Annotated in this window: 56 protein-coding genes and 1 pseudogene (1 of these 57 only partly in view); 27 read left to right on the top strand and 30 right to left on the bottom strand. The window is 63.9% G+C overall.

Going from position 1 to position 55,575, the window contains the following annotated elements:
- The 13 genes from AAHM38_RS15980 to AAHM38_RS16040 form a co-directional block, all read right to left on the bottom strand.
- The coding region (locus tag AAHM38_RS15980; RefSeq protein WP_342234298.1) for a PAS domain S-box protein at positions 1-678 on the bottom strand (678 nt) is incomplete at its 3' end.
- Positions 679-1,472: 794 nt separating this feature from the next.
- Positions 1,473-2,399 (bottom strand): cation diffusion facilitator family transporter, encoded by a 927-nt coding sequence (locus AAHM38_RS15985; protein ID WP_012435000.1) that lies wholly within the window; start codon positions 2,397-2,399, stop codon positions 1,473-1,475.
- 194 nt (positions 2,400-2,593) lie between these two features.
- The gene (locus tag AAHM38_RS15990) at positions 2,594-3,970 is read right to left on the bottom strand and encodes an ATP-binding protein (RefSeq protein WP_116576810.1); all 1,377 of its coding nucleotides are present in this window, start codon (positions 3,968-3,970) and stop codon (positions 2,594-2,596) included.
- Positions 3,967-4,641, bottom strand: a complete 675-nt coding sequence (locus AAHM38_RS15995; RefSeq protein ID WP_116576809.1) for a response regulator — start codon at positions 4,639-4,641, stop codon at positions 3,967-3,969. The genes AAHM38_RS15990 and AAHM38_RS15995 overlap by 4 nt, the downstream gene beginning before the upstream one ends.
- Positions 4,642-4,672: 31 nt before the next feature.
- Positions 4,673-5,404, bottom strand: coding sequence for a cytochrome b/b6 domain-containing protein (locus AAHM38_RS16000; RefSeq protein WP_116576808.1), 732 nt, complete (start codon positions 5,402-5,404; stop codon positions 4,673-4,675).
- Positions 5,376-5,867, bottom strand: coding sequence for a diheme cytochrome c (locus AAHM38_RS16005; protein WP_116576807.1), 492 nt, complete (start codon positions 5,865-5,867; stop codon positions 5,376-5,378). Before AAHM38_RS16005 ends, AAHM38_RS16000 begins: the two co-directional genes overlap by 29 nt.
- Before the next feature lie 48 nt (positions 5,868-5,915).
- Positions 5,916-6,332, bottom strand: a complete 417-nt coding sequence (locus tag AAHM38_RS16010) for a DUF1924 domain-containing protein (protein ID WP_116576806.1) — start codon at positions 6,330-6,332, stop codon at positions 5,916-5,918.
- Positions 6,333-6,527: 195 nt separating this feature from the next.
- Positions 6,528-7,484 (bottom strand): hypothetical protein, encoded by a 957-nt coding sequence (locus tag AAHM38_RS16015; RefSeq protein WP_116576805.1) that lies wholly within the window; start codon positions 7,482-7,484, stop codon positions 6,528-6,530.
- Between the two features lie 125 nt (positions 7,485-7,609).
- Entirely contained in the window at positions 7,610-8,914 is a 1,305-nt protein-coding gene (gene dmeF, locus AAHM38_RS16020) for a CDF family Co(II)/Ni(II) efflux transporter DmeF (protein WP_116576804.1), read from the bottom strand.
- Positions 8,915-8,921: 7 nt separating this feature from the next.
- A complete protein-coding gene (locus AAHM38_RS16025) occupies positions 8,922-9,200 on the bottom strand; it encodes a metal/formaldehyde-sensitive transcriptional repressor (protein WP_009238968.1) in 279 nt (92 codons plus the stop codon).
- Between the two features lie 545 nt (positions 9,201-9,745).
- Positions 9,746-9,958, bottom strand: a complete 213-nt coding sequence (locus AAHM38_RS16030; RefSeq protein ID WP_004629768.1) for a hypothetical protein — start codon at positions 9,956-9,958, stop codon at positions 9,746-9,748.
- Positions 9,959-10,059: 101 nt separating this feature from the next.
- Positions 10,060-10,314, bottom strand: coding sequence for a hypothetical protein (locus AAHM38_RS16035; RefSeq protein ID WP_009238976.1), 255 nt, complete (start codon positions 10,312-10,314; stop codon positions 10,060-10,062).
- A gap of 81 nt (positions 10,315-10,395) precedes the next feature.
- Positions 10,396-10,626, bottom strand: coding sequence for a hypothetical protein (locus AAHM38_RS16040; RefSeq protein ID WP_009277277.1), 231 nt, complete (start codon positions 10,624-10,626; stop codon positions 10,396-10,398).
- A gap of 711 nt (positions 10,627-11,337) precedes the next feature.
- Here AAHM38_RS16040 and AAHM38_RS16045 point away from each other — a divergent pair.
- The 5 genes from AAHM38_RS16045 to AAHM38_RS25705 all read left to right on the top strand — a co-directional run bounded on the left by AAHM38_RS16045 (position 11,338) and on the right by AAHM38_RS25705 (position 13,451).
- Positions 11,338-11,664, top strand: coding sequence for a hypothetical protein (locus tag AAHM38_RS16045; RefSeq protein WP_004629775.1), 327 nt, complete (start codon positions 11,338-11,340; stop codon positions 11,662-11,664).
- A 91-nt stretch (positions 11,665-11,755) separates the two neighbouring features.
- Complete coding sequence (locus AAHM38_RS16050) at positions 11,756-12,040, top strand: hypothetical protein (protein ID WP_004629776.1); 285 nt, start codon at positions 11,756-11,758, stop codon at positions 12,038-12,040.
- Positions 12,041-12,127: 87 nt separating this feature from the next.
- Entirely contained in the window at positions 12,128-12,508 is a 381-nt protein-coding gene (locus AAHM38_RS16055) for a hypothetical protein (RefSeq protein WP_009238977.1), read from the top strand.
- 59 nt (positions 12,509-12,567) lie between these two features.
- A complete protein-coding gene (locus AAHM38_RS16060) occupies positions 12,568-12,852 on the top strand; it encodes a hypothetical protein (protein ID WP_009238978.1) in 285 nt (94 codons plus the stop codon).
- Positions 12,853-13,202: 350 nt separating this feature from the next.
- Positions 13,203-13,451 (top strand): hypothetical protein, encoded by a 249-nt coding sequence (locus AAHM38_RS25705; protein ID WP_367648839.1) that lies wholly within the window; start codon positions 13,203-13,205, stop codon positions 13,449-13,451.
- On the opposite strand, the gene AAHM38_RS16065 is transcribed toward AAHM38_RS25705, so the two are convergent.
- A complete protein-coding gene (locus AAHM38_RS16065; RefSeq protein ID WP_116576803.1) occupies positions 13,387-14,286 on the bottom strand; it encodes a LysR family transcriptional regulator in 900 nt (299 codons plus the stop codon). The two genes, AAHM38_RS25705 and AAHM38_RS16065, sit on opposite strands and share 65 nt — an antisense overlap.
- Before the next feature lie 103 nt (positions 14,287-14,389).
- On the opposite strand from AAHM38_RS16065, the gene AAHM38_RS16070 reads away from it, so the two are divergent.
- The 3 genes and pseudogenes from AAHM38_RS16070 to AAHM38_RS16080 all read left to right on the top strand — a co-directional run bounded on the left by AAHM38_RS16070 (position 14,390) and on the right by AAHM38_RS16080 (position 18,122).
- Positions 14,390-15,253 carry an SDR family oxidoreductase gene (locus AAHM38_RS16070; RefSeq protein ID WP_116576802.1) on the top strand — a complete coding sequence of 288 codons (864 nt, stop codon included), beginning with the start codon at positions 14,390-14,392 and terminating at the stop codon, positions 15,251-15,253.
- Positions 15,254-15,503: 250 nt separating this feature from the next.
- Positions 15,504-17,006 (top strand): annotated as a pseudogene (locus AAHM38_RS16075) (sensor domain-containing diguanylate cyclase).
- Between the two features lie 198 nt (positions 17,007-17,204).
- Positions 17,205-18,122: a LysR family transcriptional regulator gene (locus AAHM38_RS16080; RefSeq protein WP_065856913.1), complete on the top strand. Its 918-nt coding sequence runs from the start codon at positions 17,205-17,207 to the stop codon at positions 18,120-18,122.
- Positions 18,123-18,158: 36 nt separating this feature from the next.
- Here the strand turns inward: AAHM38_RS16080 and AAHM38_RS16085 are convergent, their stop codons facing one another.
- The 3 genes from AAHM38_RS16085 to AAHM38_RS16095 all read right to left on the bottom strand — a co-directional run bounded on the left by AAHM38_RS16085 (position 18,159) and on the right by AAHM38_RS16095 (position 22,155).
- Entirely contained in the window at positions 18,159-18,941 is a 783-nt protein-coding gene (locus tag AAHM38_RS16085) for a substrate-binding domain-containing protein (protein WP_116576801.1), read from the bottom strand.
- A gap of 62 nt (positions 18,942-19,003) precedes the next feature.
- Positions 19,004-20,299 carry an MFS transporter gene (gene tcuC, locus AAHM38_RS16090; RefSeq protein ID WP_116576800.1) on the bottom strand — a complete coding sequence of 432 codons (1,296 nt, stop codon included), beginning with the start codon at positions 20,297-20,299 and terminating at the stop codon, positions 19,004-19,006.
- Between the two features lie 269 nt (positions 20,300-20,568).
- Positions 20,569-22,155, bottom strand: a complete 1,587-nt coding sequence (locus AAHM38_RS16095; RefSeq protein WP_009238985.1) for an isocitrate lyase — start codon at positions 22,153-22,155, stop codon at positions 20,569-20,571.
- 441 nt (positions 22,156-22,596) lie between these two features.
- On the opposite strand from AAHM38_RS16095, the gene AAHM38_RS16100 reads away from it, so the two are divergent.
- Positions 22,597-23,841 carry a saccharopine dehydrogenase family protein gene (locus tag AAHM38_RS16100; RefSeq protein ID WP_116576799.1) on the top strand — a complete coding sequence of 415 codons (1,245 nt, stop codon included), beginning with the start codon at positions 22,597-22,599 and terminating at the stop codon, positions 23,839-23,841.
- A 40-nt stretch (positions 23,842-23,881) separates the two neighbouring features.
- On the opposite strand, the gene AAHM38_RS16105 is transcribed toward AAHM38_RS16100, so the two are convergent.
- Positions 23,882-24,931: an AI-2E family transporter gene (locus AAHM38_RS16105; RefSeq protein WP_116576798.1), complete on the bottom strand. Its 1,050-nt coding sequence runs from the start codon at positions 24,929-24,931 to the stop codon at positions 23,882-23,884.
- 253 nt (positions 24,932-25,184) lie between these two features.
- Between AAHM38_RS16105 and AAHM38_RS16110 the strand changes: the two genes are divergently transcribed.
- The 3 genes from AAHM38_RS16110 (at position 25,185) to AAHM38_RS16120 (ending at position 28,486) form a co-directional block, all read left to right on the top strand.
- On the top strand, positions 25,185-25,466 hold the full coding sequence (locus tag AAHM38_RS16110) for an antibiotic biosynthesis monooxygenase family protein (protein ID WP_004629803.1): 282 nt from the start codon (positions 25,185-25,187) through the stop codon (positions 25,464-25,466).
- 340 nt (positions 25,467-25,806) lie between these two features.
- Positions 25,807-27,564, top strand: coding sequence for a GGDEF domain-containing protein (locus AAHM38_RS16115; protein WP_116576797.1), 1,758 nt, complete (start codon positions 25,807-25,809; stop codon positions 27,562-27,564).
- A gap of 253 nt (positions 27,565-27,817) precedes the next feature.
- Positions 27,818-28,486 carry a glutathione S-transferase family protein gene (locus tag AAHM38_RS16120; protein WP_009238990.1) on the top strand — a complete coding sequence of 223 codons (669 nt, stop codon included), beginning with the start codon at positions 27,818-27,820 and terminating at the stop codon, positions 28,484-28,486.
- Between the two features lie 27 nt (positions 28,487-28,513).
- On the opposite strand, the gene AAHM38_RS16125 is transcribed toward AAHM38_RS16120, so the two are convergent.
- On the bottom strand, positions 28,514-30,316 hold the full coding sequence (locus tag AAHM38_RS16125) for a methyl-accepting chemotaxis protein (RefSeq protein ID WP_116576796.1): 1,803 nt from the start codon (positions 30,314-30,316) through the stop codon (positions 28,514-28,516).
- 231 nt (positions 30,317-30,547) lie between these two features.
- Between AAHM38_RS16125 and AAHM38_RS16130 the strand changes: the two genes are divergently transcribed.
- Together AAHM38_RS16130 and fghA are read left to right on the top strand one after the other, a co-directional pair.
- On the top strand, positions 30,548-31,654 hold the full coding sequence (locus tag AAHM38_RS16130) for an S-(hydroxymethyl)glutathione dehydrogenase/class III alcohol dehydrogenase (RefSeq protein ID WP_009238992.1): 1,107 nt from the start codon (positions 30,548-30,550) through the stop codon (positions 31,652-31,654).
- Between the two features lie 22 nt (positions 31,655-31,676).
- Positions 31,677-32,540 (top strand): S-formylglutathione hydrolase, encoded by an 864-nt coding sequence (fghA, locus tag AAHM38_RS16135; RefSeq protein ID WP_116576795.1) that lies wholly within the window; start codon positions 31,677-31,679, stop codon positions 32,538-32,540.
- 18 nt (positions 32,541-32,558) lie between these two features.
- Here fghA and AAHM38_RS16140 read toward each other — a convergent pair whose 3' ends face one another.
- Positions 32,559-33,068, bottom strand: coding sequence for a hypothetical protein (locus AAHM38_RS16140; RefSeq protein ID WP_116576816.1), 510 nt, complete (start codon positions 33,066-33,068; stop codon positions 32,559-32,561).
- 236 nt (positions 33,069-33,304) lie between these two features.
- On the opposite strand from AAHM38_RS16140, the gene AAHM38_RS16145 reads away from it, so the two are divergent.
- Genes AAHM38_RS16145 through AAHM38_RS16160 form a run of 4 tightly spaced genes read left to right on the top strand, consistent with a single transcriptional unit; the run spans position 33,305 to position 37,123 of the window.
- Positions 33,305-34,084 (top strand): paraquat-inducible protein A, encoded by a 780-nt coding sequence (locus AAHM38_RS16145; RefSeq protein WP_116576794.1) that lies wholly within the window; start codon positions 33,305-33,307, stop codon positions 34,082-34,084.
- Complete coding sequence (locus tag AAHM38_RS16150; protein WP_116576793.1) at positions 34,081-34,818, top strand: paraquat-inducible protein A; 738 nt, start codon at positions 34,081-34,083, stop codon at positions 34,816-34,818. Before AAHM38_RS16145 ends, AAHM38_RS16150 begins: the two co-directional genes overlap by 4 nt.
- Positions 34,815-36,458, top strand: coding sequence for a PqiB family protein (locus tag AAHM38_RS16155; protein ID WP_012761291.1), 1,644 nt, complete (start codon positions 34,815-34,817; stop codon positions 36,456-36,458). Before AAHM38_RS16150 ends, AAHM38_RS16155 begins: the two co-directional genes overlap by 4 nt.
- Positions 36,455-37,123, top strand: coding sequence for a PqiC family protein (locus tag AAHM38_RS16160; protein ID WP_012761290.1), 669 nt, complete (start codon positions 36,455-36,457; stop codon positions 37,121-37,123). Before AAHM38_RS16155 ends, AAHM38_RS16160 begins: the two co-directional genes overlap by 4 nt.
- Before the next feature lie 9 nt (positions 37,124-37,132).
- Here AAHM38_RS16160 and AAHM38_RS16165 read toward each other — a convergent pair whose 3' ends face one another.
- Positions 37,133-38,596, bottom strand: a complete 1,464-nt coding sequence (locus AAHM38_RS16165; protein WP_116576792.1) for an aminotransferase-like domain-containing protein — start codon at positions 38,594-38,596, stop codon at positions 37,133-37,135.
- Between the two features lie 204 nt (positions 38,597-38,800).
- On the opposite strand from AAHM38_RS16165, the gene AAHM38_RS16170 reads away from it, so the two are divergent.
- On the top strand, positions 38,801-39,142 hold the full coding sequence (locus AAHM38_RS16170) for a hypothetical protein (RefSeq protein ID WP_009239000.1): 342 nt from the start codon (positions 38,801-38,803) through the stop codon (positions 39,140-39,142).
- A 218-nt stretch (positions 39,143-39,360) separates the two neighbouring features.
- Here the strand turns inward: AAHM38_RS16170 and AAHM38_RS16175 are convergent, their stop codons facing one another.
- Positions 39,361-39,666: a hypothetical protein gene (locus AAHM38_RS16175; protein ID WP_009239002.1), complete on the bottom strand. Its 306-nt coding sequence runs from the start codon at positions 39,664-39,666 to the stop codon at positions 39,361-39,363.
- Positions 39,667-39,838: 172 nt separating this feature from the next.
- Between AAHM38_RS16175 and AAHM38_RS16180 the strand changes: the two genes are divergently transcribed.
- On the top strand, positions 39,839-40,426 hold the full coding sequence (locus AAHM38_RS16180) for a hypothetical protein (RefSeq protein ID WP_116576791.1): 588 nt from the start codon (positions 39,839-39,841) through the stop codon (positions 40,424-40,426).
- 137 nt (positions 40,427-40,563) lie between these two features.
- Complete coding sequence (locus tag AAHM38_RS16185; protein ID WP_116576790.1) at positions 40,564-41,199, top strand: hypothetical protein; 636 nt, start codon at positions 40,564-40,566, stop codon at positions 41,197-41,199.
- Between the two features lie 54 nt (positions 41,200-41,253).
- Here the strand turns inward: AAHM38_RS16185 and AAHM38_RS16190 are convergent, their stop codons facing one another.
- The 3 genes from AAHM38_RS16190 to AAHM38_RS16200 all read right to left on the bottom strand — a co-directional run bounded on the left by AAHM38_RS16190 (position 41,254) and on the right by AAHM38_RS16200 (position 45,031).
- Positions 41,254-43,437 carry a TonB-dependent receptor gene (locus tag AAHM38_RS16190; protein ID WP_116576815.1) on the bottom strand — a complete coding sequence of 728 codons (2,184 nt, stop codon included), beginning with the start codon at positions 43,435-43,437 and terminating at the stop codon, positions 41,254-41,256.
- Positions 43,438-43,524: 87 nt separating this feature from the next.
- Positions 43,525-43,902, bottom strand: coding sequence for a hypothetical protein (locus AAHM38_RS16195; protein WP_049779081.1), 378 nt, complete (start codon positions 43,900-43,902; stop codon positions 43,525-43,527).
- Positions 43,903-44,044: 142 nt separating this feature from the next.
- A complete protein-coding gene (locus tag AAHM38_RS16200; RefSeq protein WP_116576789.1) occupies positions 44,045-45,031 on the bottom strand; it encodes a DUF6685 family protein in 987 nt (328 codons plus the stop codon).
- Between the two features lie 232 nt (positions 45,032-45,263).
- Between AAHM38_RS16200 and AAHM38_RS16205 the strand changes: the two genes are divergently transcribed.
- Complete coding sequence (locus AAHM38_RS16205) at positions 45,264-45,437, top strand: hypothetical protein (RefSeq protein ID WP_012761282.1); 174 nt, start codon at positions 45,264-45,266, stop codon at positions 45,435-45,437.
- Positions 45,438-45,464: 27 nt separating this feature from the next.
- On the opposite strand, the gene AAHM38_RS16210 is transcribed toward AAHM38_RS16205, so the two are convergent.
- On the bottom strand, positions 45,465-46,679 hold the full coding sequence (locus AAHM38_RS16210; RefSeq protein ID WP_116576788.1) for an HD-GYP domain-containing protein: 1,215 nt from the start codon (positions 46,677-46,679) through the stop codon (positions 45,465-45,467).
- A gap of 343 nt (positions 46,680-47,022) precedes the next feature.
- On the opposite strand from AAHM38_RS16210, the gene AAHM38_RS16215 reads away from it, so the two are divergent.
- The gene (locus tag AAHM38_RS16215) at positions 47,023-47,364 is read left to right on the top strand and encodes a hypothetical protein (RefSeq protein WP_009277266.1); all 342 of its coding nucleotides are present in this window, start codon (positions 47,023-47,025) and stop codon (positions 47,362-47,364) included.
- A 75-nt stretch (positions 47,365-47,439) separates the two neighbouring features.
- On the opposite strand, the gene AAHM38_RS16220 is transcribed toward AAHM38_RS16215, so the two are convergent.
- The 3 genes from AAHM38_RS16220 to AAHM38_RS16230 all read right to left on the bottom strand — a co-directional run bounded on the left by AAHM38_RS16220 (position 47,440) and on the right by AAHM38_RS16230 (position 50,473).
- Positions 47,440-47,955, bottom strand: coding sequence for a MarR family winged helix-turn-helix transcriptional regulator (locus AAHM38_RS16220; RefSeq protein ID WP_009239011.1), 516 nt, complete (start codon positions 47,953-47,955; stop codon positions 47,440-47,442).
- Between the two features lie 73 nt (positions 47,956-48,028).
- Positions 48,029-49,162 (bottom strand): ABC transporter substrate-binding protein, encoded by a 1,134-nt coding sequence (locus AAHM38_RS16225; protein ID WP_116576787.1) that lies wholly within the window; start codon positions 49,160-49,162, stop codon positions 48,029-48,031.
- A gap of 45 nt (positions 49,163-49,207) precedes the next feature.
- A complete protein-coding gene (locus tag AAHM38_RS16230; protein WP_116576786.1) occupies positions 49,208-50,473 on the bottom strand; it encodes a flavin-dependent oxidoreductase in 1,266 nt (421 codons plus the stop codon).
- A 176-nt stretch (positions 50,474-50,649) separates the two neighbouring features.
- On the opposite strand from AAHM38_RS16230, the gene AAHM38_RS16235 reads away from it, so the two are divergent.
- The 4 genes from AAHM38_RS16235 (at position 50,650) to AAHM38_RS16250 (ending at position 54,975) form a co-directional block, all read left to right on the top strand.
- Positions 50,650-51,372 (top strand): GntR family transcriptional regulator, encoded by a 723-nt coding sequence (locus tag AAHM38_RS16235; RefSeq protein WP_012761279.1) that lies wholly within the window; start codon positions 50,650-50,652, stop codon positions 51,370-51,372.
- 46 nt (positions 51,373-51,418) lie between these two features.
- Positions 51,419-52,096, top strand: coding sequence for a DUF2848 domain-containing protein (locus AAHM38_RS16240; protein WP_009239015.1), 678 nt, complete (start codon positions 51,419-51,421; stop codon positions 52,094-52,096).
- A 27-nt stretch (positions 52,097-52,123) separates the two neighbouring features.
- Positions 52,124-53,482: an amidase gene (locus AAHM38_RS16245; protein ID WP_116576785.1), complete on the top strand. Its 1,359-nt coding sequence runs from the start codon at positions 52,124-52,126 to the stop codon at positions 53,480-53,482.
- A gap of 170 nt (positions 53,483-53,652) precedes the next feature.
- Positions 53,653-54,975 (top strand): MFS transporter, encoded by a 1,323-nt coding sequence (locus AAHM38_RS16250; protein WP_012761277.1) that lies wholly within the window; start codon positions 53,653-53,655, stop codon positions 54,973-54,975.
- Between the two features lie 348 nt (positions 54,976-55,323).
- Here AAHM38_RS16250 and AAHM38_RS16255 read toward each other — a convergent pair whose 3' ends face one another.
- Positions 55,324-55,575: the end of a methyl-accepting chemotaxis protein gene (locus tag AAHM38_RS16255; protein WP_116576784.1), read on the bottom strand. It continues 1,161 nt past the right edge of the window; only the last 252 of its 1,413 coding nucleotides appear in the window; its start codon lies beyond the right edge, outside the window; its stop codon occupies positions 55,324-55,326.

The raw sequence follows: 55,575 nt of genomic DNA on the forward strand, positions 1-55,575 counted from the left end.
GTTTGTCTTCGGTTTAGCCGCGCTATTGAGCATTGCCAACTCGAGCGCCGCTTCGACGCATCCTTGGTGGTTGGGATGTTCCTTAATCCGCAGCCGCCTCACCAAACCTTTAAGCCCTTCGAGATATAGGTCATATTCTTCGAGCCCCGTCAGTTGCCAAAACGCAGGGTTCACGTAGCGCAGGATCCCCGCGCGATCAAACGCTAGGAATCCGTCCGGTGAGAGCCTAAGAATTGTGTCGAGATACGCAGTCCTCTGACGGAGCTGCAGGTCAATTTCTACCCGCCGCGTGACGTCAACCTGAATGCCCACGTAGTGCATGACACGTCCGCGGTCATCGCGAATCGGGGATAGCCTTAATTCATTCCAGAACGGCGTCCCGTCTTTCTTGTAATTGAGGAGCAAGCTCTCGCAAGATTCTCCGCGCATGAGAGCTTGCCGGATGCGTTCGACCTCGGTCGCCGAAGTGCTAATCCCTTGAAGCATCTTACTGCTCCGGCCAAGTATCTCCTCTTGCGAGTAGCCTGTGATTCGAGCGAATGCCTGGTTGACGAAGACGTTGCGCTCCTTACCACCAGTAATCTCGGCGATCACGATGCCATTCTGCGCTTCCTGGATCGCATCACTCAACAGGTGCGCACGATACACCGACGCCACCTCTGTTGTGATGTCAATCATGAACCCATCGATCCGCTTTTCGCCTACGCTCTGTCCAGCGTTCACCATGCGACAGCGCAACCATTGGCTAGTGCTGTCTGCCGGTGAATTGAGCTCGAGCTCCACGGTAACTTCGTTGGTTTCCCCAGTACGGACCGCTTTTATTGCGCGAAGCCAGTCACGCTTTGAACGACGCGTGAACCAAGAGTTCAAAGTTGGCCGAGCAACTCCGCCCGAAACGCTTATGAGGCGGGGCCATCGGTTCAGAGTTGAGTGAATCTCGACAGTTGTCGATGTCGAGATTCACTGAATCGGGAACTTTGGTCACTCAATTTGGCGCTCCGCGGGAGCACAGTGTGCTCAAGCAGATGGAAACCGTTCCATTTCAATTACTTAAGACAGGGCTGCACCGACAACAGCTCAAGCCCGAACTGCGCGGGAATGTCGCTCCATCCCCGAAGACATCTCTTCCGAACCCCCGCAGGGGTCTTGCGCTCGCTAACGCCGTGAGCAGAGTCTCTCGCCAGGTTGCGTCACGTTCGGAAAGCGTCTGCCAATCCCCCCAGTTGTCGGAATCCTCTGCCTAAGCACGGACTGCGTCGTCGTCAGACGCTTCGAAAGCGGCTTACCGCAGACGGCGCATCATCCTGTCAAGGTCGTCGGAGAGCTGCCTCCTGAGTTCCCATCGTTCGCGGAAGGTCGAATTCATGGCGGCGAGCCCCGTTGTTCATGTCTCGTGCGTGGCGGTGCAATTCCCAATCGGAACCTTTACCGTTACTCGCGCCACTTTAGGAAGACGTGGCGCAAGGCTGCGACTAGAGGGGCACATCGACCGGATCCACGTGCGTCATCAAATTGAGCACGTCGCGTCGCTCCATCACGCGGCGGCGAGCCTCCAGTGCGATGTCGTGGCCCTCGCGCACACTGACGCGCGCATCAACTTCGAGGTGTGCATCCACCAGAATCATGTCGCCCATACGGCGTGTCTTGACGTCGTGTACGCCGAGTACGCCCGTCGTCGCGAGCATGACCTGGTGGATCGCCTCCACGGTCTCCTCATCAACGGCACGATCCATCAGATCGTGCAGGGCTTCCCAGCCGAACTGCCAGCCCATGCGTGTCACCATCAGGCCCACGACAAGCGCCGCCACTGGATCGAGCAGACGGTACCCGAGCACATTGCCTACGATGCCAAGCGCCACCACCAACGACGATGCGGCATCCGAACGGGCATGCCAGGCGTTGGCGACCAGCATGCTCGAACGCACCCTTTCTGCCACCGCCAGCATGTAGCGGAACAACAATTCTTTGGCGGCCAGAGCGCCCAGCGCGACCCATAGGCCAATGAGCCGAACCGGCTGGATAGCCTCCGCGTGCTCCAGCTTGAGTACCGCGTTCCAGAGCATACCCACGCCCACCGCCAGCAGGAGCAGACCGAGCACGAGCGAAGCGGCATTCTCGAAGCGCTGGTGGCCATAGTGGTGTGTCTGATCCGGCCCTTTCTGGCTATGGTGGCTAGCAAATAGCACCACGAAGTCCGAGATCAGGTCGGACAAGGAGTGGATGGCGTCGGCGATCAGCGCCTGCGAGCCGGCCAGCATGCCAGCCGCTACCTGCGCTATCGTCAATCCAAGATTGACGGCGACGCTCACAAGGGTGCTGCGCCGCGCAGCGGCCTGCTTGGCCACGCTGTCTTCGGAATCGGCGGCGATCTCAAGATCGATTTCTTTTATCTGTTGCATGGATTGTCCGAGCAGTGAACGTGGGGATGGGGTTCCAGGTTGAGCAGCGGTGCGCGGTCAATGGCGCAGCCCCGCTGCCAAGCGATTGCGCATGAGAGAGACCGGAGCCGTTTTCCACATCGGCACACTCCCCGAGTCGCACCGCTGGCTCGTATTCTTCATGACTTCAATGAAGGGATGAAGTCGCGCATGACCTATTGGTGGGTTCCGGACCCACTGGATGTGAGGTTCGACCAGATAACGTCGACGCGCAATCCCCCGAGACCCGGCGAGCGGTCAACCGTTACGCTTGCACCGTGAACCGCCGCGATCCGGCGCACGATCGACCATCCAAGGCCGCTACCACTCTGGTCCGTTCCCTCGACACGGAAAAAGCGCTCGCCAAGTCGGTGCTGTTCGGCGGCGGGGAGCCCGGGGCCGCTGTCTTCCACACAAAGCGCGGCACTTCCGTTACGGTGCGCGACCGTCACGACGATTTGTGCCTCGGCGGGGCTGTAGCGTATGGCGTTGTCGATCAGGTTGCGAACAAGTGAGGCCAGTAACGCCCTGTTGCCCGCGACCATGCAGCGCTCCGGATTCTCTAGTGCGATGCGCTGTTTCTTGCCGAAGGCTATTGGCGCAATGTCTGCCATCACTTGTCTAGCCAGCGCACCAAGGTCGATCGGTTCAATCGAAATGCCGGCGTTCGCTTCCAGACGCGAAAGCAACAGCAATTGGTCGACCAGATGGGCAGCGCGATCGCATCCTTCCAACGTTCCCACCAAGGCGTGGCGACGCATGGCGTCCTCTTCGGCGGCCATTGCCACCTGGGCCTGGGCCTTGATTGCGGCAATCGGCGTGCGCAATTCGTGGGCGGCGTCGGCAGTGAAGCGGCGCTCGGCGTCGAGCATGGTCTGAATGCGGGCAAAGAGCGCGTTGAGCGCGTCGAGCATGGGCGTCATCTCAACCGGCGCATGGGGCATCCGGACCGGATCGAGTGCTCGCGGGTCACGCTCGGCAAGCGCGTTACCCAATCTGCGCAGCGGCAGCATCCCGCGCTTGACCGCCCACCAGACGGCCAAGGCGAGTAACGGCAACGCCAACGCCATCGGCCACAGCATGTTGCGCAAGAGGGCGGACAGGATTGCGGTGCGCGAGTCGATGCGCTCGCCAACGTAGACCTGGATGTCCTTGTAGACTCCCTGCGCTACAAAGACACGCCAAGCATTGCCTCCGATTTGCACCGTAGAGAATCCGGACACGGTGCGCTCGCCTGGCGCAACCATCGGCTGGTTCGGCGCGTTGGCCGAGTGGATGCCCAGCTTCCCTTCGTGAAAGACCTGAAAGGCGACTTTGGGCGCATAACGATGCTGGACAGGCAGGTCGTGACTCGGCTCATCGTCCTCGTCGACGGCCTGTGCGTGCTGCATGACCAGTAGCGCACCAGCTTGCGCTAGATGACTGTCCAGCAGTTGATCGATCTCGTCCTGGGCGTCGTACCACGTGATCAATGCGGTGATGAGCCATAGGCCGGCGACGGCGCCAAGCACCAACAACAGCAGCCGACCTTGGAGCGAGCGCGGTCGCTTCATGGCGCTTCGGCATTGTCACGCGGCAGCATATAGCCGACGCCGCGCACGGTCACGATGAGGTCGCTGCCAAGTTTGACGCGCAGATGATGGATATGCACCTCCACGGAGTTGCTTCCGACTTCCTGCCCCCAGGGGTATAGGCACTGCTCGAGCTGCTCACGTGACAGCACGCGCCCCGCGTTCAGCATCAAGGCATTCAGCAGGTCAAATTCCCGCGTCGACAGTGCGACGGCTCGACCGTTGCAGAAGACCGTGCGTGACGCCGGCTCCAGAACAATGCCGCGCGCCCTCAACTGCTCCGTGGGATGACCATGCGCGCGGCGCACCAGCGCGCGCAGTCTCGCGCTGAGTTCGTGCAGATCAATGGGCTTGACGATGTAATCATCGGCGCCGAGATCGAGACCACGCACGCGATCTGGTATCGCGTCGCGCGCGGTCAACACCAGGATGGGGACCGCAATGCCTGCGCCACGCACCTTTCGCAGCACGTCCACGCCGTCCATGCGGGGCAGCCCAAGGTCGAGTATTGAGGCGACGTAGGCGTCCGTGCGCAACTCCCGCCACGCTGCCTCGCCGTCGCGCACCCAATCGACCTGGAAGCCCTGCTGCTGCAGGCCCGCACGAATGCCGTCTCCGAGCAGGGGGTCGTCTTCGACAAGCAGGATGCGCACGGATGAGATCTCCGCTCGGTACCGGTTTGGATCAATAGTCGTCGCGGTCGGCGTCGTGATGCTTCGCGGAGGCCGCGGGACGGTCAGTGACCCCGGCCGGCGGCGCGGACTGCCACTGCATCCACCAGAAGCCCAGCACAGCCACCAACATCAGGCCCGCGACACTCGACCACGCACGGCGGATGCCCTCGTCCGGCAGGCCGGTCTTGCGTCCGCTGATCATCGCGCCAACCAGATTCTCACCGTGCAGCCAACTGCTGGCAAAGACGGCGAGAACATGAATGCCCACCAGTGCAAGCATTGCGTTGGCGAAGCCCTCGTGCAGTTCGCCGAGCCCATCACCGCCGACATCGTTGTAGGTGGCCCAGCCCGTTCCTGCCAGGCCGCACGCCATCAGCAGCAAGGCGATGATAGCAAGCGCACCAGCGGGGTTGTGGCCAGTATGGTGATCCGGCTGCCCGCGCATGATGCTGGTCAAATAGCGGAGTGCGGCAGCGGGGGACCGTACGAAGCTGGAAAACCTAGCGTATCGCGTGCCCACTATGCCCCACACCAGTCGAAAGCCGACCAGCGCCGCCATCGTGTATCCGAGTGTGATGTGGACAAGGCGCCACTGCTCACTTTCCGCGGTCAAGTAGGCACCCAGGAAGCTCAGCGCCAGCAGCCAGTGAAAGAGGCGGGTCGGCGCATCCCAAACCAGGATGCGGCGGGTGATGGAATCGGTTTTCATGGCTTCAGCGCGGGATGCGGACATTGTGTTCATTGAAGTCGCCTTGATCCGCCTTGGTATGGCAGGCAGCGCAGTTCGAGGCGCTCTTGATGCCAGGCCGGCGCCACACTGCAGCCGGCACTTCGTCGTGGGTGCGGGCGAACCACGCCGATCGGGTGATCCGGTCCTCGGGCGGCGGGGGTATTGACCTTGAGCGATCCGCCGCGTTGGCCGTGAGCCACTGATCGAGTTGCTTGACGGTGGCGGGGTCCAATGAAGCATCCGTCCCGTAGTGGTGCTGCAGGTTGCCCAAAATGCGCTGCCAGGAACTGGCGGGTAGCGCTCCGGGCGGATAGGCGATATGGCAAGACGCGCATTCCTGCCGATACTTGGGCAGCAGCGGTGCAGCGCGCATGCCAGGCCCCTCTTCGGCGGCGGCAAGAAACGACAGCCCGAGGCCCGCGATTGCCAGGCAAGCGCGTGCAGCTCGGCCTGTAACAACGAAACGGCCAGACATTTGGAGACTCCGAATCAGGTCAGGAATTGAATGGATTGCTGGGTGGCCCTACTTCACGAGGGTCATCAGCCAACTCAGCACGTCTGCTTTTTCGGCCACCGTGCACTCGCGCCCGACCACGTCGTTGCAGTTGCGCCGAAACCATTTCTCCGTCTTGGCGGCATCGGTAAAGCGCTCAGGATTGAATGCCGGAGCCAGCGGCGCGATCGACTTGCCAGTTGCGGCATGCCGGCCGGTCTGCGTGGGCGGGTTGCCATGGCAAGACGCACAGCTCCATTCACGGCCATGCTTGGATGTAAAGAATTCCTGGCCGCGGGACGGGTCGGAGGGGGCTCCGGCCTGCGCCCGATATTGATCAAGCAGTTGCGCGGGCGCTTGCGCATTTGCCAGGGGAGCGGCAGCGGCTAGCGCTAACGCCAAGACCGAATGCAGGCAGGCAACAGGAGGAAACTTTGAGATTGGCATCGCGGCCTCTCGCACTGAGGAATGCCTCAATGCTCCCGAATTCTTCTTAACGGATTCTTAAGCGATACCGCGGGGATCTATTTCAGTGGCCCGGTCAAGGATTGCACGCCTGCGTGGGCGACATGGGCATGACCACAGGTCGACCCTTTCAATCGGTGTGACTGCCACCGTAGCCGCGCACAGCAAGACAACCCGCTAGCGAGCCAGGATCGGCTTGCCGAACAGCAACGGCAGGAAATCATCAAGGAAGAACAACACCTGAATAGTTGCGCCGACACCTCGCGTCGATCCGTGGGTTGCAGGAAGGACCAGTTCCGCGGCGACCTGCCACGTATCCTTGACATAGGCGATTCCTGGGTTGACGGTGCCGCGCGTGCGTTGCCCGCGTGGCGAGTCGAACGCGAACTCAACCAAGGGAATCCACTGGTGCAGGGGTTCTTCCTTGGGCAGCACGCCTGGCACAAATCGATCCGTCAAATAGAGCGTGCTGTACTCCAATGCGAATCCCCAGTGCACCGCGGTGACGTTGGCTGTGCTCACACCGTTGAACTGCCGCGTCGTCGGGTCATAGCTCAAGTTGCCCGACGTTTTGCCGGTCGGCACAGCCACGCTGACGCCCGCTGTGATGGCGAATGGCCGCAACCAAGACCAAGCGTCAGGCAAGGCGCCGAACCCCTGGCCTATATAAAGGCTGGGCGCGATGGTCGCTGAAGTGTTGGCGCCGAGCCGTTTGGCCCCGGTATGGGGCAGTCCATAGATGAGCGAGCCGGCAACAAGCGTCTCGTTCAGATCGTCCTCGTAGAGCCTGGACTTGAGCACCACGTCGGAACCGGTTGCGCCGGGCTGAGGCATGCTGCCCCAGTCGCGCCGAATGAAGCCCGTGTCAAAACCGATCGAGACCTCGGGCGTCAGGAGCCTCGCGAACGAGATCGTTGCAGCGCGATCGGTGACGTTTCCGGCGTCATCAGGGTGTTTTACTGCGCCTGCAGTGATCGAGAATTCGTCTGCAACGGCCGGATCATCGAAATTGAGTGTGCCCGGAAAGAAGCGGTTGCCAGCGATCCCGTGCGCACGCGATGGGCCGGGAACGCCACATGCAGCAAGGGCGAGCGCTGCTGCGCAAATGCGCACAAATGCGGATGGGCCGTACATGGTCGAAAGAATCTGCGGTCAGACCGCGAATGTGTTTTGTTGTGGTCGGGCAGATGCGGCACGCATGGCAGGGTGCCGCGCCCCATGCTGGTGATGCGGAGCAAATGTCCGAGTCGACCAATAGGCTATTTGCCCGGCGACGCGTGAACTTCCACGGTGATATGCGACAGTGCCTGGAGTCGCCGCAACCGTTGGTGATAAAACTGCGGCCCGCGATGCGCCTGGCCTGTGCTCACCGAGACCACCGCGCCCAGGTGGCCAGGGCCGATGCGCCATACGTGCAGGTCGAGCAGCGTGTCGCCATCGGACTCCAGCGCCGTCTTGATGCGCCTGCCGATATGCTTGTCCGGCGTCACGTCGACCAGAATGCCGCCGGTGTCGCGCATCAATCCGTACGCCCAGTTGGCGATGACCACCGCACCGACGACGCCTGCAAGGGGGTCCATCCAGAGCCAGCCAAATGTTCTGGCCAGCAGCAGACCGATAATGGCCAGCACAGAGACGGCGGCATCCGCCAGAACGTGCACATAGGCCGCGCGCATGTTGTGGTCGCGATGGTGTGCCCCGTGACCGTCGGCGTGATCGTGGTCATGCTCGTCGAAGGCCACGCTGTATTCCTGGCCGCCGATGCCGAGTACGGCAGTGAAGGCATGTGGTTCCGGAATCTCGGTGGTGGATTCCAGATAGTTTGCCTTGCGGACCAGCAGGAATTCCTGGCGGCTCCCGTCCGGCCGAATGGTGGTTACCGTCGCCACATCGCCGGGCAGCGGAGCGGTTTCTCCAGCTAACCGGAACACTGGCGGTACGCCGTCTTCGAAGATCGACAGTCCGAACACGCCCCCGGGCGCGTCGATGTGCTGCACTTCCCTGCCATGCGGATGCGTGTCGCCAAGTCCGGCTGCGCCGTGGTCGTGTCCGTGGGCGTGACCATGGTGATGACTGTGGCCATGGCTGTGACCACCGTGGTCGCCACCGCTCAGCAGCCAGGCGCTTGCGATATTCACCAGCAGACCGACGACCGCAATCGGGATCGCCTCGCTAAAGTGGATCGGCACCGGTGAGAGGAAACGCGCCACCGCTTCGTAGCCGATCAACAGTGCAACCATCGCCAGGATGATGGCGCTGGTGAAGCCGGCTAGATCACCAAGCTTGCCTGTGCCGAACACGAAACGCGGGTCGTTCGCATGACGTCGCGCATAGGTGTAAGCCAGCGCAGCGATCAGCATGGCGCCTGCGTGCGTCGACATATGCAGCCCATCAGCCACCAGTGCCAGCGAGCCAAACATGCTTCCGCCGATGATCTCGGCGGCCATCATGAGGGTGCATAGCACGATCACGGCCCAGGTTTTGCGCTCGTTCTTTTCATGTCCCTCGCCCAGGAACACGTGGTCATGGCTGGCGTGGAACGGCGTGTCGTAGAAATTGCTCATAGCCGGCTCACTTGAAATAGCTATGCACGACCTCGATCAGCTGCTCTTTGGCGCTGCCGTCGGCGTGCTCATGTTCGTCGTCCGCCTCGGTCAGGTGGGTGCGGATGTGGTCTTCCAGCACCACGGCCAGCAGGCCATTCATGGCGCCTCGGCAGCTTGTGATCTGCTGCAGTACGGGGGCGCATCCCTGCTCCTCCTCCAGGGCGCGCTCGATGGCATCGAGCTGGCCGCGAATCCGGCGAACGCGGTTAAGCAGCTTCTGCTTCTCGCGGATGGTGTGGCTCATCCATTACCTCAACCAAAATATACTATAGGGTAGTATGCTACATCAGATTTAAATTGTCATAGCGGCGCAATTCCTTCCTCAACGGAGAACTCACGCGCCACAGCTATCAGCCCGCAGTCCGTCATTTCGAGGTCGAATGGGGTGGGTTCCTGCTAGCAAGCGCGGACAGCGCACAGTTGGCCCACCACGCTCAGACGCTCTCCATCAACACGCTACGCCAGCGCTTGGCAGCACTCGCGCAGTGGCATCTCACACAGGGCTTTCTCGATCTCACGCGGGCACCGCATGGCCGCAGGGTCTAAGGGCATTCCCGCGCTGCATCCCGCAAGCGAGAAGCGCGGCCAAGCTCCTCGCCTGCAGCGCACCCAGCTTGAGCAGTTGGTCGCTGGTGGACGAACAACTAGCGTGTTTGCCAGTGCTGAGGCGAAAAGCGCGCCCACACCACCCATGCCCGTTACAAAGCCATCGTTGCGGAGCGCGAGCCTTGGCGCGCAGGAGAAGAGCGAGGCGATGCCATAGCGCAAAGGCGCCGGCAATGAAGACGCCTAATGATCAAGCGACCATCCCGGGTTAGGCACGTTTTTCCCTTCGCGATAGGTCCAGCTGGCGCCGCACGTGCGGCATGCGAACGTGCTCACGGTGACGGCAGCGGTCTTGGATGCCTTGATGCGCTGGGTGTCGGTGATCCTTAAGAAAGCATGGCCTGACGCACCAAGTCGGTGGACTTCAATGGCAAGGCAAGCGCGGCAGAGTGTCATGCCAACTCCTTTCTCAAATAACGTGGACTGAATATGGCGCGGGCGCTAGGACTAACGCCCAGGCATTGGGCTGCGACGCGTTCCGCTGCATCGCCTTTGGACTAGACGCCAAAGACAGGAGCGCCGTACTTCAGCAGCAACTGCTCGATCTGGCCAATGTCATCGGTGCGCGGCGTTCTGTCTTCCGTCACGCGCGACGGGCCACCATAGACTGCAGCCACATGCCTACGCACCGTCAACACATCATTGGCAGGCGGTTCGATCATGACGGGGTCGCCCGGTACGTGCCGATAGCTGCCATCTTTCCAGCCCTCGGGCGTCAGATGCAGTTCTTCCCATTCTTCGCTAGCAAACATGGTGACTTCCTTCCCTTTGACTTCGGGGTTGCGCCTGCCGTTGCCGCAAGCGAAAAAGCCGCCCAAGGCGGCTTGCGTGGTTCAGTTCTTGTGACGGTGCGCCAGACGTGCGATGGCTGCTCTTCCGGCAAGCCGCGCCGCATTCCTCGCGAGGGCTTCGGTGCCATGTACGTTGTGGCGCATCGAGACGTTGGCGAGGAGGCGTTCCGTGCCATCTCTGTACTCATTGATGAGATAGGTGGCAAACCAGACGCCGGGTTCTTGTTCAATTGGGTACACGGATACCGTGTACGGGGAGTCGACTTTGTTCAATACAGTGCTAGGTTCGGGCGAGAGCTGATACAGGCGTGGACTGCCTGGGCAAACCAGTTCCTGCCGATGAGCTACGCCACGATGGGTAAGGCCAACGCCTTGGCGCATGCATACAAATGCATGGCGCAAGCGATTGGAAACGAGGTGACCGTACTTGCGTAGGCCGGCACGCCTAGTACATGCGCGCTGCGTACGGAGCGGATAAACCGCCGGTCAGATAGGTGATGGGCCGCATGGCCCAAGGTGATTCGGGTGTACGCCCGACGGGTGGTCAGCGTCTTGTCGGTTTTCTTGCTGGGCACCCAGCCCGATCTATTCGAACATTCGAACGACAGGCAAAGATCGCGCATAGTAACAGCTTCTCGCAATGGCTGCTCGTCTTGAACGACATGCCCCGGAGCGCGGAGATTGACCTTTTACCTATCGCCTCAGCTTGCCCCGCCACTGAGCGCGCGCAGCATGCCACGCGGTACTTCGAAAGATCGTCACGCCACCGTGTACTTATGGGAGTACAGTGAGGCACCGACCGCAGCGCTCCAGTTCTTGCTTCCGTGGGTACGAAAGCAAAGTTATCCGCACTTGGGATCACGGCGCTCGGGAACGCCTCCTGCGCTGGACCAAGCCCGGCACGCTGTCATCCTCGCCAGTTCCGCTCACGGACGCTTGCCTGTTGATGCTCGCGACTCGCGATGTAAGTCATGGAGATCCGTGATGCTCGACCTTGTCGCATTTACCAAACCGGTGCTGGATGAAATTACCGGGCAGGACGTGCGAACCTGGCATTCCGGGCCGAGTGTGCTGGCGGCAAACTGGCAGGTGCCTGAGTTCGACAGCCGTATCTGGCGTGTGAGAACGCTGACGATCGCATTCACGCACGATGTCATGAATCAGTTGATGCACGCAGATCAGCAAGACCTTTGTCAGCTGCAGTGCATGCTTGACCGCTTTCTGCGGGCGCAGTTGGGCATGCATGCCCAAGCGGACCGTGGAGATCGAATGCTCGTGATCACCGTCGATCATCTTGGGGTGGCGTCATAGCCGACCAGGCCAATCAGCGGGTTGCCGATCACAGTCACTGTCGATGCCCTGCCGGGGTGTCGACCACGCCCACCATCGGTTGGAGCCATTCATGAATGCAAGCCCGTCAGCCACGTACAAGGGTTTCGACCTGTATCCATTGGTGTACAGGACTGAGGCGGTTCAGTCATGGCCGCGCAAGCGCCTCGACCGTACGTTCAACGCATCCGTGGTGATCTGCCGCGCAGGTCATCAACCTGGAGCCGAACACTCGCGCGTTTTTCAAATGACACCGACCGCTTGGGAGAATGTCGGGACCGCAAGGCGGGGCGCGCTGAAGTTCGGCGAGGACGTCATCAATGGCTTGATACCCGGCGAATCGGTGGCGTCTCTGTAATGCGTGCGGCGTATTTCTGTGGCCCGTGGCTCTTTTTGATACTGAGTTGGCGAGGCGTGTTCCTTGCATGACCAGCCAGGAAACAAGATGACTCATGCATCCGATAAGACCAGCTTTCTCTGCACCCTTCCCGGAGCGGCAAAGAGCATGGCGTATTCCATCACGGTTGGCTTCATCCGCGATGGGCAGCCGAACTGCGTGCAGTTCACCAGTTTCGTGGGTGAAGGAAGGCGGTCCTTCAGGGTGTTGGCAAGCGCTCCGGATCTGGCGTCCGCAGCCATGGCCAGCGTTGAAACCTTGTGTCGCCTGGCCATCGGGCAAGTGATCCGAGACAGCCTCCACGCGAAGACGGCACAGGGAGACCATACCCTGGATATGCGCGTGCAACCCTGGGAGGGCGAACTCAGACCTGCTGGATCACGTAGCACGCTGAAGCCGCCCCGTCCACATTTGGTTGCTCGTGGATAGTTCGATGGAGCGAGCGGAATGCGCGTACAGTGGAGCCACCCCTTTCTACGGAGATTGCTGTGGACGCCTATCCGACTTGCCGCTACAAGGGGTTCGATGTTTACCCCCTGATCTATCTATTCGATCCGCCTCGTGAATGGCATGAACGGCGTCCGGATCGGTCTTACAGCGCTTCTGTGCTGATTTGTCAGGAAGGGGAGCCGCCGAGCACGGAGCGCTCCCGAATCTTCCCACTGCCGGCAACCCAATGGGACAACATCGGGACGGCAAAACGTGCGGCTGCGAAGATGGCCGAAGACATCATCGATGGCTTTGTGCCTGGCCGATCCGTGCATTCCCAGTAGTTGCATTCCCTGACGTAGTCACGCAGAGATGGGCCGGCGTGCCTGGCCACCCCGAGGTTTCTCGATCCGCTAGAACCGGTATCCAACGTTCAGGCTGAAGACAACGGGCTTCACGTCGATTTCCGTCTTGTTGACGGGCGGTACCTGGCCTGCCTGGCTGCGCAGCGTGATGGTCGATGTGGTCTTGCGCGGCAGATAGGCGACGGTGCCGACCAGCGTCCAGTTCTTGGCAAACTCCTACGACACGCCACAGCCGCTGCATCGGCAACGCCGGCGGCCACCGCCCTTGAAGAAAAGGAGCCGCGTGGGCCGCGTCGCAAACGCGAGGCACAGTTGCGCCTGTTAGCCTGATCTCGGTTGGCGGCACTGTCCTCGCCGCCGTGGCGGCCGGCGTGCAAATCGACGCGCAATCGGAGCCGGCGGCATCGGCACTGCTGCGCATGCTCGGACTGAACCACACCGAGGCGGACGAGATCGCGCATCGCCCATTGCCGGAAATGCGCGGAAACTCCGAGGCTCTATCGCCGGATATTCCTATGGTGAGGAATGCATATAGGCCGCCAGCTCTTGGGGCTCGCCCGTCGGGAATGCGTCTTTGAGATGCTCGAGAAAAGCGGAAACGCGGGCGCTCAGCAACCGCCTGGAAGGGTAAAGCGCCCATAGCGCGATATCGGGGCCGTCCACATCGCCCCAATGCACCAACGTGCCGGCCTCCAGATCGTGGGCCACGAGCGACACCGGCAGGCACGCGGCCCCCACACCAAGCCGTACCGTGTCGCGCACCATGATCAACGACGACAAGTGCGCAACGGGCCGGATCGCGATGCGGGACTTTCCGTGGGGCCCGGTGACGTCCCAGGCGGCGCTTCCAGTGCCCGCGCCGCGAAGGACGGCCGGCACGACAGTCTTGCCAGAGGGCCGCTCCAGTTCCGGCGTTGCCACAACGGCAAGGCGATCCCGCAAGAACACGCGTCCGATCAGGCTTTCGTCCGGGTCCGGATTAACTCGGATCACCAGGTCATATCCTTCTTCGATCATGTCGACGCCACGGTCTTCGGTGGTCACCTCCAGCTGCACCTCGGGATATTTCAACGCGAACGTGGCCACCAGCTTGCCCATGGCCACCTGCGAAAACAGCATGGGCGCGCTGATGCGCAAACGCCCTCGTGGCCGTTCGCTACCGGATGCAATTGCGGCGGCCGTCTCCGCAATCTCGGCGAGCAGCGTGCCCGTACGCTCGTACAGCGCCTGCCCTTCCTGGGTGAGCTTGAGCCCGCGCGATCCGCGCTCGAACAATCGAAGTTCGAGACTGCCCTCCAGCTCCGACACCCTGCGAGAGAGCGTCGCCTTCGGCCGCCCCGTCGCCCGGGCAGCCTCGCCAAAGCTTCCATGTCGGGCAACCAGGTTGAAATCGGCAAGCGCGAGCAAATCCATGTGTTCCACCAGTGAGATACCTCGTCTCTTTATAGCATCTTCCGGACCACAGATGGATCACCTACCTTAGCTGGGAACCCAACCCACTCAAGGAGTGAACATCATGACCATCCTCGTTACTGGTGCTACCGGCCGCGTCGGCCGCCAAGTCGTCCATCAACTGGCCAACCGCGGTGCGGACGTGCGCGCGCTGGTGCGCGACCCGTCAAAGGCCGACTTCCCGGCCAGCGTGAACGTCGTGCAGGGCGACATGCTGGATATCGAATCGCTGCGGCGTGCCTTCGTTGGTGTCCGGACCCTGTTCCTGCTCAATGCGGTCGCAGGCGACGAATTCACGCAGGCCTTGCTTGCGCTGAACGTGGCGCGCGAATCCGGCGTTGAGCGCGTTGTCTATCTGTCCGTCATGCATGCCGAGCGCTTCGTGAACGTGCCGCATTTTGCAGTGAAGTCCGGCGCGGAACGCATGATCGAGCAGATGGGCTTCAGCGCCACCATCCTGCGTCCGGCCTACTTCATGGACAACGAGCACATGGTCAAGGACGTCATCGTCAACCATGGTGTCTACCCGATGCCGATCGGCAGCAAGGGGGTTGCGATGGTCGACACACGCGACATCGCAGAAGTGGCGGCCATTGAGTTGATCCGCCGGGATGCGGCACCGGGCAAGCTGCCGATCGAGATCATCAACCTCGTGGGCCCCGATACGCTGACGGGCCCCGAGCTGGCCTCGATCTGGTCAGAAACGCTCGGCCGCCCCGTGGCCTACGGCGGCGACGACCCGACCGGATTCGAGAGCAACCTGACGAACTTCCTGCCCAAATGGATGGCTTATGAGATGCGCCTGATGGCCGAACGGTATGTCAGCGACGGCATGGTGCCGCAGGCGGGCGATGTCGAGCGTCTGACCGCCCTGCTGGGCCGGCCGCTGGGCTCGTATCGCGATTTCGCTGCGGCGCTCGCACGCTGAGCCGCGCGGGTATGGGCGGGCTGGGGCCGACTGGCGAAGCGGCGGATGCCCCCCGCCCGCCTCCGCACTTTGTGTCCAGCGGGCTGGGCTTCCAACAGAAACCGCTCGCTGGACTGCAGTTTTGCTGTCTTGTGCCGATAACCAGCGGTGACGGCGTGCCCCACACCTATCAATACCGTCCCCAAGATCGACCGCACGGTGCCCCGTCGACCCGGCAGCGTTGCGGTTTGTCGTCGCCCAAGACCACGACATGCCCCTTCGCCCCCTTGCCCAACGGCTGGCCACATCGGCAGGCCACCACCCCTTGATCGTTGGTGCACTGGGAACGTTGCTGACATTCATTGTCCTGGCAATCAGTGTGCTGACCCTGTGGGCCAACCGTGAAACGGCCATCGAGCACGCACACGACACCTCGAAGAACGTCGCTGCCGTTCTGGCCAGCCACATTTCGCGCACCGTTGAATCGGCAGATCAATCGCTGCAGACGCTGATCGCCGCGCTGGACAAACCCGGCATCCGCAACCTCGATCCGGAGGTCCGGCACGATCTGCTGTTCAGCCCCACGGCCTCTGCCCGGTATGTCACCGGCATGGGCGTGACCGACGACAAGGGCCAGCTCGTTGACGGATGCTGCTCCTTGACCCACCGCTGGGATTTCAGTGACCGCGACTACTTCATCGTTCATCGCGAGCACGCAAACTTTGGCCTCTATGTGTCCGGCGTCTACAAGGCCCGGTCACGCGCAGGCGTGGAGGCCATCGCGCTGAGCCGAAGGATGGACCGGCGGGATGGGACGTTTGCGGGCACCGCTCTGGTGGCAATCGACCTCGATTACTTCAAGCAGCTTCTTGAAAAGCTCGATGTGGGGCCACGCGGCGTTACGGCCATCGTGCGCACCGACGGCACGCTGCTGGCGAGAAATCCACCGCCCAGCGCGGCTCGGGCACCCAATCTCAACAAATCGTTGAAGTTCCCGCGCATGGTGAATCAGGAGTCGGGCTTTTACGTGGCGCCGTCGTCCAGCGACGGTGTGCTGCGGCTCTACACGTTTCAGCGCGTGCCGGGCACACCGTTCATCGCGGTCGTTGCCCCCGCCATGAGCGACGCGCTTGCACCGTGGCAACGGCTGTCGTGGATCGTCGGGTTGTCGTCGCTGTCGGTCAGCCTCGCCTTCTGCGCAGGCGTATGGCTCCTGGCGTTTGCGCTGCGAGGGCGCGTGATGGCGGAAAACCACCTGCGTGAGCTGACACAAACCGACCCGCTCACCGGGCTGAAGAACAGGCGCGCCCTGGATGTTGCGCTGGAGAACGAGTGGGATCGGCTGCAACGGAATGACAGTCGGCTGTCCGTGCTCTTTATCGATGCCGATCACTTCAAACGCTATAACGACGCGCACGGCCACGCTCAGGGCGACGTCGCGCTTCAGTACCTCGCCCAGTGCATTTCCAAGCATGCGCGACGACGCGGCGACCTGGCGGCCCGATACGGCGGAGAGGAATTCGTGGTGTTGTTGCCCGATACGGGCTAAACGGGTGCCACGCGGATCGCCGAAGCGATCCGTGCCGAAGTGGAAGGCGCCGGCGCGCCCGTCGGCGACACCGGTTTGGCCCCTTTCACCGTGAGCGTCGGTTGCGCGACCGCGCGGCGCGCGAGCTTCCCGTCGCTGAACGCATTGACCAAGGCTGCGGACGATGCGCTCTACGAAGCCAAGCGTAAAGGGCGCAACCGCGTTGACTACGCCACGGTTGGCTAGCCTCACGTGAGCGCCGCCCCTGATCTACAGACCGAGCAGCCGCGCTGACTGGCCGCCGTCGGTGTTGATCGGCGTCTGGTACGTGCCACCCGAGCCAAAGCATCCAACTGGGCGGGCCACGCCGGGGGCCGCTGGAGACGTGTCACCCCGTGATAAATCGCGCAAAATGCTGCGCATCTGGGATGTGGAGGCTGGCCGGTGGGCATCAATTTCGATTTGACGGACTTGCAGGCATTTCGCGCGGTGGTGGAGTTGGGCAACTTCCGGAAGGCCGCCGAGGCGATCAGCATTTCCCAGCCCGCGTTGAGCCGCCGGATCGACAAGCTCGAAAGCGCGCTCGGCGTGCCCCTGTTTGAGCGCACCACCCGCAGCGTCACACTCACCACCGTCGGCCGCGTGTTTGCCCGCAGCGCTGAACAACTGCTCGACGATCTCGACGTCGCCCTGCTCGGTATCCGCGACGTTTCATCGAGCCGCCTCGGGCAGGTGACCATCGCATGCGTGCCGTCGGTGGCCTATTACTTTCTGCCGAACCTGATTGCGAACTATCACCGCCGCTTTCCACGCATCCGGGTCAAGCTGCTCGATGCAAGCGCAAACGAAGTGCTGGGGGCAGTCATCAGCGGCGAGGCCGACTTTGGCCTGAGCTTCATGGGCAGCCAGGAACCCGAGATCGAATTCAAGATGCTGCTGCAGGAGCGGTTTGTTGCAGCATGCCGGCGCGATCATCCGCTCGCCCGCAAGAAGCGCGTGACATGGAAGGAGCTTTACGCGCACGAATACGTGTCGGTGGACAAAACCTCCGGTAACCGCCTGCTGCTCGATCAGGCGCTGTCGGCCGTCGCCCCGCGTGCACCAAGCGTCTGCGAGACGCGGCACGTCACGACCATGCTGGGGCTGGTTGAAGCGGGGCTGGGTGTCGCTGCGGTGCCATCGATGGCCATGCCGGGGCATGACCATCCAATCCTCACGAGCGTGCCGCTGGTGGAACCGGTCGTGAAACGGCGCGTGGGTATCGTGAAGCGGCGCGGCCGGGCATTGACGCCCGCCGCAGAAGAATTTCACCAGATGATCATCGACGCCAAGCGCAGGGGCGTGACGACGGGCGATGCATGACCCGCACCGCTTGACCTGCCGCGCCGCTGCACTACCTCATTGGCCAGGCACGGAATCGAGCCCGGTTGACTTCACGTCTGCCTGCACTGCGGGCGAAGCCAGGTAGTCGAGAAGCGCCTTGGCTTCTTTCGGGTGCTGCGCGCCAACCGGGATGCCCGCAGCATAGCGCGTCACCGACTGCAGCGACTCGGGAATCTTCCCGACGAAGGTTGCACCGGGCACCGGCAGCAACTCGCTCACTTGCTGGAAGCCGACTTCGTAGTCGCCGGTGGCCACCACCGACGCCACCGGAATACGCGGAATCATCTTCGCCTTCGCCTTGACCTGCTCTTCAATACCGAGCTTCTTGAACAGCTCGCGCTCGATATAGACGCCGCTCGCGCTATCCGAATAGGCAATCGACTTGGCATGCAGCAGCACGTGCTTGAGGGCTTCGGGTGAGCTGATGTCGGGCTTGGCCGCACCTTCGCGCACGACCATGCCGATGCGCGAGTCGGCCAGTTCCACGCGCGATTCCGGGATGACCTTGCCTTGCTTGATCAGATCGTCGAGGGCGTAGCCGACCATCATCACGGCGTCGGCAGGTTCGCCACGTGCGAGCCGATTCGGAATCGCTTCGGGCGACTTGCCCATCGACGGGCCGAGTGCAGTGTTGAGCGAGTTGCCCGTCTGCGCGGCGAACTTGGGCCCAAGCACCTTATAAGCCGCCGTAAAGCCACCGGAACTCATGACGTGCAATTCGGCAGCGTGGACGGTGGCTGCCACCGCCGAGGTTGCGACAAGCGCGGCTGCGCACAGTTTCAGAAGCAGAGTCTTCATGGTGAGGTCATGCCAGGTCGTACATTGTTTGTGAAGATGCGGGGCGGGGGATGCACCCCGCGTCAGTGCGCCGGCGCCAGCGTCACTGCACGGCGGCGATAGAGCGTCAACGTCGCCATCAGTGCGCACGCGGCGGCAAAACTCATCCAGTAGCCAGGGGCAGCCTTGTCGCCGGTCATGTGAATGACCGCTGTCGAGATGGCCGGTGTAAAGCCGCCAAACACTGCCGTCGCGAGGCTATAGGCAAGCGAGAATCCGGCAACGCGCACCTGCACGGGCATCACTTCGGTGAGCGCGACAACCATCGCGCCGTTGTAGATGCCGTACATGAACGACAGCCACAGCAGCACGAGCAGCATGTTCATGAAGCTCGGCGTGTGTGCGAGGAATGACAGCGCCGGATATGCCGTTGCAATCGTGAGCACCGTCATGCCGATGAGCAGCGGCCGCCGACCGATCCTGTCGGAAAGCGCACCGCCAATCGGCAGCCACACGAAGTTCGACACCCCCACACACAGCGTAACGAGCAGGCTGTCGGCCGTGCTCAGATGCAAGACGGTTTTACCGAACGTCGGCGCATAGACGGTGATGAGGTAGAAGCTCGTCGTGGTCATCGCCACGAGCATCATGCCGGCAACGACGACACCCCAGTTTTGCAGCAGCGTGCCGAACACCTCCCTCATGCTCGGACGGTGCCTGCGGACCTTGAATTCCTGCGTTTCTTCAAGATTGCGGCGCAGCACGAAGATGAACGGCACGATCATGCAGCCGACAAAGAACGGCACACGCCATCCCCATGCGGCGATGGCCGGCGCACTCAGCCATTGGTTGAGCGCGAACCCAAGGCCCGCCGCCACGACGATGGCGACCTGCTGGCTGGCGGACTGCCAGCTCGTGAAGAAGCCCTTGCGCCCCGGCGTGGCCATCTCGGCCAGATAGACCGATACGCCACCCAGTTCCGCACCGGCCGAGAAGCCCTGGAGGAGACGCCCCAGCAACACGAGCGCCGGTGCCAGCAGGCCGATCGTGGCGTAGCCGGGAACGAACGCGATCAGCACCGTCCCGCTTGCCATGATGGACAGCGTGACGATCAGGCCCTTGCGGCGACCGACATCGTCAATGTAGGCGCCGAGCACGACTGCGCCGAGCGGCCGCATCAGAAAACCGGCGCCAAAAACAGCGAACGTCATCATCAGCGAGGCGAACTCGCTTTCGGTCGGAAAGAAGACGTTGGCGATCTGCGTGGCATAGAAGCCGAACAGAAAGAAGTCGAACTGCTCCAGGAAATTCCCGGCGGTGACGCGGAAGACCGCAGCGGCTTTGGATTGCCCGGTCGACAGGCTGGACGGGGGGTGCATCGGGGTGTCTCCTGGAAGCCAAAAAAAGAATACGCCGTTGAACGGCGTTTGTCGTTTTGGCAATGTTCGCTGGGAGACTGACAAACGAGAAGTGCAATTTTCGGAAGGATTGATGTGCTTTGATTATCAATCCCTTGTGCGCGCAACGTCCTGTGGGTGGACGCCAAACGGCAGGTTCAAGCAAGGCATTGCGTCGGAATTGCCCCCAAAAAAAACGCCAACCCGCAATGGGTTGGCGTTCTGCTCAGGGTGAGACCCCCAACCGCGAATCAGTGGAACTGGTTCATGGTGTTGTCTTTACCTGCAGCCTTCAGCGCCGCTTCGCCGCTGAAGTATTCCTTGTGGTCGTCGCCGATGTCCGAGCCCGACATGTTCTGGTGCTTGACGCAGGCGATGCCCTGACGGATTTCCTTGCGCTGCACGCCAGCCACGTAGCCGAGCATGCCCTGGTCGCCGAAGTATTCCTTAGCCAGGTTGTCGGTCGACAGCGCGGCGGTGTGGTACGTCGGCAGCGTGATCAGGTGATGGAAGATGCCGGCTTCGCGCGACGCATCGGCCTGGAAGGTGCGGATCTTCTCGTCGGCGAGCTTCGCCAGTTCGCTGTCGTCGTACTCGGCGCTCATCAGCTGGCCGCGCTCGTAGGCCGACACGTCCTTGCCGGCTTCCTTCATCGCGTCATACACCTGCTGACGGAAGTTCAGCGTCCAGTTGAACGACGGGCTGTTGTTGTACACCAGCTTGGCGTTCGGGATGACCTTGCGGATTTCCTTGACCATGCCGCCGATCTGGCCGATGTGCGGTTTTTCGGTTTCGATCCACAGCAGGTCTGCGCCGTTTTGCAGCGAGGTGATGCAGTCGAGCACGCAACGCGCTTCGCCCGTGCCGGCGCGGAACTGGAACAGGTTGCTCGGCAGGCGCTTCGGACGCAGCAGCTTGCCGTCACGCTTGATCACGACGTCACCGTTGCCCAGTTGGTCAGCCGACAGTTCTTCGCAATCGAGGAACGAGTTGTATTGGTCGCCCAGGTCGCCCGGCGTGTTCGTCACGGCGATCTGCTTGGTCAGGCCGGCGCCCAGCGAATCGGTACGGGCGACGATGATGCCGTCGTCCACGCCCAGCTCCAGGAACGCGTAACGGATCGCGCGGATCTTGGCCAGGAAGTCCTCGTGCGGCACGGTGACCTTGCCGTCCTGGTGGCCGCACTGCTTCTCGTCCGACACCTGGTTTTCGATCTGGATGCAGCAGGCGCCCGCTTCAATGAACTGCTTGGCCAGCAGGTAGGTCGCTTCCGCATTGCCGAAACCGGCGTCGATGTCGGCAATGATGGGCACGACGTGGGTGACGTGGTTGTCGATCTTTTCCTGGATGGCGGCCTTGGCGGCGGGGTCCTTGGCAGCGTCCAGTTCGCGGAACAGGCCACCCAGCTCGCGGGCGTCCGCTTGACGCAGGAAGGTGTACAGCTCGCGGATCAGCGCGCTGACCGAAGTCTTCTCGTGCATCGACTGGTCCGGCAGCGGGCCGAACTCGGAGCGCAGCGCAGCGACCATCCAGCCCGACAGGTACAGGTAGCGGCGTTCGGTGCTCTTGAAGTGCTTCTTGATGGAAATCATCTTCTGCTGGCCGATGAAGCCGTGCCAGCAACCCAGCGACTGCGTGTACTTGGACGGATCGGCGTCGTAGGCAGCCATGTCCGCACGCATGATCTTGGCGGTGTACTTGGCGATGTCCAGACCCGTCTTGAACTTGTTCTGGGCACGCATTCGGGCAGCGTACTCGGGGTTGATCGCGTTCCATGCGTTGCCGTAGGTCTCTTTCAAACCGGCAACTGCCTTGATGTCGTCTTGATACTGGGCCATGTCAATTTCCTGGAAATAAAGCGCGTTTGAGAAGAATCGGTTGCGTGTGCAGCTACGGAATTCGAAGCGAGCAGCATGGATTTATTGTAGGCCGGCTTTGACGCGTCGCAGCAAGGTCTTATATAAGACATAAGAGTTAGTTTTTCTTTATTTTTCAATGAGATAGACAACTTATTTTGCAATGCGGAATGGTTTTTCAGCAAACGGGAAGGCCACGCAAGAGAAATTCCTAGCGGATTCCATAATGTGAAACAACCTTTCAAGTGCCGGAGGCTGGCGAACGCCTGGACTGACGCCGGGCGGATGCGTATCTGCCCAGGTCGAGCGATGCCGGCGCTGTGAGTTGCTCGACGAGTCCGGCGCCTTCACTATTGCTTGCCGCTGAACGATGGAAGGCAGCCGTACCGACCCCTTCACCCGCCCATCAAAAAGGAAGACCCCATGCCCGCTCCTGACTATGACGTTGTCGTGTTTGGCGCCACGAGCATTGTCGGCCAGATCCTGACCCGCTACCTGGCAGAGCACTTTTCGGGGGATGCGGAAACGCTGCGCTGGGCCATCGCCGGACGATCCGAAGCGAAGCTCCTGGAGGTCAAACGTTCGCTGGGTGCGGCAGGCGAGTCCGTTCCGATCATCGTGGCGGACGCTGCCAGCGAAGCGCAATTGCAGGCCCTGTGCGCACAGACGCGGGTGGTGGTGTCTACGGTCGGCCCCTATGCCCTATATGGCGAGCCGTTGATCAAGGTCTGCGCCGAAAGCGGCACAGACTACTGCGACCTCACCGGAGAGACGCAGTGGATCAAGCGCATGATCGACAAATATGAAGCAACGGCGCAGCGGTCTGGGGCTCGCATCGTGCATTGCTGCGGCTTCGACTCGGTGCCATCGGACATGGGGGTCTACTTCCTGCAGCAACAAGCCATGCGGCAATGGGGCACGCCCGTCACGCAGGTGAAGTTGCGGGTCAAGACACTGAAAGGCGGCGCCTCCGGCGGCACCGTGGCCAGCCTCGTCAACGTCGTGCAGGAAGCCGCTGCCGACCCTGCCTTGCGCAGGGAGCTGGCCGACCCTTACGCGCTGTGCCCGAGGGGCCACGGCTTCACGGCACGCCAGCGCTCTGTCAGAGGCGCGGCATTCGATGCCGATTTCGGTGTGTGGATTGCACCGTTTGTCATGGCCGCCATCAACGAGCGCGTGGTGCATCGCTCCAACGCCTTGTCCGGCAACGCCTATGGCAATCCATTCCTCTATGACGAAGCGGTGATCACCGGAGCAGGCCTGAGCGGTCGTATGAGAGCGATGACTATGGTGGCCGGCCTGGCCGCATTCATGCTGGGCATTGTCATCAAGCCCGCCCGCATCGTAATGCAGCGCTTTCTGTTGCCCAAACCCGGCGAAGGCCCCACGCCTGCGGCGCAACTGGCTGGCCGCTATGACCTGCGGCTCTTTGGCCGCACCGATCAAGGAAACACCTTGCGGGTGAAGGTGACCGGGGATCGCGACCCCGGCTATGGCTCGACCAGCAAGATGCTCGGCCAGGCCGCCATCAGTCTTGCGCTCGACCACACGAAAGACGGCCTCAAGACCGGGCGCCCAGGCGGCTTCTGGACGCCCGCCACCATGTTCGATGACCGATTCATCGAGCGCCTGACCCGCCACGCAGGTCTGCGTTTTGAGCGGATATGAGCGGATATGAGCGCGATGAAGCGTCCGCTCGGCAGCGGCATCACTCGCTCTGTTCACGCGCAAAGATGTCCCAGCTGGCCATGAACAGCGCGGCGACCAACGGCCCGATCACGAAGCCGGTGATGCCGAACAGCTCCATACCGCCCAGGGTGGAGATCAGCACGACCCAGTCGGGCATCTTGGTGTCCTTGCCGACCAGCAGCGGGCGCAGCAGGTTGTCGACCAAGCCGATGACGCCACCGCAGAAGGCCACCAGGATCACGCACTTCCAGATCGCGCCCACCATCAGGAAATAAAGCGCGACCGGAATCCAGGCGAGGCTCGCGCCAATCGCGGGCAGCAGCGACAGGAACGCCATCAGCGCGCCCCACAGCACCACGCCGTCAATGCCGAGGAACCAGAAGATGAGCCCGCCGAGCACGCCCTGCACCAGCGCCACGGCAATGTTGCCTTTGACGGTGGCGCGCACGACGGTCGTGAATTTGTTCAGCAGCAGGCGCTTGTGCTCTTCGTCCATCGGCAGCGCGCGGCGCACGCGGCGGCCAATGTCGGTGCCGTCGCGCAGCAGGAAGAACACCATGTAGAGCATCACGCCAAAACCCACCACGAACTGGAATGTGTTCTGCCCGATGCTCAGGGCCTTCGTGGCGGCAAACTGGCTGATCTGCGCAGCGCCATCGGCGAGCTTCTTCTGGATGCCGGCAATGTTCGTCAGGCCGGCTTTGGCAAGCAGTTGCTGCACCCACGTCGGCAGCGCCTGCACCGCCTCGGAGAGGTATCTGGAGTAATTCGGCTGCGCGCCCTGGATCTGCTGATAGGCGACGCCGATTTCCTGCACGATGGTCGCCGTCACAAAGATCACGGGCAGGATCACGATGAGAATGATCAGCGTGAGCGTGGCGAGCGCCGCCAGGTTGGGCCGCTTGCCCATCCGGGCGACCAGCGCGCGCTGCACGGGCTGAAACAGAATCGCCAGGATGACGCCCCAGAACACCGCGCCAAAGAACGGCGAGAGGATCCAGCAGAGCCCGAGGGTGACGACAAACAGCAGGAGGAAGAAGAATTTCTGGTGGCCGTTTCCGCTATCCATGGGTTGTTTTTGCTTGAAGGTGACGCCTGAAAGGCCTGAGCAGGATTCGGGCCAAGGCAATGAAGTCCGAGTATGCCCGCGCGGTTGCCGTTGTCATAGGGGCCGCATCCGGGCAGACAGACGTTTGGAAGCCAACCCGACATTGACGCCCGCGCGCCGAACAGTCTCATGCACGCCAGGCGATGGCGAAACCGATTGCCGGCTATAGTCTGCTCACCCATCCAACCAAACGGAGCACAACGTGGTATTCGAAATGGCCCACATCGAAATTCTCGCCGGCAAGCAACGCGAGTTTGAAGCCGCCGTCCAGCAAGCCTTGCCGCTGTTTGCGCGCGCCAAGGGGTGCCACGGCGCCGAGCTGCATCACATCGTCGAGCGCGACACCAGCTACGTGCTGCTGGTGCGCTGGAACACCGTGGAAGACCATATGGTCGATTTTCGCGAGTCCGACGATTTCCAGGAATGGCGCAAGCTGGTCGGCCCGTTCTTTGCCAAGGCGCCGGAAGTGGTGCACTCCGAGGTGGCGGTCAAGTAGTCGACCCGCCCCGAATCGTTCGATGCTCATCCAGGCACGGGATGCGCGTGGCGCCATCTCGTGCCATGCCGCGGCAACAACCCGGCCGCCCGGCCCTTTTTTCAGGGCTCCGGCCTGAATATTCCGTAAAAAATCCTTTTGCATTTGTTTGCAGTCCGCGCTCGCGGCGCGGGTCCAATGGCACGGTAAAGAAGCGTCCAATGCTGCCGTTAGCCAGAAACGTGTACTGCACGCGGCAACGCGCGTCGGCACCTGTGCAACCCGTTCGCAACCACCTTCCGGCCCGTCCAACCGCCCGCCAAGACGCTCCACCACTCCGTTCATGTCTTCTGAAACGTCGATGGACAGGCGCTTTGGCGCCAGCGTCGCCATCGTCCTCGTTCCGGTGTTGTCGTTATCGTGCTGGCTGCTGGGCTATGCATGGTTGGCCTACGGCCGTGCCGACGATTCCGCCCGCAGCGTCCGGGCGCTGCGCATGACGTTGCTGGCCATGGAGAAGGTTTCAGCCGAACGCGGCCCGACCAACGGCGTTCTCGGCGAAGACTTGCCGGTGCCGGCCGAGCGCAGCGCGGCCCTGCAACGCATGCGCGCCACCAGCGACGAGCACGTCGCCCAATTGCTCGACGCGCTGGGCCCTGAACATTGCCCAGGCTGCGAGGCCGACATCAAGGCCGCGCGCCGCGCCCAGACGCATCTGGCCGCCGCGCGCGCCAACATCGACCGGCTGACCGCCCTGCCCCTGCGCTCACGCAGCAGCGACGACCTGGCCGATGGCGTGAACCGCATGATCGCGGTCATCCCCGAATTCCTGCCCATCGTCAACGCGCGCACGGCCAACATCACGCGCGGCGATCCCGACGTGCTCAATTGCCTGACGCTGGCGCGGCTGTCGGCCGATCTGCGTGAATACGCGGGCCAGCTCGGTTCGCGCTTTACCGGTGCGCTGGCCATGCACCGCATGCTCACGTTTGACGAGCAGCTTGCCATCGAACGCACGCAAGGCCGCATCGACCAACTGCGCAGCATGATCGAGACCCGCGTGGGCGGGCGGGCGCCATTGAACCAGCACGCCCTGGCCACGCTTGGCGCCCAGTACTTCGGGGACGGGTTGCGCTACGTGGCGGCCGTGCGCGCGAAGGCCAGCCAGCTTGGCGGCGTCGATATCACCCCAGCCGCATTCGCCGAGCGATACGTGCCTACCATGCGCGCCATCACGGATTTCCGCGATATCGTGCTGCGCCTGGCGGATGACGACATCCGCGAACATCGGCGGGCGATGCTGCTGGTGCTGATGGGCTCGGCAGGCGCCGTGGTGTCGGTGCTGGGCGCGCTGGCGTGGATGACGATTTCGTTCCGCCGCAACGTGGTGGGGCCGTTTGTCAACGCCACGCGGCTGATCGACGGGATTGCGCGAGGCAACTTGAGTGTGCACATCCCGACCGACTTTGCGCGGCGCGAGATCCGAGCGATGTTCGACGCGATCCGCGTGCTGCGCATCAATAGCATCGAGCGCCGCCGGCTGGAGGTGGAACGCGCGCACCTGATGCAGGAACTCTCGCGCATGGCCGAGACCGACCCGCTCACCCAGTTGCTCAACCGTCGCGCCTTTGAGGACCGCGCCGGCGCGATGTGCAAATCGCCGCAGCCGAAGGCGCGGCTCATTGCACTGATCATGTTCGACATCGACCACTTCAAGCGCATCAACGATACGTACGGCCACGCCGTGGGCGATGAAGCGCTGCGCACCGTTGCAAGACTGTGCCGCGCTGAAGGCCCGTCGGCCGACATGGTGGCGCGCATCGGCGGCGAGGAATTCGCGGTGATGGTGTGGGCAGACAGCCTCGCGCAGGCCCGCGCGGTGGCCGATCATCTGCGCCATCGCATTGCCGAGGTGACGGTGCCCACCGGTACCGATCTGCCCTGCCGCATGACGGCCAGCTTTGGCGTGGCGGCAGCGCCCGCGGCGGATGGCCCCCAACTGGAGCCGCTGCTGCGGCGGGCAGACCATCTGCTCTATGCCGCCAAGCTGGCGGGGCGCAACTGCGTGATGGCGGACCGCCCGCCTGCGTCGCCCGACGTGGCGCTCGCGGCGGATTGATGCGCGGAGAGCGCTAAGGCTGATTGGCGCGCCAATACGCAATACACGGCAGGTGCCTTTCCCGCAAGGCGGCGGAAGTTGCGTGTGTTTGGTTTGTCGACAACCTCACGCAGATCGCTCTTGGAAGCGGCAGCAGCAGAAACAATGCCGCGATGATGCACCGCCGCAGCGCATTTTTCCAAGACGGAGCCGGATCGACCGCCTACAGTGGCAAGCTGTCATCCACCCATTGCACCGCACATCGGAGCCGACGATGCCGCAAGACCGCCGCCTGATTCTGTACCACTCGCCACGCAGCCGCTCGCGGGGCGCGCGCATGCTGCTCGAAGAACTCGGCGCCGACTACGAACTGCATGCCTTCGACCTGACGACCGGCCAGCACAAGACACCGGAGTTTCTTGCCATCAATCCGCTGGGCAAGGTGCCGACACTGCGTCACGGCGATGCGGTCATCACCGAGCAGGTAGCGGTGTATCTGTATGCGGCGGAGCTGTATCCGGAGGCCGGGCTATCGCCGGCGGTGGGTGATCCGCTGCGCGGTGCGTACCTGCGCTGGATGGCGTTCTACGGCGCGTGCTTCGAGCCGGCCATCGTCGACCGCTCGATGAAACGCGAACCGGCAGCGTATTCGATGTCACCGTATGGCAACTTCGACACCATGCTTGGCACGCTGACAGCCCAGCTGGAGAAAGGTCCTTACCTGCTGGGTGAACGCTTTATCGCGGCGGATGTGCTGTGGGGTGCGGCGCTGGGCTGGACGACGATGTTCAAGCTCATCCCGGAAACACCGCTGGTGCGCGGTTACATTGACCGCGTCATGGCGCGGCCAGCCATGCAGCGCGCGCAAGCTGCCGACGTGGCGCTGGCCGAAGCGCAGGACAAGGCAAAGGCCGAGGCAACAAACGCCGCCCCGGCCCCATAACGCTGCAACCGCGTAGGTCTAGCGGACTCAGTGCGACAGGCGGAACTGCCCCACTGCCTCGTTAAGGTTGTGGGCCTGTTCCTCCAGCGATTCCGCAGCGGCAGCCGCCTGCTCGACCAGCGCAGCGTTTTGCTGCGTCACCTGGTCCATCTGGTTGACGGCCTGGTTGACCTGCTCGATGCCGCTGCTCTGCTCTTCCGACGCTGACGAAATCTCGCCCATGATGTCGGTCACACGCTTCACCGCATCGACGATCTCGGCCATGGTCACGCCGGCCTGATCCACCAGCGCCGTGCCGTTGCTCACACGATCCACCGAGTCGCTGATCAGCGCCTTGATTTCCTTGGCCGCACCGGCCGAACGCTGCGCCAGGCTGCGCACTTCGCTGGCCACCACGGCAAAGCCGCGGCCCTGCTCGCCGGCACGCGCGGCTTCCACCGCCGCGTTCAGCGCCAGGATGTTGGTCTGGAAGGCGATGCTTTCGATCACGCCGATGATGTCGGCAATCTTCTTGCTGCTCTCGTTGATGCCGCCCATGGTCTGCACAACCTGGCCGACCACGTTGCCGCCGCGCGTGGCCACGTCCGACGCCGTGACGGCAAGCTGGCTGGCCTGACGCGCGTTGTCGGCGTTCTGCTTCACGATGCTCGTCAGTTCTTCCATGCTCGACGCGGTTTCTTCCAGCGAGCTGGCCTGCTCTTCCGTGCGCTGCGACAGGTCTGCGTTGCCGGCGGCAATCTCCTGCGCGGCCGAGCGCACCGAATCGCTGCCCAGGCGGATCTGCTGCATCACCGCCGTGAGCTTGTCGGCAAACGCATTGAACGAACGGGCGATCTGCGCGACTTCGTCTTCGCCGTCCGACGGCAGACGCTTGGTGAGGTCGCCGCTGCCCGAGCCGATGTCGTCCATTGCATCGCGGATCATCGACAGGCGGCGGAACGCGCGTGCCGTCATTGCACCGACGATGAGTGCTGCAACGATGGCCACGCCCACCAGCGCGCCAATCGACGTCATCACCAGCGAGCGCATACCCGCGGTGGCGTCAGACTTGTCCAGCGCCACCACCAAGCCCCAGTCGGTGCCCTTCACGCCCTGGCGGTAGAGCAGCTTGGACGCCCCATCCACCGTCACTTCCACGGGCCTCTCGGCTTGTGCCAGCGATGCCAGTGTGGCTTCGTTCAACCCTGCCGCCAGCTCAGTTGCCGGTTTGAGCGTGAGTTTGTCATTCGGGTGCGCAACGATCTTGCCCGCGGCGTTGACGAGGAAACCGAAGCTCGCCTGCGTCGGATGGATGGCCTTCACGTTGGCGATCACGCTGTCCATTGCCACGTCGCCGCCAATCACGCCCTTGAGCGTGCCGCCTTCCAGAATGGGCACCGCAAAGGTCACCACGAGCTGGCCAGTGCTGGCGCTCACGTACGGCGGCGTCACCACGGGCTTGCCAGCGTCCACCGCCTGCTTGTACCAGGGGCGCGCGGTCGGGTCATACGTCGGCGGAATGCCTTCGGGGTTCGAGAATTTGTACGACTTGTCGGGATAGCCGACATAGACGTTAATGAAGCCGCCAGCCTTGTGCACGGCCTTGAAGACCGGAATCGGATCGGCAGACACCGCCACGTCTTGCAGCGACGCCATCATCTGCGTCTTGGACGCCACCCAGTCGTCGATGCCAGCGATGTGGCCGCGCGCGACGGACTGCAGGTTCTGGCGGATGGACTCGTCGTTGTACGAGCGCGTCACGAGATAGTTGAGACCGCCGGCAAAGGTCAATGCGCCGACCACGATGGCAACGCAGGTCAGCAAAATGCGAGTACGGATGGATGCAAGCACGGTATGGTTTCCTACTACGAGGCCCATGGCAGGGGTTCCACCATGTAAGGCATGCGGCACGCGGCCCTGTCGGCCTGCCGTCGCACAAGAAACGGCCGTTGTAAGAGGATCTGAAGTCTGATTTGTCGAACATGACGTTGTTGTCACGTTGCCGGGGCAGGCAACGTTCTACAATCGCCCTCCCTAGGCTGCCCACGTCGGGCAGGCTCCACTTCAAAAAAAGGAATGCGCATGAAAACCAAAGCCGCCATCGCCTGGAAAGCCGGTGCTCCGCTCACTGTGGAAGAAGTGGACCTGCAAGGCCCGCGTGCCGGCGAGGTGCTCGTCGAGATCAAGGCGACCGGCATCTGCCATACCGACTACTACACGCTCTCGGGCGCAGACCCGGAAGGCATCTTCCCGGCAATCCTCGGGCATGAGGGCGCAGGCGTCGTGCTCGAGGTGGGGGCAGGTGTCACATCGTTGAAAGCCGGCGACCACGTGATCCCGCTTTACACGCCGGAATGCCGCCAGTGCAAGTTTTGCCTGTCGCGCAAGACGAACCTGTGCCAGGCCATTCGTGCCACGCAGGGCAAGGGCCTGATGCCGGACGGCACGTCGCGCTTCTCGCTCGATGGCAAGCCGCTGTTTCACTACATGGGCACGTCCACGTTTGCCAATCACATCGTGGTGCCGGAGATTGCGCTGGCAAAGATCCGCCCCGACGCGCCGTTCGACAAGGTCTGCTACATCGGCTGTGGCGTCACCACGGGCGTGGGGGCGGTGGTCTACACGGCCAAGGTGGAACCGGGCGCAAACGTGGTTGTGTTCGGTCTGGGCGGCATCGGCTTGAACGTGATCCAGGGCGCGAAGATGGTGGGCGCCGACAAGATCATCGGCGTGGACCTGAACCCCGCACGCGAGGCGATGGCACGCAAGTTCGGCATGACGCATTTCATCAACCCGAGCGATGTGGAGAACGTGGTCGATCACATCATCCAGCTCACCGATGGCGGCGCGGATTACTCGTTCGAATGCATCGGCAACACGAAGGTCATGCGCCAGGCGCTGGAGTGCTGCCACAAGGGCTGGGGCCAATCGATCATCATCGGCGTGGCCGAAGCCGGCGCGGAGATCAGCACGCGCCCGTTCCAGCTCGTGACCGGCCGTGAGTGGAAGGGCTCCGCATTCGGCGGCGCCCGCGGCCGCACCGACGTGCCCAAGATCGTCGACTGGTACATGGAAGGCAAGCTCAACATCGACGACCTCATCACGCACACGCTGCCGCTGGAGCGCATCAACGAAGGCTTCGAGCTGATGAAGCGCGGTGAGTCGATCCGTTCGGTCGTGTTGTATTGATCCTTGGGGATGGAGCCACGCGATGACGATCCCGGTACCGGCACTTGAACTGCTTTCCGAACACGCCTGCTTTGGTGGCGTGCAGCGCTTCTATCGGCATGCCTCGACGGCGATCGGGCTGCCGATGCGCTTCTCGGTCTACCTGCCGCCCCAGGCGCTGGCAGGCACGAGCTGCCCCGCGCTGTTCTATCTGGCGGGCCTGACGTGCACGGAAGAGACGTTCGCCATCAAGGCCGGTGCGCAGCGCGTGGCAGCACGCGAGGGGCTCATCCTCATCGCGCCCGACACCAGCCCGCGCGACGCGAACGCCCCCGGCGAAACCGACAGCTGGGATTTCGGCATTGCCGCCGGCTTCTATCTGGACGCCACGCAGGCGCCATGGCGCGAGCACTACCGCATGGAAAGCTATATCGCCGACGAACTGCACCACATCGCGCGCGTGGTCTTTCCGGTGGCGGCCGGGCGCATTGGCATCTTTGGGCACTCGATGGGCGGCCACGGCGCGTTGACGCTGGCGCTACGCCATCGGGAACGCTTTGCTTCGGTGTCTGCGTTTGCGCCCATCGCGCATCCGTCTGTGTGCCCGTGGGGCATCAAGGCATTCACCGGGTATCTCGGGGATGATCGCACCGCCTGGGCAGCGCACGATGCCACGCAGTTGATGCGGCAGGCGTCGTGCCCCTTCCCGCGCGGCATCCTGATCGATCAGGGCGAGGCCGATAAATTCCTCGCAGAACAGTTGTACCCGGATGACTTCGCGGCCGCGTGCGCCGCAGCCGGGCAACCGCTGCAACTGCGCCGCCACCCGGGCTACGACCACGGCTACTACTTTATCCAGACCTTCATCGAAGACCACCTGCTGCACCACGCGGCACAACTGCGTTAGCAGCAGGTGAGCGCGCGGTTAGCGGCCGCTACCACCGCCGCTGCCGCCCGCGGCCCCGCCGGCGCCGCCGCTGCCTGCCCCGCCACCGACACCGCCCGAGCCGGCAGCGCCGCCGGTACCTCCGCCATTACCGCCGCCCGGCGCGCCCATCGAACCGCCCGTGCCAGGAGCGCCTACCCCTACCCCGCCCGAACCGCCGCTGGTCGTGCTGCCGGTCGAATCGTTCGCACCCCCGCCATAGCCGCCGCTGGAACCCGAGCGCGACGATGTGTTGCCGGAGCGTCCTTGCTTGCCGGTGGCATTGCGATTGCGGGTGGCGTCCCGCCCGCTGCCCGTCGAACCACCGTCGACGGCGGTGCCCCCCCTGCCCATGGTGGTCGCGTCGGTGCTGGTAGCGCCGGCGGGGGACATGCTGCTGCCGCCCGCCGTGCTATTGGATCGGGCCGCCCCCGTCTGGGCATAAGCCGCCGCGGTACCGCCTGCCAGCGCCAGCGCGACAACAAGAGAAGATGCACGGAGATACGTCATGAATGGCTCCTTGAGGTTGAGGATGTGCCCCTCCAATTCAGCAAGGCCCGTTCCGCCATCACCCGGCGCCATCGTCGAACGCACTGATTGGCTGGATATTTGCTTGAGACCGTGCGTCAAAATGCGGAGGTCCGCACTCAGCTATACATTCAACTGTGTATGTATAATCGCCTGCCCGACTATCGGTGCGCCGTCGCGTGCGTGTCCAACGCTGCCACCGCGCCTTCAGCCCGACGATGGAGCTGCTCACCGTGAAACTCCCCATCCCGCTGCCCCAGTCATGGCGCCCAGCGGGCGACACCACCAACGCCAAGGCCGCCCCGGTCGCCCTGCCGCTGCCGGGCGATCCCGATGCCTGGATCGCCTGCGAGCATTGCGACACCCTGCATCGCCACGAAGTCATTGCGCTGGATGAAGAGGCGCATTGCACACGCTGCGGCATCAAGCTGTATCGCAATCAAAGCGAGCGGCTGTCGGTGCTGCTGCCTCTGGTGGTGACGGGCCTCATCGTCTACATCGTCGCCAACATCTTTCCGATTGCCGAGATGAACGGCGGCGGCAACCGGCACGCCACCACGCTGTGGGGCGCCATCGTGGCCCTGTATGACTACGACATGCTCTTCGCTGCCGTGCTGGTGGCGCTCACCACGGTGTTCTTCCCGCTGATGTACATGTCGGTGCTGGCGCCGCTGCTTATCGCGAGATGGCGCGGGCGGCAGCATCCGGCGGCCGCGCTCGTGCTGCGCGCGGCTGCGTTGATTCGCCCCTGGGCGATGGTCGAGATCTTCATGCTGGGCGTGGTGGTGGCGCTCATCAAAGTGGCGCGCATGGTGTCGCTCGAGGCCGATGCGGGCTTGTGGGCGTTTGCCGCGCTCACTGTGTTCCTGACGGTGGCGTTGTCGATCGACCTGCGGCCGTTCTGGCGCGAGATCGGCCTGACGCTGCCGCCTGGCTCGCAAGTCGACGCGCCGACCGGCATGGACGCCGCGGCCCGCCCCGGCGAGGATCGTCCATGAACAGCGCCACCACGCCTGCCTCTGCACAGCCGGCGCAACAAGGCCGCCCGCTGCGCGCCGCCGCGCATGGCCTGGTGACATGCGAGCGCTGCGGCCTGCTGGCGCGCATGCCCGAATCAGAGGCCGCCACGCGAGCGGTGCTGACCCACGCAGACGCGCCCGACGAAACCGCCCCAGCGCCAGTTTGCCCGCGCTGCATGTCGCCCCTGCACGTGCGCAAGCCCGACAGCCTGGCGCGCTGCTGGGCGCTGCTGATTGCGGCAGCCGCCATGTACCTGCCCGCCAACCTGCTGCCCGTGATGATTACCGACACCCTGCTCGGCTCGCAGCAGGACACCATCATGAGCGGGATCGTCTACCTTTGGACGTCGGGCTCGTGGCACCTGGCCATCATCGTGTTCATTGCCAGCTTTCTGGTGCCGCTGGCCAAGCTCGGCATCCTGGCGGTGCTGTGCCTTTCGGTGCAGCAACGCTGGCATTGGAACCCGCGCCTGCGCACGCGCCTGTACGCGCTGGTCGAGATCATCGGCCGGTGGTCGATGCTCGATGTGTTTGTGGTGACGCTGCTGGCAGGGCTTGTGCACCTGTCGACGCTGGCCATCATCAAGCCCGGCCCTGGTGTCGGCCCGTTTGCTGCCGTGGTGGTGCTGACCATGTTCGCCGCCCGCTGTTTTGATCCCCGCCTGATCTGGGACGTCATCGACGAGCCCGATCCTGAAGAGACCGATGTATGACCGACCCCGTCGATAACGAAAACATTCCCGCGCCGCGCCGCATGAAGCGCAAGCGTTGGCTGCCCTCTCTGATCTGGCTGGTGCCGATCGTGGCGCTTACGGTGGGCGCCACGCTCATGGCGCGCGTGATCCTCGCGCGCGGCGCGCAAGTGACTGTCACGTTCAGCTCGGCCGAGGGCATTGAGGCAGGCAAGACGCGCGTGAAATACAAGAGCGTCGATATCGGCGTGGTCAAGGCTGTGGGGCTCACCGACGACCGGTCCGGCGCCGTGGTGCTGATCGAACTCACGCATGACGGCAAGGCGTTTGCCGCGTCCGACACTCGGTTCTGGGTGGTGCGCCCGCGCGTGGCGGCCGGCAGCATCTCGGGGCTCGGCACGCTGCTCTCCGGGGCCTACATCGGCGTGGACGGCGGCCGCTCGCAAGAGAAGAAATCCGTCTTCAAGGGCCTCGACACACCGCCAGCCATCTCCGCGGATGCCCCGGGCAAACAGTTCACGCTGCATGCGCCCGACCTGGGCTCGCTCGATATCGGCGCCCCGGTGTATTTCCGCCGCGTGCGCGTGGGGCAAGTCACTGCCTACGACATCGACGCCGACGGCAAGGGTGTGACCTTGCACATCTTCGTCAACGCGCCGTTCGACAAGTTTGTGGCACGCGGCACGCGGTTCTGGAACGCCAGCGGCATCGACCTCAAGCTCGACGCCAACGGGCTGAAGGTCGATACGCAATCGCTGCTGACCGTGGCGCTCGGCGGCATCGCGTTCCAGACACCCGAAGAAGCCGATCACGAGCCGGCTGCCTCCGACGCGCAGTTCCAGCTCGTGCGCAACGAAACCGCGGCGCTGAAGGACCCTGAACACCTGTCGCAGACCGTGGTGATGTACTTCCACCGCTCGCTGCGCGGGCTCAACGTGGGCGCACCGGTGGAGTTCAAGGGCATCAACGTGGGCGAGATCAAGTCGATCGGCATCCACTACAGCAAGAAGCGCCACGAGTTCGTGCTGCCCGTGACGGCCACGCTGTACCCCACGCGCTTCGGCATGGACATCCGCGACGACAACCCGCAGCACGCCGCCGAAGACGTCCGCACACAGTTCGACGTGCTGGTGAAGAACGGCATGCGCGCGCAGCTCAAGAGCGCGAGCCTGCTGACGGGACAGCAGTTCGTGAACCTCGACTTCATCGACACGGCCGAGCGCGAGAAGACCCCGCCGCGCTTCGGCATGCGCGATCGCGACGGCGCGTATGTGTTCCCCACGGCCGACAACCCCACGGACGATATCGAAGCGCAGATTGCCGGCATCGCCAAGAAGCTCAACAAGGTGCCGTTCGAGCAGATCGGACAGGATGTTCACCGCACGCTGACGACGCTCGACGCTACGCTCAAGCAGACCGAGCAACTGGCCAAGACCGTCAACAGCGATCTCGCCCCGCAGATGAAGGAAACGCTGGCCGAGGCGCGCCGCACGCTCGACTCTGCGCGGCAGGTCTTCTCCGACGATGCCCCGCTGCAACGCAATGCGCGCGACACGCTGGAACAGGTGGCCAAGGCCGCCGCGTCCGTGCGCGTGCTGACCGACTATCTGGACCGCCACCCGGAAGCGCTGATCCGCGGCAAGGCAAAGGACGCGCAATGATGCCGATGCAAACGACGATGCTGTCTTTTTCTCTTCGCGTGGCCGGCGGCGCTGCCGTGGCCTTGCTGGTTGGCGCGTGCGCCTCGCCCGAGCCGACCTTGCATACGCTGTCGGCGCGCCCTGAAGCAACCGACACCAGCCGCTTTCAGCGTGCATTCCGCCTCTCGGGCGTGCGGGTGCCCGATCGCCTGGACAAGCCGCAGATCGTGCTGCGTACGTCCGACAGCGAAGTGGTGGCGCTTGAGGAGCAACGTTGGGCCGCGCCGTTCGGTTCGGAACTGCGCGATGCGCTGTCTGCGAACCTGGCGACGACGCTGTCTGCCGTGGACGTGGGAAGTGCCGCAGCGCCCGCGGGTGTGCCGCTCTACCGCATCGGTGCCGAGATGCGCAGCTATGACGCGCGGCCCGGCCAGGGCGTGACGGCGCTGGTGACGTGGCGCGTATCGCGCGATGTGGCCGCCCAAGGCGCGAGCACCGCCGCGCTCACCTGCCAGACGACGCTTGCGCTACCTGTGTCTGGGCCCTCCGCAGCCGCGGATTCAGCGGCTGGCGTCAACGCGGTGGTGTCATCCACGCAACGCCTCGTCCAGCAATGGTCGCAACAGATTGCGCAGAGCGTGCAGGGTCTGGAAGCGCCTTCCGCTGTGCCGGCGTGGTGCCGGTAGGTCGATCGGTCAGCGCTCGGCCAGTTGCTGCGTGAGCTGGCCGAGCGTGGCAAGCGCAGCTTCCAGGTTGGCCGAAGGTTCCAGCCCGAAGCAGATGCGGAAGAAATGATCGAAGCGGTTCAGGTTCGAGAACATCGTGCCCGGCGCAATCCGGATGCCCTGAGCCAGCGCCGCATCGAACAGTTCCATCGACGACACGTTGGCTGGCAGCTCGACCCACATCGCCAACCCGCCTGACGGCACCGACAACCGCGTGCCCGCGGGGAAGCATCCCGCAATCGATTCAGCCATGCGCTCGCGCTGTTCGCGCAACGTCTGGCGCAGCGTACGCAGGTGACGGTCGTACGCACCCGACGCGATGAAGCGCCCCGCCAGCACCTGCGACCACGAATCGTTCGGCCGCGATTGCGCAAACTTCAGCATCTGTACGCGCCCCTGCCAGCGGCCGGCCGCCATCCAGCCCAGGCGCAGGCCGGGTGCCAGCACCTTGCTCAACGACGCGCAATAGATGACGTTGCCCGTGCGGTCCCACGCCTTGAGCGCCTTGAGCGGCGTGGGGCTGTCGCCAAGGGCGCTATACGTATCGTCTTCAATCAGGGCGATGCGGTTGGCGTCACAAAAGGCGGCCATCCGGCGCTTGGCGGCGTCAGGCATGATGCTGCCAAGCGGGTTTTGCAGATTGGGCACGACCACCACGGCCCGAATGTTGCCGTAGGCCTGCACCGCCATCTCCAGCGCTTCCAGCGACATGCCGGTGCGCGGGCTGGTCGGAATTTCCACCGCGCGCATGCCCAGGCTTTCCAGCACCTGCAGCAACCCGTAATAAGTCGGCGATTCCACGGCCACGGTATCGCCCGGTTGGGCCACCGCGCGCAATGCGAGGTTCACCGCCTCGATGCAGCCGTGAGTGACGATCACGTCGTCCGGCGCGACCTGCACGCCCATGTCGAGCGCACGGCGCGCCACGGCGGTCTGCAACTCGGGATGGCCGTTCGGGATGACAGCCTGCGTCAACAGGAGCGGATACCGCCGCAGCACCTGCGACGCAATCCGGTTGAGTGCCGCCGCCGGGTACAACGCGGCAGCCCCACTCGCTCCCGACAGGTCGACATGCACCGTGGCATGCTGGCCGCGCGCCACGATGGCGGACACGCGCGCATGCACGCCCACGTAAGCCGCCGGATCGGGCGTCGAAACTTCGGGCTCCTTGACCGGTGCCAGCAAGGCGCGCCGCGGCTGACGCACAAAGTAGCCGGAGCGCTCCCGAGCTTCCAACCAACCTTCCGTCTCCAGGTGACGGCACACCTGCAGCGCCGTCGACAGACTCACGGCGTGCGTGCGCATCAGCATGCGCACCGACGGCATGCGCTCGCCCGGCGCCAGCACCCCGCTGCGGATCGCGCCGAGGTAATGGTCGGCAAGCGTCCGGTACAGCGGCTGCGCGCGCGGGGAGGTCAACTCGGTGACGGACATGGCGGCGAGGGCGACGACAGGCGGCGGGTAGAGTCCAGCACATCATGCCGGTACGACCGCGACCGCAACAGATACAGACAGCGGCAAACTGTACCGTAACAGATGGTCACAACACCTCGGGTGTTGCGGCTCACGTCGCCCCGCTCTGTGTCTATTGGCGGCCCGGCGTGTTCCCTACGCTGCAGCCATGTTCAGGAGATCGACATGACTGCGACGACATCCGCACACGAACCGCAATGGTTGGCGCTTTGCCCCGGACAAGCCGGCCTGCACTGGCTGCCCGTTGGAACTACGCTCGTGACTTTGGAAGGCAGCTTGCGGCTGGAGCCACCATCGCGCTCGGTGGCAGCCGCGCGGTACACCCTCGGCGCTGGCCACGCGCACGTTGTGGAAACGTCCGGGTGGTGGCGTCTGCGTGCCGATGAGCGCTCCGGCGCGCACCTGCGCATCGTCGCCGGTGCTGCCCGCACGCCACGCCCGATGTGGTCAGCGATGGGGCGTTGGCTGGCAAACATCATTCAGCCGCGCCAGACCTCGCGCGGCTGAAATGACGATGCTGAGCGGCTAGCGCCGCCGGTCTGGCTTTGCGGGCGGCGCTGCGGGGCGTTCCCCGTCGCCCGCGCTGATCGAAGCGTTTTCGAAGTCGCCCGGGTCCTCTTCGCCTACGCCGCTCTCGCTTGGGATGGCCGGCGCGACGGGTTTGGCGGTGGCGTCACTCGAAGGCGCTTTGGCTTTGTTGTCATCACGGGGTGTATGGGTACCGCTCATGGCTGTTTCCGGCTGTTCTGGTGCTGCCCCAGCCGCTGCTGGTTTTGCGGCATTTGCCCCTCTTGAGCAGCGGCACGGCCGTCTTCAGCGGGCGCCGGCGTCGGGCGCTTGGCAGACTGGCCGGTGCCGTGCTGCATCGAAGTGCGCTCGGCGCGGTCGGATTCTGTGCTGCCCTTGGCGCGAGCCCCTTCCTTCTGCGCTTGATCGCGGCGTTCGCCCTTCTTACTCTCACTCGTTCGTTCCCCCGCGTTTCCTCCCGCCTGTGCAGCGGGCTTGTGCGGTTGCTGTGCGTGTTGCTTCATCGTCAGCCTCCTGGTTTCAGTTGCGAGCGGCTTGCCCGCGGCAAAGTGGGTCGCAACGAGCGTGCCGCCCAAACAGTGCGCTGGCGGACGCCGCTTGCGCCGCGCGCAGGTATCCGCCTTGCTGCATTCGCAGTGTCGCGCCTTGGCGCACAAGCACGCATGGAGAATCCACATGGCTACCAGCAACCTGTATCGCACCGGCGAGGCACCTGCACAAACCGGCAAGGGTCACGGCACCGACGCCCTCGGCCCCTCCGACAGTTCGGACTCGGGCAGTGACGTGGTCGGCGGCCCGGGTCTGGGCAGCGACGTCGAAGATCGCTTTGAGGACGATCCCGCCGTTCACACGCATGGCAATGCAGCCAACCGCACGGCTGGCGCGGACCTTGGCGACGTCAATCTCGACAGCGACACCGATTCCACCGGCACGGGCGAGCGGCGCGCAGCGGGGCGCGAACCGGTGATACGCGAGGGCGGCGACTTAATGCCCGACACGATACGGGACCTGAATGACCCGGAAGTCGACACCCCAATCGACGACGAGAACTTCGAGCACGCCACAGGCTTGGCCGGAGAAAACGACGATGCAGACGCGCCAGACGCCGTCGAGCTGGACGATGCGCCGATCGACCCGCAACCCGGCAGCCGCGATCTGCCGGTGCAATCGCCCACCGGAGGCGGCACGGATGGGTCCGACAACATGCGCCGCAGCCGCCCGACGTACGAGGGCAAGCGCGTGCCGGGTCCGCATCGCGGTTGAGCCGGGCGGGATGACCGCGGGCCGCCCTGCACGCCAGCGCGGTCCGGTCTAGACTGGCGGCGGACCAGCGCTTCGCGAACGCGCGCGCACGCTGGCCCGCCGCGCCCACGTCTGGGTGAATCTCACGTGCCTGCCCTATGACCCGTCTACGCTTCTTTGCCCGTACTGCTGCCGCTGTCGCCCTTCTGACTGCGGCCCTTCCCCTCCCCGCTTCCGCACAAAGCACCGCCGCCGCGCCCACACGTGTGCGGGCCACCATCAATGCGGTTCACAGCACCGCTGTCGACTTGACCGACACGTCCGGCAACAAGGCCACCGTGACGCTGCCGGTGGACCTCAGCGTCACGCAGGTTGCGCCGATCGAGCCGTCGGCCATTCGGGCCGGCAGCTACATCGGCACGGCTGCGGTCAAGGAGCCGGACGGCACGCTCCGTGCGCTGGAGGTACACGTGTTTCCGGAAGCCATGCGCGGCACCGGAGACGGCCACCGCCCCTACGATCTGGGGCCGAACAGCAGCATGACCAACGGCACGGTCGAGCAGGCAGGCGCCGTCACCGGGGCGCAGGGCCGCACGCTGTCTGTCAAATACAAGGATGGAGAGCAGCGCATCGTGGTGCCGCCACAGGTGCCGATCGTCACCTTCGAGCCGGGCCGGCGCGACGACTTGAAGGCCGGCGCGCATGTCGTGATGTTCGTACGCGCCGATGCGCAGGGCACGCTGGTTGCGCAACGCGTGTTGGTCGGCAAGGACGGGATGGTCCCGCCGATGTGACGACGATGTAATGGATGCAACATCGGGCCAGCCACATGTGCTGGCCCGATTTGCTTAGAACGGCTTGCTGACCGACAACAGAAACGTCCGGCGCGGCGCAAACTGCGGCGCCCCCACGCCGATGCCCGTGCCGTCGCGCAACTGGTAGCTGCGGTCGAAGATGTTCAGCACGGTCAGCCGCGTCTTGAACTTGCCCAGCGTCGGCAGGTTGAAGTCGCGGGCGGCGCCCACGTTCATCTGCCAGTAGGCAGGCAGGTGGTCGGTATTGGCAAAGCCGTTGCGCAGTCCCGTACCGAACAGCACATCACTCGAATAGGTCGTGCCGGAATACCGATACGACACACCCGCCGACGCGGTCAGGCGCTGGTCGTGATCGAGGTTGACCCAATGGTTGTTGATGTAGGCCAGCTCGTCGGCATCGAAGTGGAATTGGCCGGTCTCGATGCCCTTGCCCTGCGCACGCGACACGGCCAGGTTCAGATACGCCCCGAAGTTGCCGTTGCGATAGTTCGCGCTGCCTTCCAGCCCGTAGATCCGGCCACGCTCGTAGTTGAACGCGGAGTACAGCAGCGCATTGCCAAACTGCCCTTCATCCTGCAAATGGCGCACGTCGCGGTAATACGCATCCAGTCCCAGCGTCAGATGCGGCGTGAGCTGGTGGGAAATCCCCAGATCAAAGTAGTTCGAGCGCTCCGACTTGACGGCCGTGTTCGCATCCGAAGGCAGCGCGTTGGTCGTGCCGGCAAAGGCTTGCACCGAGGTGTTGTCGAACTTCTCCGTGGGCGGCGGCGTGAAGTAGCGCGCGTACCCGGCATGCACGCGGGTGCGCGACGTCAGGTCATACGTCAAGCCCAGGCGCGGGCTCAATTGCTGCTCGCTGACGACGGTGTTGACGCGGTCGTAGCGTGCGCCGTAGTTGACGGTGAGCCGGTCGGTGGGCTTCCACTCGTCCTGCAGGTAGACGCCGAAGGTTGTCCCGCTGCCGCTGTGGTTGTCGACAATGGTGAACGGCGTGGTGCTGGTCTGCGCGCCGGAGGCGTCGGCGGCAAATACGCTGGCGGTGTTGTTGGCCACATAGCGCTCGCGCTGCACGAACACGCCGGCACGCAGCGTGTGCTTGTCGGTCAGCTTGTAGCTTGCGTCGCCCTGCACACCGTAGGCCTCATTGCGGCGCATGATGTCGGCCGCCACGCCGTTGTAGACCAGATCCCCGATCGGGTCGGGGATGTAGTCGATGCGGCTGACACGGCGGAACACCGACACCTGGTAGTCCAGCTTGGGCGATACCTTCTGCTGATACGTCAGGATCTGGAAGTCAGTCTTCTCGCGCTGATTGGCGTTGAGCGCTTCCGACGCCGGCGGCACTGCGCCATCAAGCGTGAACTTCGGCGTCAAGCCCGGGCGCGTCGGAATCTGGAAGCGGCCGTTCGACGTGCCGAACATGAAGCTCACGCGGCTATCGCTATCGAGCAGGTACGACAGCATGCCGAACGACTTGTTTTGCGTGGTGTGGTCGTGCGTGGCGTTGCGGTTGCCCGTCGGGTTTTCAATGCCCATGTTGTTTTCGGCAAACACGCCTGACAGGTAATAGCTGAAGCGGTCTTTCGTGCCCTGGATCTGCGCATTGACCTCGTGCGTGGCATTGCTGCCCAGCACCGTGCCGATCTCGCCGCCAAAGGCCTTCGGCTCGCCATCCTCGTCGGTCGATGCGCCTTTGGTGGTGATGTCGACGATGCCGGCGGTGCGGTAGCCGTACTGCGCTGGCAGCGCACCGGTCAGCACGTTGATCTGGTTGGCGAAGCGCGTATCGAGCATCTGCCCGAAACCGCTGATCGGCTCAGGCACGATCACGCCATTGATGCGGTACTGAAGGTTCGAATGGTCTCCGCGCACGTGCAGTTGCCCGTACGAATCCTGCACCACGCCCGGCGCCTGCAGCAGCACCTGGTTGAGCGGCGTGGCATCGCCCAGCGGCAGGCGGTCGATGTCATCGGTGTCGAACTTGTAGACGGAGCTGCCGGTGTCCGGCGACAGCGCATTGCGTGCGGCGTCCAGGCGCTTGGCCGTGACGCGGGTTTCGCTGAGGTCGCGCACGTTGGTGGCGGGTGCCGTCGTGGCGGGCGTGGAAGGCGCGGCGGCCGGCGGTGTGGCCTCCTGAGCCAGGGCGGAAACCGAGGCGACGGACGGCAGGACGGCGGCAAGCGCCATCACCAGCTTGCGGGGCTGGAAGGGAATCATGAAAAAACCTTTGAATCGAGCGGATGCGTTAAACAGCGGCACGCGCATGCGTCACTACAACGCGCGCGCCGACGGGCAAGGCAGGAATCAAAGGCGGATTGGAGGATCGCGCGAACACACGGCGACCGGAAACACCGGCGCGCCCGCATGAAAACCGATGTGCGGAAAGTGCCAGCGGCGCGTATGTGCCAGCCGCAGCGCCACCAGCATCGGCAAGGCAGCCGCCAGAGCGGCATAGGCCGCGCACTGCAGGCACGCGGCGTGTTCCTGCGCGGGCTGACTGCGCTCGGCACTGGCCGGCTTGGCCGTGGCAGCGGCATTGAACGCGACGCCGGTCGCTTCGCTGAATTCACTCCAATGCGAGAGCGCATGCCGCAGTGCGCCCTGCTGACCGAACAGCAGGAACACGGTCAGCAGGCAAGCCAGCCAACGCGGATGGAGGAAGGATGAGCGGAAGGAACGCAAGGTCGGGCGCAGATGCGGGCGCGTAGTGTCACCGACTTGCGCGCCTCAATGCAACTAAGTTGCGAATTCTGACACCAGCCGCCTGATTCAGCAATCCGTCAGGTGGTGGGGCAGAACACCCGCTGAGCTTAGCGCCCCCGTATTACAAGCGCGTGTGCGCAAAGCCCGGCATGAGACCCGTCGGCACGCCCAGGCTCGGCACCGGCACGCGCTTCCAGTTCGGGCGCGTCTTGCGGGCGGCCTCGGCGCGTTGCGCGGGGGCACCCAGCTCCGTGGCATCGTGCAGGCTTGCCAGCCACGCGCCGTAGTCGAACCAGCCGTCGCGCACGAGCTGTTCGCCCACGCAATTGGCAAAGCGATCCGATTTGGGCAGGAAGCACAACTCAAAGCCTTCGGCCTCGCGACGGCCATGCATCCAGCGATGCGGTACCTGGTGGCTGGCCAGCGCTTCCGACAAACGGGTGCCGTAGCGCTGCTGCCCTTGCCGCCGCGCGCCGATCACATGGAAGCTGTCAAGCAGCCGGCGCAGTCCCAGCGCAGAACGCGCATGACGCACCTCGGCATCGACCAGCAGCTCACGGTTCTGCGTGCGAGCCTGCAACGCCAGCGCCGCGAAATGGTGGGCGCCCCACTCGTTCATGTAGAACAGCTCGCCGCCGGCAAAGTCGTAGGCGCGGAACACGTTGGCCTGATCTGCGTAGCGGAAGACGTGGCGCCGGTTGGCGGCAAAATCCGCGTCCGTGCTATGCGGAATGCGGCGGCAATGCTGATGCGCAAACACCAGCATGCTCGGAAACGAATGCACCGAGCACGGCGACTGCGCCAGCCCCGTCACGGCGCGAATGTCGATCTTGCAATGCTCCCGGCGCACGCCCACAAGCTGGCTCAGATGGTGATGCAGCTCGTCCACCCATTCGGCATGCGCCAGATGCTTGGGAAACAGTTGGTGCGCGGGTTCGGCAAGGCCGCCCTCGAACAGGAACGGCACGCTCTTGTGCCAAATATCGAGTTTCCAGTGCGACAGCGCATCGCTGGGCGTGCGATGGTGTGCAACCGATTGCGTGACATTGAAGGCGCGCGACTGGACAACCCAGTTCGACGCCGCATGCAGCAGATTGGAAACGTTCATGTCACCCCCCGGAAGACTGAATCGTTTGTTTGCGGGTTGCCGACATCGCTCTGAATGCGTGGCGAATGTTCAGCAATGTAAAAACCAACGACTCAAACGTACCCCACTTTAGAGGGGTACGCCATGAAGTTTGTTGAAGTCCGTGTTAAGAAAAATACACATAAATCGTAGGGGCTTGCCAGGCGCGCGACATGCTGGAAGAGAGGCATCCGCAGATCAGGAGGAAACCGCAATGTCCGCTCAACCAGGTCATTCCGAAACCGATACGACGCCGCCGCCCGCCGACACGGGACACCCGAACACCACGCCTGCGCCGGACAAGCGCAAGCCCGGCGGCCCACAGGTGCCTCGAGACACGCACCCCGATCCCGCCGAGCAGAACGAGCCCCCCGTGGAAGACTACTGACGCCCTCCAGCCCCGAGAGCCGGCGCCTCAGACCAGGCACATGTCGGACACTTCCTCGTCCGACAAACCCCACGTGGTGGCGTCTTCCACGGTCACGATGGAATCGTCGGATTTACCCAGGCTGATGCGCTCGGGGCGCACGCGCGTCTTGGTGTTGCCCGAATAGAAGACGACCACGTCCGGCTTCAACGCAGACGCGTCGTTCTGGTGAACCACCACGCCCAACCGGTTGGTGCGCAGTTTGACCAGCGTGCCGACCGGGTAGATGCCCACGCTGCGCGTAAAGGCCTGGAAGACGGTTCGATCGAATTGCGTGTCGGTGCGCGCCATCATGTATTTCAGGGCCTGCGCCGGAGACCACGCATGGTGATAGGGGCTGCTCGACGTGAGGGTGTCGTACACGTCGCAAATCGCGCCCATCTTGGCCCACAGGCTGATGCCGTCGGCCTTCTGGGCGTCGGGATAGCCGCTGCCGTCAATGCGCTCGTGGTGGTGCAGGCAGATCTCGCGTGCAATCTCGCTGAACTGTCCGGTGCCCTGCAGCAGGTGATGGCCGCCCACGGCGTGCGTCTGCAGCAGCGCCAGTTCGTCCTTGGTCAGCGCCGTGCTCTTGTCGAGCAGCGTGCGCGGCATGGCCGATTTGCCGATGTCATGCACCAGCCCGCCCAGCCCGCATTCGCGGATCTCGTCTTCGGGCAAGCCCAGCGTCTTGGCCAGCGCCACCATCAGCGCGCACACGGCAAACGAATGCAGGTAGGTGTAGTCGTCCTTGTTCTTCAGGCGCGCCAGGGCGATCAGCGCGTAAGAGTTGCGTGCCAGCGAGTTCGACACGTCGTCCACCAGCAGCAGCGCCTTTTCGGTTTCCAGCGCACGGCCCATGCGCGCCTCGGCAAACATGTGGCCAAGCGTCGCTTTGCCGTTCTGCATCAGCTGCTGGGCGTGCTTCCACTCTTCCTTGAGCGACGTCAGCGTGATCGGCGGTCGCGCAGCCACCGTCTCGCGCGTGAGCGGCTCGGGTGCGGGCGCCGGAGCCGGTGCCGGCATCAGCGTCTCGGACATGACATCTTCGCCGCGCTCGGGGTCGATCCAGATCTCGGTGATACCCGCTTTGCGGATGTCGTCGATCTGGCCCTGGTGCGACAACTGGAATTGCGCACGCCAGAACGGGTGCTTCAGCCAGGACCCGCCCAGCTTCATCACAAACATGCCGACACGCAATTGGCTCGCATCGATTCGCTTCATACCCTGCCTACCTCGGCTCGAAGTCCGGTTTTTTCATTGAATTAGGGGAGCGGCGTGCCAGCCGACACTGGCTCGTATTTCGCAGTCCAGGCGCTTCACGCTGGTGGATGCTCTGGTCCTCCAGCACGACAAACCGCGCTTGGCTTATCGGCAGCCCTGCACAAAACTTGAGGTGGATATGGGTTGGGCGGCGCGCGGCATACTGCAGCCGCGGCAAGCAAACACCGGAAAACCGGCTGTGGCAGCGGCCGAATCAAACAGGTGGCGCGTCAAGACCCTCGCCGGGCGGGCTGGCGGCCCGGCGCGGGAGGGGTACACTAGCCCTCAAGGATGCGCATCCGATATGACTCAAGATCCCGTCTCTCAACGCAAGCAGCATAACGCCGATGACTTCGCGCTCACCCGCGACGCCATCCGGTGGCTCGCGTCCCTGCCCGACCCGGTGCGGCCGATCGAACTCGGCCGGAAGTTTCCGCGCATCATCAACACGATTGCCGCCAAATGGGCCGATTTCATCGGCTGCCGGCGCTACCTGAACAGCCTGCAGATTGACGACCGTGGCGGCCGCCAGGGATTTCCGTTCGAGATCGTCCAGGAAATCTGCACGCTGCGCGAATACTTCGATTCGCTGTATCCGCCCGACAAGGACCTCTGGCAAAAGGCCATCGACGCGAACAAGCGCTGAAGCGTTCGCAGTTCGCTCCAAAGCAAAGCGGCCCACCTTCGGGCCGCTTGTCATTTGCACGCGCCGGCTTGCCGATCAGGAAGCGGAATCCGGCCCCGATGCCAGCTTGTTGAGCAACGCCAGCAGCGTCTGCCGCTCGTCCGCCGAAAGATGCGCCGTCACGCGGGCGTCGTGCGCGGTGACGGCGCGGGTGATTTCGTCGAGGGTGGTCGCTCCCTTGGCGGTCAGCACAAGCCGGAATGCGCGCTTGTCCTTGGGCGAGGGCTGGCGCTCGACCATGCCCATGTCTTCGAGCGTATCGACCAGCAGCACCGCACCGGAGCGTGCCACGCCCAGGATGTTGGCCAGCTCCGTCAGCTTGAGGTTCGGGTTGTGCGCGATCACGGTCATGGCCGAGAAGCGCGGCGGCGTGATGTTCCACGCCTGCAGGGAACGCACGAAATCTTCGTAGATGTGCAGCTGCGCGCGGCGCACGGCATAGCCGACCAGCCCATCGAGCGCGCCATACTCCACGTCCGCCAGATGCGGGTTGAAATGCCCCGAAGGGGCCACGGCGGGATACAGGTCGTCGGCTTTGGGCGTGCGCGGCATGGCGGTGTCGATGGTGAAGGACCCCTCGATTATCGTCGGCGATGCGCCCGCCGGCCATGCGGGCGCATACGCGTCAGTTCAGCAATTTCCATTTGCCGTGGTCGATGGTCAGCAATACGCGACCGCGCGCATCAAAGCCAAAGTGATCCGTGGACGTGTAGTTGAGCACGCCATGTGAAACAACAATGTCGCGCTCCGATTCCAGCGCATTCTTCAGCGCCTGGCGGAACTCCAATGTGCCCGGCTTGGCCTTCTTGAGCGCCACCGGCACAATGCGCTGAAGCACCTGCAGCGCATCCCACGTGTGGGCGCCGAACTGCGTGCGCGTGTCGGGGCCGTTGGCCTTCTCATAGCGCGTCACGTATTCAAGCGCCGTCTTTTTGCTCGGGTGGCTGTCGGGCAATTGCTCCGCCACGATCACCGGGCCGGCCGGCAGGATGGCTCCATCGACCGCCTTGCCGCCGATGCGAATCAGGTCTTTCGTCGCCGCGCCGTGCGTCTGATAGATCGGCCCGGCATAACCGCGATCGCGCAACGCGGTGTGCGGCAGCGCAGCGCCCGTGCCCGCGCCGGCCACCAGGATCGCATCGGGCTTGATGCTGACCAGCTTGGCGACCTGCCCTGTCACGCTGGTATCTGCGCGGGCGTAGCGTTCGACGTCAACGATCTTGATGCCGCGCGGCGTGGCGGCGGCGGTGAAGTCCTTCAGCCAGCTTTCGCCGTACGCATCGGCAAAGCCGATGAAGCCGACGTTCTTGATGCCAGACGCCGCCATGCGCGTGGCAATCGCCTCGGCCATCAGCGAGATCGGCTGCGCAAGCCGGTAGGTCCAATCGCCCTTGCCCGGTTTCAGCTCGACCGGCGCCAACGCCAGTTGCGGCGTGTGCGATTCGGTGGCGACTTCGGCAATCGCAATCGACGGTGCCACGGCCGACGAGCCAACGATGATGTCGACGTGGTCTTCCGTTACGAGCTTGCGCGCCAGGCGCGTGCCGGTGCTCGGGTCGGAGGCGTCATCCATCACCACAAGGCGCAGCTTTTCCCCGCCGATGGTGTCCGGATAGAACGCCAGCGAGTTCTTCTGCGTGATCCCGAGCGACGCCGACGGACCTGTGGTCGACAGGCTCACGCCAACGACGATGTCGGCGTGGGCTGCAGTGGCAAGCAACAGCGCAGCAGCGGCGCAGAGGGTGCGGCGGGTGGTCATGGGGTCCCCTTTTCTCTTCTAGCGTGTGAATGCGTTACGGGTTTTTCAGGCGCGGCGGGGCATGGGCGGCTGATCGCGCAGCGATTGCGGATCGAAGCCGGCCAGCTTTTTATAGCGCATCGCAATCCCTTCCAGCTCGGCGCGCGGGATCACGTCATGGATGCTCGCAAAGCCTTGGGGTGCGCGTTCATGCGCGAGTTGCATGACCTGCTCCGGGCCATTGAGGCGGTTGCGCAGCACGATGCCCGCGGTGCGCGGCAGGCGATCGGCCTCGTACTCGCGCAGGGCAACGCCGGTGTCGCGCGTGGCGAGCAGGCAATCGACCAACGCGCGCGCATCGAGAATCGCCTGGGCGCTGCCGTTCGAGCCGATCGGATACATCGGGTGCGCCGCATCGCCCAGCAGCGTAACGCGACCGAAGGTCCAGCGTGGCAACGGGTCTTTGTCGACCAGCGGGAATTCGTACACGGCCTGCGCGCCGTCGATCAAGGCGGGAATGTCGATCCAGTTCCATTTCCAGTCGGCGAAGGCGCTGCGGAAGATCGCGCGGTCGACCTCGCGGTTCCAGTCGCTGCGCGGCGGCGCCTCGTCGGGCACGCGCAGCTCGGCAATCCAGTTGATGCGCGAGCGGCCCTGCTGGCGCAGTGGTTCCGAGATCGGATAGGCGACAAACTTCTGGTCCTGATGGCCCGCCATGAACATGGTGCGGCCATCGAGATACGGCTCGGCTTCAGTGACGGCGCGCCACAGCATGCGGCCCGCAAAGCGCGTTGCATCGCCCGCCGGGTAGAAATGCCGGCGTACGGCCGAGTGAATGCCATCGGCACCGATCAGCACGTCGGCTGAGGATTCGACAACGGTGTCGTTGGTGCGATCACGTAGCGTGAAGCGCACGGGGCCGCCCTTCTCGCCTGTCGATTGAACCGCTTCGAAGGTGTGACCCAGGCGGATGCAGTCCGCACCGAGCCGCTCAATCACGGCATCGGCCAGGGCCATCTGGAATTCGCCGCGATGGATGGAGAACTGCGGCCAGTCGTAGCCGGCGGCCCGCCCGCGCGGCTCGTGCCAGATCGGCTGGCCGAAACGGTTGTAGTACGCCAGCGCCGAAGTCCGAATCGCCAGCGCGCTCAGCGTGTCTTCCAGCCCCAGCTCGCACAACTGGCGCGCAGCGTGCGGCAGCAGGTTGATGCCAACGCCCAGCGGCCGCAGCGTCTGCACGGCCTCCCACACTTCGACTTCAAAACCCTGCCGCTCGGCCATCAACGCGAGCGTCAAGCCGCCGATGCCCGCCCCGATGATGGCGATCCTCATGGCTGTCTCCCTGAAATTTGTTGCAGTCTATAACGAATCTCAACGGCATCACGCCAGGGGCATATCAGGGCAAATACCTAGACAAAGACCGCTGAAAGCAGCGCGTTGCACGCTTGACGCTCTGTGAGATATCACAATACCATCACTCGACTTTTACATGAATCGAGGTCGCTTCCATGTCGCGTCCGATCAAGCTGGTTTCCGGTTCCGCCCAAACCGCGCCGGCATCTGCACCGTTTGCCGTCGAACCTGCTGCGCATGCGCCCAAGGGCGCCGCCATGCGTGAACTCGCCTACAACGAGATCAAGCGCCGCATCATGGCGTGCGAATTCCGCCCCGGCGAGCCCCTCAACGAAGCGCAGCTCGGCGCGCTGCTGGGGCTGGGCCGCACGCCCATCCACCAGGCCCTGCATCGGTTGGAGGTGGAAGGGCTGGTGCAGATCCTGCCGCGCAAGGGCGTGCTGGTGACGCCACTGTCGCTCAACGACGTGCTCGACATGATCGAGGTGCGCGCCACCAACGAGATCCTCTGCGTAACGCTGGCCGCCGAGCGTGCCCACCCGGCCGATTTCGAGGCCATGCGCGCCATCGTCGAAGCATCGCCCGCGCTGATCGAGCACCGTGACATTGCCGCGCTGGCCGCGCTGGACCTCAAGTTCCACCTCGCCATTTCCGCCGCCTCGCGCAACCGCGTGCTGGCCGAATTGCTGCGCGGCCTGCACGAGAAGCAGGCGCGCTTCTGGTTCCTGTCGCTGTCAGAGCCGCAACACCTGCAGAACGTGTACGACGAGCACCTTGCCGTGCTCGATGCGCTGGAGCGCCGCGACGTGCCTGCAGCGCGCGAGGCTATTCGCGAGCACATCGACGAATTCCGCCGCACGATCATCCGCACGCTCTGATCCTGATTTCCCCCCGTTTGTTGTTCCCGCTTCTTCCGGATTCCGCATGACCACGCTGCACCTGAACCTGATTGGCCACGGCCCCATCGACGTGACCGTCGACCACCTTGTCATTGCCGGCTGGACCGGCCGCGATGCGCAAGCCGTTGAACACCACATCGCCGAGCTTGAAGCGATCGGCGTGGCGCGTCCGGCGCGCGTACCGTGCTTCTACCGCGTGTCGGCCTCGCTGCTGACCACCGACGCCACCGTGGAGATTCCTGGCGCCGATTCGTCGGGCGAAGCGGAATTCGTGCTGTATTCCACGCCGATGGGCCTGCTGGTCGGCATTGGCTCGGACCACACCGACCGCAAGGTCGAAGCCTATGGCGTGACGGTGTCCAAGCAGATGTGCGCCAAGCCCGTGAGCCGCGACGTGTGGCGCTTCGAAGCGCTGGCCGATCATTGGGACAGCCTGCAGATGAAGACCTGGCGCACCCGAGACGGCCAGACCGCGCTGTACCAGGAAGGCGGCGTCACCCGCATGCTCGACCCGCGCGACCTCATCCGCCGCTACACCGGCAACGACACGCTGCCGGTCGGCACCGCCATGTTCTGCGGCACGCAGCCCATCATCGGCGAACTCGGTTTCGGCGAGGCCTTCGACATGGCCCTGATCGACCCCGTGTCGGGCACCGAGCTGCGCCATCGCTATGCTGTCGACACGCTGCCTGTTGAAGGCTGAAGCGCCCCACCTCACGGAGATCACCGCATGATGACGCCCCGCCCGAACATGATCCGCGCGCTGGCCGCCGCCCTGGCCGCCGGCCGCACCACCAGCGTCGCGCTGACCGAGGCCGCGCTGGAGCGCGCCGAATCGCACCGCGCCGCGGGCGGTGCCGCCTATGTGAGCATCGACGTGCAGGCCGCGCTGGCGATGGCGCGCGCCGCCGATGCCGCGCGTGCGGCGGGCAACGTGCCCTCGCTGCTGGCCGGGCTGCCGGTGTCGATCAAGGATCTGTTTGACGTGGCCGGCCAGGTGACGGCTGCGGGTTCGCGCGCCCTGGCCGACCAGCCGCGCGCCACTGCCGATGCCGCCGCTGTGGCACGCCTGCGCGCGGCCGGCGCCGTGCTGCTGGGCCGCACCAACATGAGCGAATTCGCGTTCTCCGGACTGGGCCTGAACCCGCACTACGGCACGCCGCGCACGCCAGCGGACGGCGCACGCGCAGCGGGCGGCTCCACGTCGGGCGGCGCCGTCACCGTTGCGGGCGGCATGGCCGTGGCGGCGCTGGGCACGGATACCGGCGGCTCGATCCGCATTCCCTCTGCGTTCTGCAATCTGACCGGCTTCAAGCCCACCGCGCGCCGCGTCCCGATGACGGGCGGCGTGCCGCTGTCCACGTCGCTCGATTCCGGCGGCCCGCTCGCCAACTCGGTCGACTGCTGCGCAATCGTCGACGCCGTGCTGAGCGGCGAGTCAGTCAATGATGCGTTCGACACCGCCGCCGTGCCGCTGGCCGGATTGCGCTTCGGCGTCACGCAGGACTATGTCGGCGCGGATCTCGACAACACGGTCGCCGTTGCATTCAACCGCGCTGTTGAACAGCTCGAACGTGCCGGCGCGCACATCGTGCGTTTTGAATTTCCCGAGCTGCTGCAACTGCCCGAGATCAACAGCGGCGGCGGCTTCTCGGCCGCGGAATCCTGGGCATGGCATCGCGCGCTGCTCGCGCGTGCCGAAGCCCAGTACGACCCGCGCGTCGCCACGCGCATCCGCCGTGGTGAACAGATGAGCGCAGCCGCATACATCGACGTGATCAACGCACGCGCACGCATGATCGCCGCCGCTCGCAAGCGCCTGGGCAACTTCGATGCATGGCTGATGCCGACGGTGGCCATCGTGCCGCCCGAGGTCGCCCCGCTTGAAGCGGACGATGCAGCCTTCTTCCGCGTCAACGCCCTCGCGTTGCGCAATCCGAGCGTGATCAATTTCCTGGACGGCTGCGCTCTGACGCTGCCGGTACACGCGGCCGGTGAACTGCCGGTCGGTCTGTCGCTTTGCGGTCTCGCCAACGACGACGCGCGCATCCTGCGCGTCGGTCGGGCGGTGGAGGCTGCCCTGCGTTGATCGACTAGCCAAAACATTCGCCGCCGGCGTCCGGGCCACGCAGGCGGTTCCCCAAGCCAAGCCGAAAAAAAGGCGCGCTGTAGACGCGCCAGGCCCAACGCATGCCTGCGTTTCGTAAAACACAGCAGCACACGAAGCGTCGGCGCCCTCACACGCTATTGGAGGAAACCATGTCGCAAACCCAAGCCCTGCCGGCCAACCCGACCGACCCGGCCAGTCGTCCGCTTCCCAGCACCGAGCTGGAGGCCACCTACCGCCGCATTGCGTATCGCCTGGTGCCGTTTTTGGTGGTGCTGTTCATCCTCGCGTGGATCGACCGCGTCAATGTCGGCTTCGCCAAGCTGTCGATGCTGCAGGATCTGCAGTTCAGCGAAGCGGTGTACGGCCTGGGCGCCGGCATCTTCTTCATCGGCTACTTCCTGTTCGAAGTGCCGAGCAACCTGCTGCTGGAAAAGATCGGCGCACGCAAGACGCTGGCACGCATCACCATCCTGTGGGGCCTGGCCTCGATGGCGATGATCTACGTGAAGACGCCGACCTCGTTCTACGTGATGCGCTTTCTGCTGGGCATCTTTGAAGCCGGCTTTTTCCCGGGCGTGGTGCTGTACCTGACGTACTGGTTTCCCTCCGCACACCGTGCGCGTATCAACGGCCTGTTCATGACCTCGTTCGCGATCGCGGGCGTGGTGGGCGGCCCGGTTGCGGGTTTCATCATGAGCCGCATGGAAGGCGTGGGCCACCTCGCCAACTGGCAATGGCTGTTCCTGCTCGAAGGCATTCCTTCCGTGCTGGCCGGCTTTGCCGTGCTTGCGTGGCTGCCCGAAACGCCTCGACAGGCCAAATGGCTTTCCGCCGCCGAGCAAGACGCCGTCGTTCGCGCCGTTGAAGCGGAGAATCACGACCCCGCCAAGCACGCCTCGTTTGGTGCGGCACTCGCCAACGCCCGCGTGTGGGTCTGCGCAGCCATCTACTTCTGCGTGGTCAGCGGCAATGCCACCATCGCCTTCTGGACGCCGTCGATCATCAAGGAGCTGGGCGTCCAGGGCAATTTCCAGATCGGCCTGATCGCGGCCATTCCGTTCATCGCCGGCACGATCGCGATGGTCTGGAACGGCGCGCATTCCGACCGTACGGGCGAGCGCCGCATGCACTGCGCCATCGCCGCAGTCATCGCAGCCGCCGGCCTGGTCGCAACAGGCGCACTGCTCGGCTCGCCGGCGCTCGCGCTGATCTCGCTCACCGTCGCCGCCATCGGCATCCTCGCCGCGTTCCCGGTGTTCTGGTCGATCCCCGCCGTCTTCCTGGCCGGCACCGCAGCCGCAGGCGGCATCGCCCTCATCAACTCCATCGGCAACCTCGCCGGCTTCGTCGCGCCGTACATGATCGGCTGGCTGAAGACCAGCACCGGCCACCTCTCCGCCGGCCTCTACTTCGTAGCCACGCTGGAGCTGGGCGCCGCCGTCCTAGTCATCCTGGGCACACGCAAACACTAAGCCCCAACAGCAAACAGACCATCGTGGCGCCACCCCCCGCGCCGCGACGGTTTGGCCGTACTCTGCCCTAGATGGCGCCTTGAATTTTCGTAAGCGGGCGGAAACAAGACGGGGAACTGTCTGAGCGAAGCGAGTTTTCCCCGTCTTCGCACGGTTATGAAAATTCAAGGGGAAGTCGCCATCTCGGGCGCGCCTTTCTTTGCTTACCTTTCTTTGGCAAGACAAAGAAAGTAAGTCGGCCCCGGCAGGGGACGAAACAAGGGATGCACCATCAACACCCAAACCCCACAAGCAAGGTCCCAAACCCCACCCACGAAGTTCAAAACCCCACCCCCGCCGTTACGGACCTCAACCGGCCACCTTGTAACCCATCCGAAAACCACCCCAGTGGCGACCCTTGACGTAAATCGGCGCCGACACATCCTTCATCATCGCAAACGTCCCGCTCCCCATATCGCGACGATACGTCTGCAACAGGAACGCCTCGGTATTGCGCGCCGCCCCCAGCCCCGTGCGATCCGTGAACAGCCGGCGGTTGCGGCTGTTGGCCGCATTCCAGACCGGGTCACTCCCCTGCGGCTGCGAGAACTTCAGGTTGTG

This window comes from Ralstonia sp. OTU4908 (genome assembly GCF_038440115.1).
Taxonomy (GTDB): Bacteria; Pseudomonadota; Gammaproteobacteria; order Burkholderiales; family Burkholderiaceae; genus Ralstonia; species Ralstonia pickettii.

Bases quoted from the DNA above. Each gene is read 5' to 3' on its own strand.
- AAHM38_RS15985 (WP_012435000.1), bottom strand. From the start codon at position 2,399: ATGCAACAGATAAAAGAAATCGATCTTGAGATCGCCGCCGATTCCGAA.
- AAHM38_RS15990 (WP_116576810.1), bottom strand. From the start codon at position 3,970: ATGAAGCGACCGCGCTCGCTCCAAGGTCGGCTGCTGTTGTTGGTGCTT.
- AAHM38_RS16000 (WP_116576808.1), bottom strand. From the start codon at position 5,404: ATGAACACAATGTCCGCATCCCGCGCTGAAGCCATGAAAACCGATTCC.
- AAHM38_RS16005 (WP_116576807.1), bottom strand. From the start codon at position 5,867: ATGTCTGGCCGTTTCGTTGTTACAGGCCGAGCTGCACGCGCTTGCCTG.
- AAHM38_RS16010 (WP_116576806.1), bottom strand. From the start codon at position 6,332: ATGCCAATCTCAAAGTTTCCTCCTGTTGCCTGCCTGCATTCGGTCTTG.
- AAHM38_RS16015 (WP_116576805.1), bottom strand. From the start codon at position 7,484: ATGTACGGCCCATCCGCATTTGTGCGCATTTGCGCAGCAGCGCTCGCC.
- dmeF (WP_116576804.1), bottom strand. From the start codon at position 8,914: ATGAGCAATTTCTACGACACGCCGTTCCACGCCAGCCATGACCACGTG.
- AAHM38_RS16025 (WP_009238968.1), bottom strand. From the start codon at position 9,200: ATGAGCCACACCATCCGCGAGAAGCAGAAGCTGCTTAACCGCGTTCGC.
- AAHM38_RS16030 (WP_004629768.1), bottom strand. From the start codon at position 9,958: ATGACACTCTGCCGCGCTTGCCTTGCCATTGAAGTCCACCGACTTGGT.
- AAHM38_RS16035 (WP_009238976.1), bottom strand. From the start codon at position 10,314: ATGTTTGCTAGCGAAGAATGGGAAGAACTGCATCTGACGCCCGAGGGC.
- AAHM38_RS16045 (WP_004629775.1), top strand. From the start codon at position 11,338: ATGCTCGACCTTGTCGCATTTACCAAACCGGTGCTGGATGAAATTACC.
- AAHM38_RS16050 (WP_004629776.1), top strand. From the start codon at position 11,756: ATGAATGCAAGCCCGTCAGCCACGTACAAGGGTTTCGACCTGTATCCA.
- AAHM38_RS16055 (WP_009238977.1), top strand. From the start codon at position 12,128: ATGACTCATGCATCCGATAAGACCAGCTTTCTCTGCACCCTTCCCGGA.
- AAHM38_RS16065 (WP_116576803.1), bottom strand. From the start codon at position 14,286: ATGGATTTGCTCGCGCTTGCCGATTTCAACCTGGTTGCCCGACATGGA.
- AAHM38_RS16070 (WP_116576802.1), top strand. From the start codon at position 14,390: ATGACCATCCTCGTTACTGGTGCTACCGGCCGCGTCGGCCGCCAAGTC.
- AAHM38_RS16085 (WP_116576801.1), bottom strand. From the start codon at position 18,941: ATGAAGACTCTGCTTCTGAAACTGTGCGCAGCCGCGCTTGTCGCAACC.
- tcuC (WP_116576800.1), bottom strand. From the start codon at position 20,299: ATGCACCCCCCGTCCAGCCTGTCGACCGGGCAATCCAAAGCCGCTGCG.
- AAHM38_RS16095 (WP_009238985.1), bottom strand. From the start codon at position 22,155: ATGGCCCAGTATCAAGACGACATCAAGGCAGTTGCCGGTTTGAAAGAG.
- AAHM38_RS16100 (WP_116576799.1), top strand. From the start codon at position 22,597: ATGCCCGCTCCTGACTATGACGTTGTCGTGTTTGGCGCCACGAGCATT.
- AAHM38_RS16105 (WP_116576798.1), bottom strand. From the start codon at position 24,931: ATGGATAGCGGAAACGGCCACCAGAAATTCTTCTTCCTCCTGCTGTTT.
- AAHM38_RS16110 (WP_004629803.1), top strand. From the start codon at position 25,185: ATGGCCCACATCGAAATTCTCGCCGGCAAGCAACGCGAGTTTGAAGCC.
- AAHM38_RS16115 (WP_116576797.1), top strand. From the start codon at position 25,807: ATGGACAGGCGCTTTGGCGCCAGCGTCGCCATCGTCCTCGTTCCGGTG.
- AAHM38_RS16120 (WP_009238990.1), top strand. From the start codon at position 27,818: ATGCCGCAAGACCGCCGCCTGATTCTGTACCACTCGCCACGCAGCCGC.
- AAHM38_RS16130 (WP_009238992.1), top strand. From the start codon at position 30,548: ATGAAAACCAAAGCCGCCATCGCCTGGAAAGCCGGTGCTCCGCTCACT.
- fghA (WP_116576795.1), top strand. From the start codon at position 31,677: ATGACGATCCCGGTACCGGCACTTGAACTGCTTTCCGAACACGCCTGC.
- AAHM38_RS16140 (WP_116576816.1), bottom strand. From the start codon at position 33,068: ATGACGTATCTCCGTGCATCTTCTCTTGTTGTCGCGCTGGCGCTGGCA.
- AAHM38_RS16145 (WP_116576794.1), top strand. From the start codon at position 33,305: ATGGAGCTGCTCACCGTGAAACTCCCCATCCCGCTGCCCCAGTCATGG.
- AAHM38_RS16150 (WP_116576793.1), top strand. From the start codon at position 34,081: ATGAACAGCGCCACCACGCCTGCCTCTGCACAGCCGGCGCAACAAGGC.
- AAHM38_RS16155 (WP_012761291.1), top strand. From the start codon at position 34,815: ATGACCGACCCCGTCGATAACGAAAACATTCCCGCGCCGCGCCGCATG.
- AAHM38_RS16160 (WP_012761290.1), top strand. From the start codon at position 36,455: ATGATGCCGATGCAAACGACGATGCTGTCTTTTTCTCTTCGCGTGGCC.
- AAHM38_RS16165 (WP_116576792.1), bottom strand. From the start codon at position 38,596: ATGTCCGTCACCGAGTTGACCTCCCCGCGCGCGCAGCCGCTGTACCGG.
- AAHM38_RS16170 (WP_009239000.1), top strand. From the start codon at position 38,801: ATGACTGCGACGACATCCGCACACGAACCGCAATGGTTGGCGCTTTGC.
- AAHM38_RS16175 (WP_009239002.1), bottom strand. From the start codon at position 39,666: ATGAAGCAACACGCACAGCAACCGCACAAGCCCGCTGCACAGGCGGGA.
- AAHM38_RS16180 (WP_116576791.1), top strand. From the start codon at position 39,839: ATGGCTACCAGCAACCTGTATCGCACCGGCGAGGCACCTGCACAAACC.
- AAHM38_RS16185 (WP_116576790.1), top strand. From the start codon at position 40,564: ATGACCCGTCTACGCTTCTTTGCCCGTACTGCTGCCGCTGTCGCCCTT.
- AAHM38_RS16190 (WP_116576815.1), bottom strand. From the start codon at position 43,437: ATGATTCCCTTCCAGCCCCGCAAGCTGGTGATGGCGCTTGCCGCCGTC.
- AAHM38_RS16200 (WP_116576789.1), bottom strand. From the start codon at position 45,031: ATGAACGTTTCCAATCTGCTGCATGCGGCGTCGAACTGGGTTGTCCAG.
- AAHM38_RS16205 (WP_012761282.1), top strand. From the start codon at position 45,264: ATGTCCGCTCAACCAGGTCATTCCGAAACCGATACGACGCCGCCGCCC.
- AAHM38_RS16210 (WP_116576788.1), bottom strand. From the start codon at position 46,679: ATGAAGCGAATCGATGCGAGCCAATTGCGTGTCGGCATGTTTGTGATG.
- AAHM38_RS16215 (WP_009277266.1), top strand. From the start codon at position 47,023: ATGACTCAAGATCCCGTCTCTCAACGCAAGCAGCATAACGCCGATGAC.
- AAHM38_RS16220 (WP_009239011.1), bottom strand. From the start codon at position 47,955: ATGCCGCGCACGCCCAAAGCCGACGACCTGTATCCCGCCGTGGCCCCT.
- AAHM38_RS16225 (WP_116576787.1), bottom strand. From the start codon at position 49,162: ATGACCACCCGCCGCACCCTCTGCGCCGCTGCTGCGCTGTTGCTTGCC.
- AAHM38_RS16230 (WP_116576786.1), bottom strand. From the start codon at position 50,473: ATGAGGATCGCCATCATCGGGGCGGGCATCGGCGGCTTGACGCTCGCG.
- AAHM38_RS16235 (WP_012761279.1), top strand. From the start codon at position 50,650: ATGTCGCGTCCGATCAAGCTGGTTTCCGGTTCCGCCCAAACCGCGCCG.
- AAHM38_RS16240 (WP_009239015.1), top strand. From the start codon at position 51,419: ATGACCACGCTGCACCTGAACCTGATTGGCCACGGCCCCATCGACGTG.
- AAHM38_RS16245 (WP_116576785.1), top strand. From the start codon at position 52,124: ATGATGACGCCCCGCCCGAACATGATCCGCGCGCTGGCCGCCGCCCTG.
- AAHM38_RS16250 (WP_012761277.1), top strand. From the start codon at position 53,653: ATGTCGCAAACCCAAGCCCTGCCGGCCAACCCGACCGACCCGGCCAGT.